This window comes from Microbacterium sp., assembly GCF_031178445.1.
In the GTDB taxonomy this organism is placed as follows: Bacteria; Actinomycetota; Actinomycetes; order Actinomycetales; family Microbacteriaceae; genus Microbacterium.
Map to the genome: position 1 here is coordinate 167025 of NZ_JAPSIY010000003.1, position 50128 is coordinate 217152.

At 69.9% G+C, this 50128-nt stretch carries 41 protein-coding genes and 1 tRNA gene (1 of these 42 running past the window's edge); 28 read left to right on the plus strand and 14 right to left on the minus strand.

Going from position 1 to position 50128, the window contains the following annotated elements:
- Both RIN43_RS05930 and RIN43_RS05935 read right to left on the minus strand, forming a co-directional pair.
- A protein-coding gene (locus tag RIN43_RS05930) for a DUF1003 domain-containing protein (protein WP_309127966.1) crosses the window boundary here: on the minus strand, positions 1-264 show its 5' portion. 252 nt of this gene lie to the left of the window's left edge; 264 of the gene's 516 nt are visible here — the first part of the coding sequence; it begins with the start codon at positions 262-264; its stop codon lies off the left edge, out of view.
- A complete protein-coding gene (locus RIN43_RS05935; RefSeq protein WP_309127967.1) occupies positions 264-1529 on the minus strand; it encodes a magnesium transporter MgtE N-terminal domain-containing protein in 1266 nt (421 codons plus the stop codon). The genes RIN43_RS05930 and RIN43_RS05935 overlap by 1 nt, the downstream gene beginning before the upstream one ends.
- An 86-nt stretch (positions 1530-1615) precedes the next feature.
- Here RIN43_RS05935 and RIN43_RS05940 point away from each other — a divergent pair, with 86 nt between their 5' ends.
- Genes RIN43_RS05940 through RIN43_RS05950 form a run of 3 tightly spaced genes read left to right on the plus strand, consistent with a single transcriptional unit; the run spans position 1616 to position 3443 of the window.
- Entirely contained in the window at positions 1616-2359 is a 744-nt protein-coding gene (locus RIN43_RS05940) for a LapA family protein (protein ID WP_309127968.1), read from the plus strand.
- Positions 2356-2763 (plus strand): hypothetical protein, encoded by a 408-nt coding sequence (locus RIN43_RS05945; protein ID WP_309127969.1) that lies wholly within the window; start codon positions 2356-2358, stop codon positions 2761-2763. Before RIN43_RS05940 ends, RIN43_RS05945 begins: the two co-directional genes overlap by 4 nt.
- Entirely contained in the window at positions 2763-3443 is a 681-nt protein-coding gene (locus RIN43_RS05950; protein ID WP_309128122.1) for an alpha/beta family hydrolase, read from the plus strand. Before RIN43_RS05945 ends, RIN43_RS05950 begins: the two co-directional genes overlap by 1 nt.
- A gap of 25 nt (positions 3444-3468) precedes the next feature.
- Here RIN43_RS05950 and RIN43_RS05955 read toward each other — a convergent pair whose 3' ends face one another.
- A complete protein-coding gene (locus RIN43_RS05955) occupies positions 3469-4356 on the minus strand; it encodes an alpha/beta hydrolase (protein WP_309127970.1) in 888 nt (295 codons plus the stop codon).
- A gap of 81 nt (positions 4357-4437) precedes the next feature.
- On the opposite strand from RIN43_RS05955, the gene RIN43_RS05960 reads away from it, so the two are divergent.
- A complete protein-coding gene (locus RIN43_RS05960; RefSeq protein ID WP_309127971.1) occupies positions 4438-5040 on the plus strand; it encodes an HAD family phosphatase in 603 nt (200 codons plus the stop codon).
- On the opposite strand, the gene RIN43_RS05965 is transcribed toward RIN43_RS05960, so the two are convergent.
- The 3 genes from RIN43_RS05965 to RIN43_RS05975 all read right to left on the minus strand — a co-directional run bounded on the left by RIN43_RS05965 (position 5022) and on the right by RIN43_RS05975 (position 8437).
- Positions 5022-5933 carry a phosphotransferase gene (locus RIN43_RS05965; protein WP_309127972.1) on the minus strand — a complete coding sequence of 304 codons (912 nt, stop codon included), beginning with the start codon at positions 5931-5933 and terminating at the stop codon, positions 5022-5024. The genes RIN43_RS05960 and RIN43_RS05965 overlap by 19 nt on opposite strands.
- Positions 5909-7330, minus strand: coding sequence for an aminopeptidase P family protein (locus tag RIN43_RS05970; protein ID WP_309127973.1), 1422 nt, complete (start codon positions 7328-7330; stop codon positions 5909-5911). Before RIN43_RS05970 ends, RIN43_RS05965 begins: the two co-directional genes overlap by 25 nt.
- Before the next feature lie 81 nt (positions 7331-7411).
- Complete coding sequence (locus tag RIN43_RS05975) at positions 7412-8437, minus strand: endonuclease/exonuclease/phosphatase family protein (protein WP_309128123.1); 1026 nt, start codon at positions 8435-8437, stop codon at positions 7412-7414.
- A gap of 84 nt (positions 8438-8521) precedes the next feature.
- On the opposite strand from RIN43_RS05975, the gene RIN43_RS05980 reads away from it, so the two are divergent.
- Positions 8522-9397 carry a PHP domain-containing protein gene (locus RIN43_RS05980; RefSeq protein WP_309127974.1) on the plus strand — a complete coding sequence of 292 codons (876 nt, stop codon included), beginning with the start codon at positions 8522-8524 and terminating at the stop codon, positions 9395-9397.
- 81 nt (positions 9398-9478) lie between these two features.
- Positions 9479-10456: a DUF817 domain-containing protein gene (locus tag RIN43_RS05985; RefSeq protein WP_309127975.1), complete on the plus strand. Its 978-nt coding sequence runs from the start codon at positions 9479-9481 to the stop codon at positions 10454-10456.
- A 27-nt stretch (positions 10457-10483) separates the two neighbouring features.
- Here the strand turns inward: RIN43_RS05985 and RIN43_RS05990 are convergent, their stop codons facing one another.
- Positions 10484-12004, minus strand: a complete 1521-nt coding sequence (locus tag RIN43_RS05990; protein WP_309127976.1) for a DEAD/DEAH box helicase — start codon at positions 12002-12004, stop codon at positions 10484-10486.
- Between the two features lie 180 nt (positions 12005-12184).
- Between RIN43_RS05990 and RIN43_RS05995 the strand changes: the two genes are divergently transcribed.
- Entirely contained in the window at positions 12185-12895 is a 711-nt protein-coding gene (locus RIN43_RS05995) for a ferritin-like fold-containing protein (protein WP_309127977.1), read from the plus strand.
- Positions 12896-12974: 79 nt separating this feature from the next.
- Here RIN43_RS05995 and RIN43_RS06000 read toward each other — a convergent pair whose 3' ends face one another.
- Together RIN43_RS06000 and RIN43_RS06005 are read right to left on the minus strand one after the other, a co-directional pair.
- The gene (locus RIN43_RS06000; RefSeq protein WP_309127978.1) at positions 12975-13262 is read right to left on the minus strand and encodes a hypothetical protein; all 288 of its coding nucleotides are present in this window, start codon (positions 13260-13262) and stop codon (positions 12975-12977) included.
- A 1-nt stretch (position 13263) separates the two neighbouring features.
- Entirely contained in the window at positions 13264-13488 is a 225-nt protein-coding gene (locus RIN43_RS06005; protein ID WP_309127979.1) for a DUF3107 domain-containing protein, read from the minus strand.
- A 159-nt stretch (positions 13489-13647) separates the two neighbouring features.
- Between RIN43_RS06005 and RIN43_RS06010 the strand changes: the two genes are divergently transcribed.
- Together RIN43_RS06010 and RIN43_RS06015 are read left to right on the plus strand one after the other, a co-directional pair.
- Positions 13648-16923 (plus strand): ATP-dependent DNA helicase, encoded by a 3276-nt coding sequence (locus RIN43_RS06010; RefSeq protein WP_309127980.1) that lies wholly within the window; start codon positions 13648-13650, stop codon positions 16921-16923.
- Positions 16923-20447, plus strand: a complete 3525-nt coding sequence (locus tag RIN43_RS06015) for an ATP-dependent DNA helicase (protein WP_309127981.1) — start codon at positions 16923-16925, stop codon at positions 20445-20447. The genes RIN43_RS06010 and RIN43_RS06015 overlap by 1 nt, the downstream gene beginning before the upstream one ends.
- Here the strand turns inward: RIN43_RS06015 and RIN43_RS06020 are convergent.
- A complete protein-coding gene (locus RIN43_RS06020; protein WP_309127982.1) occupies positions 20393-21757 on the minus strand; it encodes a phosphotransferase in 1365 nt (454 codons plus the stop codon). The two genes, RIN43_RS06015 and RIN43_RS06020, sit on opposite strands and share 55 nt — an antisense overlap.
- Before the next feature lie 114 nt (positions 21758-21871).
- Here RIN43_RS06020 and nudC point away from each other — a divergent pair, with 114 nt between their 5' ends.
- Positions 21872-22831: an NAD(+) diphosphatase gene (gene nudC, locus RIN43_RS06025; RefSeq protein WP_309127983.1), complete on the plus strand. Its 960-nt coding sequence runs from the start codon at positions 21872-21874 to the stop codon at positions 22829-22831.
- A gap of 44 nt (positions 22832-22875) precedes the next feature.
- Entirely contained in the window at positions 22876-24549 is a 1674-nt protein-coding gene (locus RIN43_RS06030; protein ID WP_375163717.1) for an ATP-dependent helicase, read from the plus strand.
- An 853-nt stretch (positions 24550-25402) separates the two neighbouring features.
- Here the strand turns inward: RIN43_RS06030 and RIN43_RS06035 are convergent.
- Positions 25403-26890 carry a zinc-dependent metalloprotease gene (locus RIN43_RS06035; protein WP_309127985.1) on the minus strand — a complete coding sequence of 496 codons (1488 nt, stop codon included), beginning with the start codon at positions 26888-26890 and terminating at the stop codon, positions 25403-25405.
- 120 nt (positions 26891-27010) lie between these two features.
- Between RIN43_RS06035 and RIN43_RS06040 the strand changes: the two genes are divergently transcribed.
- From RIN43_RS06040 to RIN43_RS06050, 3 genes are all read left to right on the plus strand, one after another.
- Positions 27011-28105 (plus strand): PDZ domain-containing protein, encoded by a 1095-nt coding sequence (locus RIN43_RS06040; RefSeq protein ID WP_309127986.1) that lies wholly within the window; start codon positions 27011-27013, stop codon positions 28103-28105.
- 96 nt (positions 28106-28201) lie between these two features.
- Entirely contained in the window at positions 28202-31120 is a 2919-nt protein-coding gene (locus tag RIN43_RS06045; protein WP_309127987.1) for a UPF0182 family protein, read from the plus strand.
- Between the two features lie 132 nt (positions 31121-31252).
- Entirely contained in the window at positions 31253-31447 is a 195-nt protein-coding gene (locus tag RIN43_RS06050; protein ID WP_309127988.1) for a DUF1918 domain-containing protein, read from the plus strand.
- Here the strand turns inward: RIN43_RS06050 and RIN43_RS06055 are convergent.
- Positions 31435-31956, minus strand: a complete 522-nt coding sequence (locus RIN43_RS06055; protein WP_309127989.1) for a DUF488 domain-containing protein — start codon at positions 31954-31956, stop codon at positions 31435-31437. The genes RIN43_RS06050 and RIN43_RS06055 overlap by 13 nt on opposite strands.
- Before the next feature lie 170 nt (positions 31957-32126).
- On the opposite strand from RIN43_RS06055, the gene RIN43_RS06060 reads away from it, so the two are divergent.
- Together RIN43_RS06060 and RIN43_RS06065 are read left to right on the plus strand one after the other, a co-directional pair.
- A tRNA-Met gene (locus RIN43_RS06060) sits at positions 32127-32200 on the plus strand.
- Positions 32201-32306: 106 nt separating this feature from the next.
- On the plus strand, positions 32307-33113 hold the full coding sequence (locus tag RIN43_RS06065) for a carbon-nitrogen hydrolase family protein (protein ID WP_309127990.1): 807 nt from the start codon (positions 32307-32309) through the stop codon (positions 33111-33113).
- Between the two features lie 71 nt (positions 33114-33184).
- Here the strand turns inward: RIN43_RS06065 and RIN43_RS06070 are convergent, their stop codons facing one another.
- The gene (locus RIN43_RS06070; protein ID WP_309127991.1) at positions 33185-34384 is read right to left on the minus strand and encodes an aminotransferase class I/II-fold pyridoxal phosphate-dependent enzyme; all 1200 of its coding nucleotides are present in this window, start codon (positions 34382-34384) and stop codon (positions 33185-33187) included.
- A 97-nt stretch (positions 34385-34481) separates the two neighbouring features.
- Here RIN43_RS06070 and RIN43_RS06075 point away from each other — a divergent pair, with 97 nt between their 5' ends.
- From RIN43_RS06075 to RIN43_RS06085, 3 genes are read left to right on the plus strand one after another with little or no spacing between them, the layout of a single operon-like run.
- On the plus strand, positions 34482-36173 hold the full coding sequence (locus RIN43_RS06075; protein ID WP_309127992.1) for a trypsin-like peptidase domain-containing protein: 1692 nt from the start codon (positions 34482-34484) through the stop codon (positions 36171-36173).
- A gap of 59 nt (positions 36174-36232) precedes the next feature.
- Positions 36233-37486 carry a CDP-glycerol glycerophosphotransferase family protein gene (locus RIN43_RS06080; protein WP_309127993.1) on the plus strand — a complete coding sequence of 418 codons (1254 nt, stop codon included), beginning with the start codon at positions 36233-36235 and terminating at the stop codon, positions 37484-37486.
- Positions 37483-38937 (plus strand): CDP-glycerol glycerophosphotransferase family protein, encoded by a 1455-nt coding sequence (locus RIN43_RS06085; RefSeq protein WP_309127994.1) that lies wholly within the window; start codon positions 37483-37485, stop codon positions 38935-38937. Before RIN43_RS06080 ends, RIN43_RS06085 begins: the two co-directional genes overlap by 4 nt.
- A 15-nt stretch (positions 38938-38952) precedes the next feature.
- Here RIN43_RS06085 and RIN43_RS06090 read toward each other — a convergent pair whose 3' ends face one another.
- Positions 38953-39990, minus strand: a complete 1038-nt coding sequence (locus RIN43_RS06090) for a glycosyltransferase family 2 protein (protein ID WP_309128124.1) — start codon at positions 39988-39990, stop codon at positions 38953-38955.
- Positions 39991-40108: 118 nt separating this feature from the next.
- On the opposite strand from RIN43_RS06090, the gene RIN43_RS06095 reads away from it, so the two are divergent.
- From RIN43_RS06095 to RIN43_RS06135, 9 genes are all read left to right on the plus strand, one after another.
- Positions 40109-41344, plus strand: coding sequence for a hypothetical protein (locus RIN43_RS06095; RefSeq protein WP_309127995.1), 1236 nt, complete (start codon positions 40109-40111; stop codon positions 41342-41344).
- A gap of 17 nt (positions 41345-41361) precedes the next feature.
- On the plus strand, positions 41362-42651 hold the full coding sequence (locus RIN43_RS06100) for a CDP-glycerol glycerophosphotransferase family protein (protein WP_309127996.1): 1290 nt from the start codon (positions 41362-41364) through the stop codon (positions 42649-42651).
- Positions 42651-43409 carry a biotin--[acetyl-CoA-carboxylase] ligase gene (locus RIN43_RS06105; RefSeq protein WP_309127997.1) on the plus strand — a complete coding sequence of 253 codons (759 nt, stop codon included), beginning with the start codon at positions 42651-42653 and terminating at the stop codon, positions 43407-43409. The genes RIN43_RS06100 and RIN43_RS06105 overlap by 1 nt, the downstream gene beginning before the upstream one ends.
- Positions 43410-43461: 52 nt before the next feature.
- On the plus strand, positions 43462-44013 hold the full coding sequence (locus RIN43_RS06110) for a PH domain-containing protein (protein WP_309127998.1): 552 nt from the start codon (positions 43462-43464) through the stop codon (positions 44011-44013).
- Between the two features lie 138 nt (positions 44014-44151).
- Positions 44152-45276 (plus strand): 5-(carboxyamino)imidazole ribonucleotide synthase, encoded by a 1125-nt coding sequence (locus RIN43_RS06115; protein WP_309127999.1) that lies wholly within the window; start codon positions 44152-44154, stop codon positions 45274-45276.
- A 109-nt stretch (positions 45277-45385) separates the two neighbouring features.
- Positions 45386-45853, plus strand: a complete 468-nt coding sequence (gene purE, locus RIN43_RS06120) for a 5-(carboxyamino)imidazole ribonucleotide mutase (RefSeq protein ID WP_309128125.1) — start codon at positions 45386-45388, stop codon at positions 45851-45853.
- Positions 45850-47301 carry an LCP family protein gene (locus RIN43_RS06125; protein ID WP_309128000.1) on the plus strand — a complete coding sequence of 484 codons (1452 nt, stop codon included), beginning with the start codon at positions 45850-45852 and terminating at the stop codon, positions 47299-47301. The genes purE and RIN43_RS06125 overlap by 4 nt, the downstream gene beginning before the upstream one ends.
- 50 nt (positions 47302-47351) lie before the next feature.
- Positions 47352-48425, plus strand: coding sequence for a glycosyltransferase (locus RIN43_RS06130; protein WP_309128001.1), 1074 nt, complete (start codon positions 47352-47354; stop codon positions 48423-48425).
- A 103-nt stretch (positions 48426-48528) separates the two neighbouring features.
- Positions 48529-50128, plus strand: a 1600-nt coding sequence (locus RIN43_RS06135) for a cell wall-binding repeat-containing protein (protein ID WP_309128002.1), incomplete at its 3' end; no start/stop codon positions are given.

Sequence of the window (50128 nt, forward strand, 5' to 3'; positions counted from 1 at the left end):
TGCGGCGTACGAGGCCTGAAGCGAGAGCATCAGCGTGAGCGCGGTGAACCCGAGCGCGGCATCGTCGAAGCGCAGGTGCCGGGGCATGAGAGTGTTCCAGATGATCCAGGCCAGGCAGAACAGCGTGAGGATCACCAGGAACGCGGGAGTGCCCATGGCGCGGGCCACCCATTCGGTGAACCTGCCGAAGCGGTCTCTCGACGGTGCTGACGTGCGGGTCACGGCACCGCTGCGCGGCGTGTCGAGACGGGGGGATCGGGCCATCATCGGTCCTGCCCTCCGCTCTCGGTCTCGTCGGCGTCGTGGGTGCGCCAGTCGTCGGGCAGCAGATAGTCGAGCACGTCATCGACGCTGACCGCCCCGACCAGCCTGTGCGCGGCATCGACCACGGGCAGCGACACCAGGTCGTAGCTGGCCAGCATGCGCGCCACCTCGGCTGCGGACGCGGTCACCGAGACGGGCTCCAGCGTGTCGTCGAGGATGGCACCCAGCCGTTCGTGCGGGGGATAGCGCAGCATCCGCTGGAAGTGCACGACGCCGAGGAGGCGACCGGTCGGCGTCTCGAACGGCGGCAGGGTCACGAACACGGCCGCGGCGAGGGCGGGATGCAGCTCGTGCCGCCGGATCAGGGCGAGCGCTTCTGCCACCGTGGCGTCCGCGGAGAGGATGATCGGCTCCGGCGTCATCAGACCGCCGGCGGTGTCGGGGCCGTAGCGCAGCAGCATCCGCACGTCCTCGGCCTCTTCCGGCTCCATCAGGGCGAGCAGCTGCTCGAGTCGCTCCGGTGGCAGCTGCGCGAGCAGATCCGCCGCATCGTCCGGCTCCATCTCGTCGAGCACGTCGGCGGCGCGCTCATCGCCGAGTCGGTCGAGGATGCCGACCTGGTCGTCCTCCGGCATCTCCTCCAGGGCGTCGGCGAGCCGCTCGTCCGGCAGCTCCTCCGCGACCTCGATCAGTCGTTTCTCGGGCAGATCCAGCAGGGTCGTGGCGAGGTCGGCGGCGTGCAGATCGGAATACGTGGCGACCAGCTGCTCGGCGGACTGCGCCTCGCCGGGCTTGCGCAGCTCGGCGACGTCCTGCCAGTTCGCGAACGTCGTCGGTCCCTTGGCGAAGGGCGAGGCGCTGGTCTTCGCCTTGCGCAGGAACAGCTGGCTGATCGCCCACTCGCCGTGGCGGTCCTGTTCGATCGCGGCGTCTTCGACGACGGCGGTCCCGCTGCCGTCCGTGAGGCTGACGCGGCGGCCGAGGAACTCCGCGAGCACGCGCACTTCCCCTGGACGCGGCTGGAAGCGCCGTACGTTGATCAGGCCGGTGCTGATCACCTGGCCGGCGCGGATGGAGGTGACCCGCCCGATGGACAGGAACACATGCCTGCGGCCGGGGATCTCGATCACGAGGCCGATGACACGCGGGGCTGCGGTACTTCGGTACACGATGACGACATCCCGGACCTTGCCGAGCCGGTCGCCAACGGGGTCGAAGACGGCGCACCCGGCCAGGCGCGCGACGAAAACCCGTTGTGTACTCACCCGTCCAGCGTAGCCCTCGGCGTATGCCGCACCGCCGCGCGCGTCGGACAGGGGCGGTGCCGGGACTGCCGTGGAAGAATGGCCGGATGAGCATGCTGAACCGACCGGCCAACGGCACAGATCTGGGCGAGACGGTCGCATCGTCGCGCGAGTACGAAGCAGCGCAGAAGAACGTCTCGAAGCTGATCGCCGGCGAGGTGCCCGCGCGCGACATCGTGATCGTCGGACAGGGCGTTCGCACGATCGAGCGCGTCACCGGAAAGCTCGGGTATGCCGCGGCCGCGCGCTCGGGCGCCGTCAACGGCGTGCTCATCGGCCTGCTGCTCTCCGCGATCATGCTGTTCGGCACGCCGGACGCCCCTCTTTCGCTCTTCCTCGGCTTCGTGTTCATCGGCGTCGCACTCGGCATGATCATGAGCCTGGTGACATACGCGATCGTGCGCAGGCGCCGCGATTTCGCGAGCGTGACGCAGATGGCCGCCGACCACTACGAGGTGCGAGTGCAGCCCGGATCGCTGGTCAAGGCCCGTCAGGTGCTGGGCACGGAGAGGGCGTCGGCACCCGCACCCACCGTGGACCTCAGTGAGCCGCCGAGGTACGGCGAGCGAATCACACCCGGCTCGGCGCCTGTTCCGCCCGTGGTTCCTCCCGCGGATGCCGCTTCCGCGACTCTGCCTCCGGCCGATGCGCCGAGTGCGAGCGGTGACGCCCAGAGCGGGGGCGCAGGTTCATCGGAGACGGGGAGCGGGAATGCGGCCGTGCCGTCTGATCCCGAGGGCGACACTGCGAGCGGTGACCCCGCCGACGGGCCGTCCGCCGGCGGACGATGACGGGCCCGGCCCGCCAGGCGACCGGCGTCTCGGCATGGGCTCTCGGGCTGCTGGTGCTGCTGCCCATTCCGCTGCTGGGGTCGCTCGCCGCGGGCGGCGCCATGGTCGCGGCCTACGGCTCGCTTTCGCGTCAGGGGCCCCTGGCGAAGGCGAACGCGGCCTCCGCGAAGCGTTGGGGCACCTGGTTCCTGTTTGTCTCGACCGGTCTGCTGGTGCTGCATCTGGCGCTGACGGTTCCGCTGTTCTGGCTGCCGTCCGAGGCACGGGGCTTCTTCCCGCTCGGTATCCCGATCACTCTCTACGCGCTGGTGTGCGTCGTGCACCTGGTCGTGGTCATCGGCGCCACGATGCGCGCCCGACGCGGTGAAGTGGTGCGCCTGCCCTTCGGGCGGACCGAGTCATGATGCTCCCGGTCGTCCTGCCGAGCGGCGTGGTGTCGGTCTCCGCCGACTGGGAAGCGCCCGCGGGACCGGTGAACGACGTGGTGATGATCGCGCATGGCGCCGGCGCCGGCATGCAGCATCCGTTCCTCGTAGGCTTCGCGACCGCGCTGAGAGAGCTCGGCTTCGCGACGCTGCGGTTCAATTTCCCCTACGTCGAGGCGGGCCGGAGGATGCCGGGGCCGGCAGCGCATGCAGTGCTCACCTGGAACGCCGTCGCCACATGGGTGCGGTCCGAGGCGCCGGACGCGCGCCTGTGGGCGTGCGGCAAGTCGTATGGCGGCCGGATGGCGTCGATGGCCGCGGCCGAAGGACTCGAGGTCGACGGGCTCGTGTATCTGGGATATCCGCTGCATCCACCGGGCAAGCCGGAGAAGCCCCGAGTCGAGCACCTGCCCGCCGTGCGCTCGCCGCAGCTGTTCGTGGAGGGCACGAACGACCCGTTCGTGCAACCTCTTTCGCAGCTCGAGGAGGCGGTCGCCTCCTGTCAGGCCGCGCGGATCGCGTGGATAGAGGGCGGTGGGCACTCGTTCGAGGTGAAGGGGCGCAAGCGCGCCGCCGGTGAGGTCGGTGCGTCGCTGGCCCCGCTTGTCGCGAGATTCACGACAGACGTCGGCGGCGTCCCTGCTCGCGGCGGCGCGTGAGCGTCGATCGGAAGCCGCGATCCGCTCACTCGGGCCGCACGAACCGGATCACCGCGTCGACGTAGGCCTCCGGCTGCTCGACGAACGTGAAATGCCCGGCCTCCCGCACGGAGACGACTTCCTGACCCGTCGCGGCACGATACGCGTCGAGGACCACGGGAGGCGCGACCATGTCGGACTCGCCCACGACCAGCATCGACGGCACGGTCAGCGAGCTCAGCGAAGATCGCCGGTCGTGGTACATCTCCATCAGCAGCGGAAAGTGCGACAGAGCCTTGGACCAGTCCAGCTCCGACGGCGCGGTGTCCATCAGCCGTTCGTACCTCGAGCGTGTCTCCGCGTCGTGGAGGAAGAGATCGAGGTAGCGACTGCCGAGCGGCTGCATCGACTCCCAGGTGCGGTCGTCTCCTGTGATGCGGCGTTCCAGTGACGCGAAGCGCCGGCACGCCGCAGCCGCGTCGATGAGCCCCTCCTCGTCGAGCAGCGCCGCGGCCCGCGGGAGGCGGTGCCGATCGGTGGCGTCGGTGTCGAGGGCGGGGCAGTCCAGGATGAGTCCGCTGATGTGCTCCGGATGCCGCAGGGCGTAGTCCAGCGCGCACGCACCGCCCGAGGAGTGCCCGATGATCGTCCAGCGGTCTATGCCCAGCTGCGCGCGGATCTGCTCGAAGTCGGCGATGAGCAGATCGACCGTCAGCTCCGGATGCGCGGGGAGGTCGTCCGACCTCAGCACACCGCGCTGGTCGACGCCGATGACGCGGAGGCCGCGCTCGGCAAGCCGATCGGCCACGGACGCCATGAAGTCCCAGCAGGAGTTCCCCGGTCCGCCGTGGATGAACAGGAGCGGGTGCCCGTCATCAGGTCCGCGCTGATCCACGAATACCCGGGTGCCGCCGATCTCGAGAAGGGTGCCCACTGCGGCATCCTACGGGCGGGTGCGAACACCGAGAAGCCTTCTTGTACATCTCCGGGGGCGGGCGGCTGACATGATGGACGCATGATCCGCGCCGTGCTCTTCGATCTGGATGGAGTGCTGCGGCACTTCGATCCGGCCTACGTGACCCGGATCGAGGCGGAGCATGCGCTGCCGGCAGGCAGCATCCACGACGCCGCCTTCGCGGCACCGCTGCTCGACGCCGTCACCACTGGCCGCATCAGCCGAGCGGCCTGGGTGCAAAGCGTGGGGGAGGAGCTCGGCGATCCGAAGGCCGCGGAGGCGTGGGGCCGGCATCCGTCCGCTCCGGATGCCGCGATGCTGGCGCTCAGCGACCAGCTGCGCACGACGGGCATCCGCACAGCCATCCTCACCAACGGCACGGATACGATCACCGCCGAACTGCGCGAACTGGGCATCGACACGCACGTCGACGCCGTGTTCAACTCCGCCGAGATCGGCTTCGTCAAGCCCGACCCGCGCGTCTTCCGGCATGCGCTGGACGCGCTGGAGCTTTCGCCCGGCGAAGTGTTCTTCACCGACGACTCCGCGACGAAGCTCGCCGGCGCGTCCGAGCTCGGGATGCTCACGCACCTGTTCACCGGCATCGATGCGCTGCGCACCTCTCTGCGCGACGCGGGTGTTCCTCAGCCGGCGATCTCCTGATCGCTCAGCAGCCGCGAGACGGTGCTGCGCCCCAGGGCCGCCATCGTCGGATTCGAGGTCTCGTAGTACCAGACCAACCCCATCGCCTGCTGCAGCGCCCACGCGGCGCCGCGGAGCCATTCGGTCTCTGTCGCCCCGGTCGCTTCGCGCAGTCGGCGGCGGCCCGGTGAGTCGAATAGATGCCAGGCCGCGACGAGGTCGAGCGCGCGGTCGGCAGGACCGAACCCGCCGCCGTCGAGCACGCCGGTCAGCCTGCCATCCGACACCAGCAGGTTCGCCGGGATGAGATCCCGATGGCTCATGACGTGCGGGCCGGCGGAAGGCGCGCCGCGCAGTCGGCTCCACAGCGCCGTCACCCCCTCGGTGTCGACGATGCCCTTGCTCTGCGACAGGCAGTGCACCATCCACTCGTCGTGGTCGGTGAGCTCGCCGCCACGGCCGCGGCCGTCGAACACGCGGTCGCCGACCGGTACCTCGCGCAGGGCGAGGATCAGTTCGGCCAGATCGTCGGCGAGCGCGGCGGATGCGGCGAAGCGTGCAGGATCGGCGACGGCACCGGGCACCCAGGTCTGCAGCGACCACGCCGACGGGTACGCCTGATGGCCCGCGCCGACGCCCAACGGACGTGGGGCGGCGACGGTCGACGCCTCGGCGAACTGGCCGAGGCCTCTGGCCTCGGCCTCCAGGACCGCCGCAGCCGTGCCTTCCAGCGGAAAGCGTGCGGCGATGTCGTCGCCGACGCGGAAGACCGTGTTGACCGTCCCGGCGCCGTCGACCTGCGACAGGGGAGCACCGGCGAGACTCGGGAAATCGCGGGCGATCAGCTCGCCCGCGAGCTCGGTGCCGACGTTCAGCTGGCCGTCGTGCATCACCCCTTCAGCCGGGCCATCCACGCCTCCACATCCGCGACGGTGCGCGGGATGTCGGCCGACAGGTTGACCGGACCGTTCTCAGTCATGAGGATGTCGTCCTCGATGCGCACGCCGATCCCGCGCAGTTCCTCCGGCACGGTCAGGTCGTCGATCTGGAAGTACAGCCCCGGCTCGATCGTGAAGACCATTCCCGGTTCCAGGACGCCGTCGTAGTACATCTCGCGACGCGCCTGGGCGCAGTCGTGCACGTCCATTCCCAGGTGGTGGGAGGTGCCGTGCACCATGTAGCGGCGGTGCTGCCCGCCCCGGTCGGCGTCGAGCGCTTCCTCAGCGGTGACCGGCAGCAGTCCCCACTCCGCCGTGCGACGTGCGATGACATCCATCGCCGCTTCGTGCACGGCGCGGAACCTCACGCCGGGCTGCGCTGCGGCGAATGCCGCGTCGGCGGCCTCGAGGACCGTCTCGTACACCCTGCGCTGCACCTCGGAGAAGGTACCGCTCACCGGAAGGGTTCGCGTGATGTCGGCGGTGTAGAGGCTGTCGACCTCCGCCCCCGCATCGATCAGGATCAGGTCACCGGGCACCACGGCGCCGTCGTTGCGGGTCCAGTGAAGGTAGCAGGCGTGGTGTCCGGAGGCGGCGATGGTGTCGTAGCCCTCCCAGTTGCCGTCGCTGCGTGCGCGCTGATGGAACACGCCCTCGACCACGCGCTCGCCTCGCGGGTGCGCGACGGCACGGTCGAGGTCGCGGATGATGTCGTCGAACCCGGATGCTGTGACGGCGACGGCGTGGCGCATCTCCGCGATCTCGTACTCGTCCTTGATCAGTCGCAGTTCGGAGACGGCGCGGGTGAGGTCGGGGTCCGCATCGACGACGAGGTCGTCTTCGCCGGCGGCGAAGGTCTCGACGTGCGCGGTCGCCAGGCCCAGGTCTGCGGCGACGCCGTCCAGCGAGGGCCGAGGGCCGATCCAGAACTCGCCGATCGTCGCGTCGGAGTAGAATTCCGCGGTCGTGCGATCCGCGCGCTCCCTGAAGTACAGGGTGGCGTCATGCCCTGCATCCGTCGGGTCGAGCACCAGAATCGAATCCGGCTCGGACTCGTTCGCCCACCCGGTGAGGTGCACGAACGCGGAGTGCGGGCGGAAGGGGTAGTCGGTGTCGTTGCTGCGCTGCTTCAGCGAGTCGGCGGGTACGACCAGTCGTTTGCCGGGGAACATCGCCGACAGCATCGCCCGTCGCGCTGCAGCGTACGCGGCCTGGGCCCGCGGCGCGGGAAGTGATTCGGGTCGCTCCGCCCAGCCCGTCGAGATCGTGTCGAGGAAGCCCTGTGGGAAGGGCTGCTTGCGGTTGGTGTTCTTCGCCTCTGCCGTCGCGGCGTCGTGGGTCTCGACGGCGGTGTCGTGGTCTGCGCTGCTCATGCGTCCATCCTCTCACCCCGCCCGCGACCATGGCCTTGTCCGTGGCGACGGCCCGTGCCGAGGGGATGCGGCATCCGCTCGTCAGGAGGTCGCGGGCTCCAGCTGTGCCACCAGCGGGCGGTGATCGCTGCCGCCCGCATCCCGCAGCACCGTCGAGCCGGTCGGGGTCCAGTTGTCGCTCGCCATGATGTGATCGATCGGCGCACCGGCGAGTGCGGGCACATCCGCCGGCCAGGTGCCCGCCATCCCGTTCCCGGTACGGCTCGCGACATCGCGGCACCGGCCCATGTCGCCGCCGTCGACTCCGAACGAGGCCATGTGGTCGAGTGTGGCGTTGAAGTCCCCGGCCAGGATGAAGTCGCCCTCCGGGCATTGATCCGCGATCCACGCCAGATCGGACCGCCAACGCGGCATGGCCTCCTCACGGGGTGCCACGGCGTGCACCGCGACGATCGTCGGCCCGTTCCCGTCGACGGGCATGGCGACGGCGCTCGGCACGGAGCCGGTGTTGCTGGATCCGTCGCGCGAGGACTCGATCACCGAGTAGTCGCCGAGCTCGGTGGAGATCAGGATGGTGGTCTGCCATGCCTGCGGGCCGTTCGGCACGTCCGGGCGGATGTTCACGTGGTGCACCCACATCGGAGTACCCGCCTCGCGCATCATGATCGCGATCTGCTCGCCGACCTCCTCCGAGGTCTCGGGCAGCGCCACCACATCCGCCCGCTGCTCGCGGATCACGCCGGCGATGTCCTCGGCCGGCACCGCGGCGCCCTGCGTGTTCCAGGTCAGCACGCGAAGCGCCGTGTCGGTCTTCTCCGGCAGCGACCCCGTTCCGGGCCCGCGCAGCGCGCCGATCGCCACGGTGGCCGCGGCCCCGATGACGGCGACGATCAGGATCGATGCGGCGAAGCCGCGCAGTGGTTTGGCGAGCATGAGCAGCAGGGCCAGCAGGATGATCCCGAGGAGCCCGGCCAGCAGCAGGGCACGCGAGGCCACCATCTGCGCGATGGGGAACGTCGTCTCGAGCTGGAAGAACTGCGGCCAGATGAGCACTGCGCACGCGATGGCGAACAGCACCGTGACGAGGATTCCGACCAGTCGTAGCATCACCCAGAAGCCTAGGCGAGGCTGCTGTGACGGCCCTGGGCGGAGTCGGTCCGGCGCGCCGGGGCGGCGGGGTACGCTCAGAGGATGACGACCGGCGCCTCCTCGACCCTCACGGGGCCGGCCGATCTGCACCTGCACTCCAACCATTCCGACGGCACGGAGACTCCTGCAGAGGTCATGCGCCAGGCTCATCGGCACGGCATCCGCACCGCCGCCCTCACCGACCACGACCGCACCACCGGTTGGGCCGAGGCCGCGGACGCGGCGGTGGGTCTCGGCATGACGTTCATCCCCGGCATGGAACTCTCGGCGAAGCACGAATGGCGCAGCGTCCACGTGCTCGGCTACCTCTTCGACCCCGATGACGCCGATCTGGTCGCGGAGACCGCACGTATCCGAGGCGACAGGGTCGGGCGGGCGGAGCGCATCGTGCGCAACATCGCCCGCGACTACGACCTCAGCTGGGACGACGTGCTCGCCCAGACCGCCGCGGACGCGACGGTGGGCCGTCCGCACATCGCCGACGCTCTGATCGAGCGCGGGATCGTCCGCGATCGCACCGAGGCGTTCGACGGCATCCTGAACCCGCGCGCGGGCTACTACGAGCCGCATTATGCGCCCGACCCCGTCACCGCAGTGCGACTCATCAGCCGTGCGGGGGGAGTGGCGATCATCGCGCACCCGGCGACCTCGGGGCGCGATCGCATGATGCCCGTGCCCTTCATCGAGCGCCTCATCGGCGAGGGCCTGGCGGGGTTCGAGGTCGAGCACCGCGAGAACACGGAGGCCGGCAAGCGGGTGCTGCGTGATCTGGCCGCCCGCCACGACCTGATCGTGACAGGCTCCAGCGACTACCACGGTGCGGGCAAACCCAACCGCCCGGGCGAGAACATCACGGCCGATGAGATGCTGGCTCGCGTCCTCGAACGCGGCACCGGCTCGGCTGCGCTTCGCCCCTGACTGTCGGTGCGGCGCGGTTTCCAGGCGAGCTGTCAGTCTTCTCCCCGCGAACACCCCGCCGCTCGCCGATAACGTCGGAGCATGCAACGCGGCACCGGTCTAGAGCAGCGCATAGACGCCATCGCCGATCGGATGCTGCGGGACGCATCCGCGAACGGTGTCAGAGCCGGGCTCATCGAGTTCACCGTCTTCGTGCTGAAGCAGGCGTGGGCGTGCGCGTTCGGGGCCGCTCTGCTCCTCGTGATCGTCGCGGCGCGGCTGTTCCATCCGGATGACGCCGCGATCGCGCGGAACGATCTGGTGACCATCGCAGCCGTGCTGATCCAGATCGTCATGCTCACGCTGCGACTCGAGACCGTGCGTGAACTGCGTGTGATCGTGCTGTTCCACGTCACCGGCACCGTCATGGAGCTGTTCAAGACCGACATGGGATCGTGGGCGTACGCCGCGGACGGCATACTCCGCATCGGAGGCGTGCCGCTGTTCACCGGGTTCATGTACGCGGCCGTCGGCTCGTACATGGTGCGCGTGCACCGTCTGTTCGACCTCGGTTTCACCCGCTACCCGCGGCGCTGGCTCACCGCCCTCGTGGCCGCGGCCGTCTATGTCAACTTCTTCACCCACCACTTCTGGTGGGATGCGCGCTGGGTGCTGCTCGCCGCCGTCGTGGTGCTGTGGTGGCCGACCGTGATGCACGCCCGCATCCGGCGGCGCGTGCTTCGCCTGCCGCTGCTCGTCGTGTTCGCCGGTGTCGCGCTGTTCATCTGGTTCGCCGAGAACATCGCGACCTGGGCGGGTGCGTGGGCGTACCCCAATCAGACCGCAGGATGGGAGCCGGTCTCGGCGAGCAAGATCGTCTCGTGGTTCCTGCTGATGATCATCTCGGTCGTCCTGGTCACCTGGGTCTACCCGCCCCAGCCGCCGACGGCCGAGCTTCGCGGGAGCGCAGGAGCTCGTTCGCGCGCTCCGTCTCGGCTCGCGCTGCGTGAAAAGACGCAGCGCGAGCCGAGAACAGCAGCGCAGAAGCTCGACGGCGTGAACGACGACCGCGCAGGTTGAACGGAGGGCTGCGGTGAGCCCTGGCGGTCAGGCGCCGGTCGGAGCCGCTCCACCGCTGCGGCGGCGACGACGACGGCGCTGCGGCGCCGGCTTGCCGTCATGGTGCTCGCGGGTGGTGTCGCCGTCGTGCGTCCCCGCACCCTCGGCATCCCTGTCGGCGGCCGGTGAGGGTGCGGCTGCGGGCGCACCCGTCTCCGCGGCCGCGCCTTCCGCGAACGTCGAGCCCACGGTGTCCGACGCACGGCTGCGGCGACGACGGCGCCGCGTCGTGCCCTCAGCGGTGCCCTCGGCTGCGGCGTCCGCCGCATTCTGCGGCTGCTGGCGCTTCTTGCGCTCGCTCGCCGGCTTCTCGGCCTTGGGTGCCGTCGCGAGGCGGCCCTTCGTTCCCTCGGGAATGTTCAGGTCGGCGAACAGGTGAGGGCTCGACGAGTAGGTCTCGACCGGCTCCGGCTGGCCGAAGTCCAGCGCGCGGTTGATGAGGGCCCACTTGTGCAGGTCCTCCCAGTCGACGAACGTGACAGCGATGCCCGTCTTGCCGGCGCGGCCGGTGCGGCCGGCGCGGTGCAGGTACGTCTTCTCCTCGTCGGGGATGGTGTGGTTGATGACGTGCGTGACGTCGTCGACGTCGATGCCACGCGCGGCCACGTCGGTGGCGACCAGCACGTCGCGCTTGCCGGCCTTGAACGCCGCCATCGAGCGCTCACGCTGCTCCTGGCCCATGTCGCCGTGCACGCCGCCGACGTTGAAGCCGCGGTCGCCCAGCTCGTCGACCAGCCGCTGCGCCGCGCGCTTGGTGCGGGTGAAGATCACGGTCTTGCCCCGGCCCTCGGCCTGCAGGATGCGGGCGATCACCTCGTCCTTGTCGAGCGAGTGCGCGCGGTAGACGATGTGCTTGATGTTCGCCTGCGTGAGGCCCTCGTCGGGGTCGTTGGCGCGGATGTGAATCGGGTTCGTCATGAACCGGCGCGCGAGCGCAACGATCGGACCGGGCATGGTCGCGGAGAAGAGCTGCGTGTGACGGACGGCGGGCACCTTCGAGAAGATCTTCTCGATGTCGGCGAGGAAGCCGAGGTCGAGCATCTTGTCGGCCTCGTCGAGCACCACCTCGGCCGCGTGGGAGAGGTCGAGCAGGCGCTGGTTCGCCAGGTCGATGAGCCTTCCTGGTGTGCCGACGACGATCTGCGCGCCGGCCTTGAGCTGGTCGATCTGACCCTCGTACGCCTTGCCGCCGTAGATGGCGACGACGCTCGTGGAGCGGTTGGACGTGAGCAGATCGATGTCCTCGTACACCTGCACGGCCAGCTCGCGGGTGGGCACCACGATTAGCGCCTTGACGCCCGGCTCGGGGTTCAGCCCCAGGCGCTGCACCACGGGGATGCCGAAGCCGAAGGTCTTGCCGGTTCCCGTCTTGGCCTGACCGATGATGTCCTGGCCGGGGAGGCCGAGTGGAATGGTCTGCTCCTGGATCGGGAACGCGTCGACGATGCCCTTGGAGCCGAGCGCGTCGATGATGTCCTGATCGATTCCGAGATCAGCGAATGAAGTCACAGTATGTTCTTGCCTGTCCGGCGGCTGCGCGACTGCGTGCCGCGCCAGCGGCGCCTCGTAACGGATCCACGCCGTCTCACTGCTGCCACAGGCGCGGGGCCCTGCTCCGATGGCAGGGTGTGTCCAGCCTACCGGAGGGGCGCTCGCCGTCGGGATGGGGCGTGCGGGTAACCTGGGCGGGTGGTCAACTGGTTCTGGAAGCGCAAGCCGCAGCGGCGCGCACTCTCGCTGCGCAGCCGCGGAGAGGCGGGCGACGCGCAGCGGGTCGACTTCGCCGAGCTCGCCCCCGAGCTGAACCGCTTCCTCGGACAGGCCGCCTACCTGCAGCTGGGCTACTTCGAGACGCTCACGCGCGGTATCCGCGGCACCCTCGAGCTGGACCGCAAGGAGGCTCTGTCGCGCGCCGCCGGCGCGGCCCTCGCGAAGCACCGCGGCATCGTGGACCTGATCATCGAGCGCGGCGACGACCCCACCCAGATCATGCTGCCGTTCCGCGAGAACCTCGATGCGTTCCGCCGCAAGACGATCGGCGCGCGGCCGGAGGAGACGCTGTTGTCGGTGTACCTGACCGCCGGCATGCTGGACGACTTCTATCTGGCCCTCGCCTCCAGCTACGGCGAGACGGGCCAGCGGGTCGCCCGAATCCTGCGGGAGGACGACGCGCGACACGAGATCATCGCCATCATCCAGGAGACGATCGAGAGCGACGAGGAATGGCGCTCGCTGCTGTCGATGTGGGGCAGGCGCCTGGTCGGCGACACCCTGCTGGTGTGCCGCGGCGCGCTGCGCCCCGAGCGGCTCGCGGCTGACGACAACCGCATCGAGCCGGTGTACACCGAGCTGATGGGGGCGCACGCCCGCCGCATGGATGCGATGGGGCTCGCCGCCTAGGCGGAGACGCGTCCGCCCTCAGCGGTCGATCCGCCGCGCGCGGCCCGAGCGCGTCGGGTCGGCAACAGCGGGCGGAGGCTCAGATGCCGAGCGCCTGCCTGGCGACCGCATCGTGGTGACGACGCTGCGCCGTCAGCGTCACGGTGGCGAGCAGTGCGAGCACGAGCCCGCCACCCACACTGGCGACCCACAGCCAGATGCTGCCCTCGCTGACGCCGGCCCACTGCATGATCGTGTAGATCGCCGCGGCGGCGGCCGTGGAGATCGCCGGGGTGACGGCGACGCCGCGCAGTTCTCGGTGCGGCAGCAGATAGTGCAGCGCGACGCCGAGCGCGCACGCTGCGATCAGGGCGAGCAGGATGTACATGTCAGGCGACGAAGCCGACCCGGCGCGACTCCTCGGTGCCGAGCTCGACGTACGCGAGGTTCGCGACCGGAACGATGTAGGAGCTGCCCTTCGCGTCGGTGAAGCTGACGTGGCTGGCGTTCTGGTCGAGTGCGGCGGTCACCTGCGCGCGCACGTCCTCGGCGCTGCTCGAGGTGTCGAAGTTCAGCTCACGGCCGGTGTTGATGATGCCGATGCGGATTTCCACGCGCTCTCCTCCAGGTTGGTCGAACACGGCAACTCTACCGGCTGGCATGGTGGGCGGATCGGCCCTGCCGGCCGATTTCGCCGTGGGCGCACAGCACGCGGATGCGGCGCGCGCAGGCGCCGGCCGGCGATGTCAGTGCACGCCGCTAGCGTGGAGATCGTGACAGATGAGGCTCGGGACGACGAGGGCCAGCGCGCCGTGGTGGATGCTGCGGCGACCGCGTCCGCCCTGGTCATCGGGGCGCCGGGCACGGGCAAGACCCGCACTCTGGTCGAGCGCGTGGTGCGCCTGCTCGCTCCTGAAGGGGGAGCACTGCAGCCGGAGCAGGTGCTGGTGCTCACGCCGAGCAGGCAGGCGGCGACGTCTCTGCGCGATCGCATCGGGGTGCGCGTGCGCCAGGCGACACCGGGTGCGCTCGCCCGCTCGCTGGGCTCGTTCGCCTTCCAGATCGTCCGCGGATCCATGGTGCGCGACGGCCAGGATCCGCCCGCGCTGCTCACGGGCGCCGACCAGGACCGCATCATCGCCGAGATCCTCGCAGGAGACGAGGAGGACGGCGTCATCGACTGGCCTGAGGCCCTGGGCGCCCCGGTGCGCGCATCCAAGGCCTTCCGCTCGGAGTTGCGCGCCTTCCTCGCCGAGTGCACGGAACTGGGCGCCGACCCCGAGCTGCTGCGCCGCAGCGGAGACGAGGCCTGGCGGGCGGTCGCCGACTTCATGTCGGACTACCGCCGGGTTCTCGACGGCATGCGCTCCGCGCATCGCGACGCCGCCGACCTCGTCGCCGAGGCGACGGCGGTACTGCGCACCGCCGAGCCGTCCGCTCTGGGACCGCTCGGCGCGCTGCGCGTGGTGCTGATCGACGATGCGCAGGAGCTGACCCGCGGCGGCATCGAGATCGTGCGGGCGCTGCGGGCCAGGGGAGTGGCGGTGCTCGCCTTCGGCGACCCCGACATCTCATCCGGCGCCTTCCGCGGAGCGAGCCCCGAGTTGTTCTCACGTCTGGCGACCGAACTGGGTCACGTGATGGTGCTCGATGTGCCGCACCGTCAGTCGTCTGCTCTCAGCGATCTGACCCGGACGGTGACTCAGGCGATCGGCGCGGCCGGGCGCATCGAGCACCGGCGTCCGCCGTCGGGCGCTCCGGAGCCTGAAGGCGCGGGCGGGCAGGCCGGCGCCGGGGTGACGAGCTTCCTGGCAGCATCCCCTTACGAGGAGTTCGACCGCATCGCGGGAACTCTGCGCGACTGGCATCTCTCCCACGGTGTCGCGTGGCAGGACATGGCGGTGATCGCCCACGACACCCGTCAGGTGTCGACCCTCGAGAGCGAGCTGGCTGCGCGCGAGATTCCCACCAGGGCGGCGGGCGTGCAGCGTCCGCTCGGCGATGAGGGGGCTGTACGCGATCTGGTGGGGCTGGTCGATCTGGCGCTGCAGCCGGTCGAGCAGCGCACGCCCCAGCAGCTCGAAGAGGCGCTCGTCTCGCCCTTCGGGGGCATGGACGCCATCGGGCTGCGGCGACTGCGGGCGCGACTGCGCCACCAGGAGCTCGCCGCCGAGGGCGCGACGCCCGCCCGCGAACTGCTGCGGCAGGCGATGGTCGACCCGTTCCCGCTGAGCCTGATCGACGCCCCGGAGGCGCGGGCAGCGACCCGCTTCGCGAAGACCCTCGCTGAGATCTCGGCCGCCGCGGCCGCGGGAGAGACGATCCACGATCTGCTCTGGCGGGCGTGGGACGCGGCACGAGCCGTCGACGGCCGTCCGCTGCAGACGGCGTGGCGCGAGACGGCTCTGCAGGCCACGGGTGGTGAGACGGCGCGGGCACTCGATGCCCTGGTCGCGCTGTTCGACGCCGCCAAGCGCTTTGTGGAGCGCACGCCGAACGAGAAGCCCGAGCGATTCGTGCGGGACATCCTGGGCAGCGAGGTGCCCGAGGACACGCTGTCCTCGCCCGACCGCCCCGGCCGGGTGACACTGCTCACCCCGGCGACGGCCCTCGGTACCGAGTTCGAGGCGGTGGTGGTCGCCGGCGTGCAGGACGGCGTCTGGCCGAATGTGCGCCTGCGCGGCGGAATGCTGCGCACCTGGCGCCTCGCCGACGCGGTCACCGCGCAGCGCACCGGGGTCGAGATCCCCGCCCCGGGCGTGCTCGACCGCCGGCGCAGCGCCTTGCACGACGAACTGCGACTGTTCGTGCGCGCGATCTCGCGGGCGCGCAGCCGGTTGCTGGTCACAGCCGTGGACGACGACGACCTGACGCCCAGCGCGTTCTTCTCGTTCCTCCCGCCGCCCGAACCTGCTGAGAGGCATCCGGCGGCCGAGCATCCGCTGACCCTGCGCGGGCTGGTGGCGCGTCACCGACGCACCCTCACGACGTCCCCGTCCGAGGCGGCCAGAGCCGAAGCCGCGGGCCAGCTGGCCGTGCTGGCCCGGGAGGGCGTGCCGGGAGCGGCTCCCTCACAGTGGTACGGCGTAGCGCCGCCTTCGACGGACACACCCCTGCGCGACCTCGCGATCGAGGCGGCCCGGGTGTCGCCGTCGAAGATGGAGACGTTCGAGGAGTGCGGTCTGGGCTGGGTCGTGGCCGCGCTCGGCGGAGACACGGTGCTGCCGCCTTCGGCCGGAATCGGCACGATCATCCATGAGGCGATGGAGAAGCATCCGGACGGCGGCCTGGACCGCCTGCACGCAGTACTCGCCGAGCACTGGCCGGAACTGGACTTCGAGACGGAGTGGATCGGGCGGAAGGAGCGCCGTCGCGCTGAGCAGTACGTCGACCGCCTGCACCACTACCTCGCCGAGGTCAGACGGGACGGTGGGCGGGTGCTCGCAGGCGAGGTGGAATTCCGCTTCGCCGTGGAGGTGCCGGACGAGCCCTCCGACGCGACGCCTGCCGTGCTGCGCCTCGATCCGGAGAGCGAACAGGGAGAGCGGGCGGCGACACCCTCGCGTCGGGCAGTCATCCACGGGTTCATCGACAGGGTCGAGGCGTATCCGGCCGGTGCCGGTGAGCATCCTGAAGCGCGAGGGCGAGGCTGGACGCCGATGGCGGATGGGGGAGAGCGGGTGGTCGTCGTCGACCTCAAGACGGGCAAGAACGAGCCGGAGAACGACGGCAAGGTCGTCGGGCACGCCCAGCTCGCCGCATACCAGATCGCCGTGCAGGAGGGACTCGTCGCGGGCGCCGACCCCGCCGCGCTGGGCGGCGCCCGACTGGTGCTGGTGGCGAAGACGCTGGCGAAGAGCGACTACAGGGTCGCTCACCAGCACGCGCTGGACGAAGCCGCCCGCAGCCAGTTCCTGCACCGGGTGGCGGATGCCGCGCGCGGCATGTCGGCGAGCAGTTTCACCGCACAGGTCGAGTCGCACTGCGCCGACACGCAGGGGCGCGTGAAGTCGTGCCGCATCCATGCGATCCCGGCGGTGAGTGCCTGATGTCCGCGCCGTCGCCGGATCTCGGCGTGCTGCCGGCATCCGCGGGGCCCGGCACCCTTCCGACCGCACGAGAGGATGCGGGCGGATGGCCGCACGTGCCGCACATCTCCGCCACGGATGTCGCTGCCGCGCTCGGTCTGCCCACGCCGACGCCCGCTCAGCAGCGTGTGATCGAGGCACCCGCGTCGCCGGCGCTCGTGGTGGCGGGCGCAGGCAGCGGCAAGACCGAGACGATGTCCGGCCGTGTGGTGTGGCTCGTGGCGAACGACCTTGTGCGTCGCGACGAGATCCTCGGCCTGACCTTCACCCGCAAGGCGGCGGGCGAGCTGTCGGAGCGCATCGCAGCGCGGCTCGCGATGATCGACGAGTACGGAAGGCGCGGGCTCCTCGCACACCTGCCCGGCATCGTCGCCTCCGGTGAGCTGCACCGCGTCGACGCCGCCGCGCCTGGTCGTCAGCGCGAGCTGGTGCGCGCGCACGTGCTCGACGAGCTCGCTCTCCGGTACCGCACCGGGTGGGACCCCTCCACGCCCCGCACCGCCGACGACCTCATGATCCGACCGCGTGTGTCGACCTACAACGCCTTCGCCGACGGCATCGTCCGAGAGCATGCCGCGCGCATCGGCCGCGATGCCGACGTCGCGATGCTCAGCCAGGCGGCGTCGTGGATGCTCGCCCGCGAGATCGTGCTTCGTGCCGATCTGCCCGAACTCGAAGGCATCGACTTCGCCGTCACCACCGTGGTCGATGCGGTGCAGCGGCTTGCCGGCGATGCACTCGACCACAGGGCGGATCTCGACCGCGCCGGCCGCATCGCCGTCGACACCGCCAAGACCTTCGAGCCCTACCGCAGCAACGCCGACGTCGAGAAGGCCGCATCCAACCTGCTCGCACTGCCGACCCTGGCCGCACTGGTGAAGGAGTACATCGCCGAGAAGCAGCGCAGGGGCGTGCTCGATTTCGCCGACCAGGTCAGCGGAGCCTACGACATCGTCGAGTCCGCGCCCGATGTCCGCGAAGAGCTCCGCGAACAGCACCGCGTCGTGCTGCTCGACGAGTATCAGGACACATCGGTCATCCAGACCCGCTTCCTCGCGGAGCTGTTCCGCGACTCGGCCGTGATGGCAGTGGGCGACCCGCATCAGTCGATCTACGGCTGGCGTGGCGCGAGCGCCGACAACCTGTACGCGTTCTCCCGGTCCTTCGCTCGCGAGCAGTCCGCGCACACGTACAGTCTGATGACCAGCTGGCGGAACGACCGCAGCATCCTCGACATCGCCAATCGTCTGCTCGAACCGCTGCAGCGGCCGGGACTGGACGTGCCACCTCTGCAGGCCAGGCCGGGCGCGGGCGGCGGCTCGGCGTCTGTGCGGTTCGCGTTCACTGTCGGTGACGAAGCCGCTGAGGTCGCCGGCTGGTTCGCAGAGCGGCGCGCGGAGCACGCCGCGTTCGCCGGCGGGGGAGACAGGCCGCACACCGGCGCGATCCTGTTCCGCTCCAAGCGGCACATGCAGACCTTCGCGGCCGCTCTTGCGTCCCACGGCATCCCGCACCGCATCCTCGGGCTGGGTGGCCTGCTGGCGACACCCGAGGTCGTCGACGTCGTCTCAGTGCTACGGGTGATTCACGACCCGAACGCGGGCTCCGCGCTCATCCGGCTGCTGGTCGGACCGCGGTTCGGGGTCGGGGTGGCCGACATGGCGGCGCTGTACGATCTCGCGACCGAGCTGTCCAAACGCGACAGCGCGCTGCTGCCCCTCCCCGACGAGCTTCGCGCCCGCATCCGCTCGTCCCGCGGCGCAGACGAGGCGGTGTCGATCGTCGACGCCGTCGATGTGGTGCGCGGCCTCCGCGACGACTACCGGCTGCTGGAGCGCATCAGCCCCGAAGGGCGCTCCCGCATCCGGGCCGCGGGCGAGATGCTCGAGCGGTTGCGCCGTGCCGCGGCCCAGCCGATACCCGAACTGATCCGGCTCATCGAGCTGGAACTCCGGCTCGACATAGAGCTCGCGGCGAATGAGACGCGGGGTCCGGCGCGGGTGGCGTCGACCCAGCTGCGGGCATTCGCCGATGAGGTGCGCGCCTTCCTGTCGGCCGACCAGCGGGGCACGATCGGCAGTCTGATCGCCTGGCTGGACAAGGCTGAGAGCACGGATGAGCTCATGCCGCGCCCCGAGCCACCGGAGCCCGGTGTCGTGCAGCTGCTCACCATTCACGGCTCGAAGGGTCTCGAATGGGATGCCGTCGCCGTGGTCCGACTGGTCGAGGACGAGCTGCCGTCCCGGGTGAACGACACCTCCGGGTGGTTCGGCTTCGGCATGCTGCCGTTCGCGCTGCGCGGCGACGCGGACGCCCTGCCGCGATTCGAGTGGGTGCCGCCCGGATTCGACCGTGCCGAGCCGGCCAAGAGCGTCAAGACCGGCGTCGCCTCGTTGACCAGTGCGAGCAAGGCCTCGCCGGGGGCGCTCACGACGTTCAAGGCCGAGTACAAGCGCTATCAACAGCAGGAGGAGCGCCGACTGGCCTACGTCGCCGTCACTCGTGCGCGCTCCGATCTCCTGCTCACGGGTTCGCACTGGGCGGGCCAGAAGAGCCCCCGCACACCGAGCCCCTACCTTCTCGAAGCGATCGACGTGCTCGGACTCGATGCGATCGGCACCGTCGATCCCGACGAGAACCCGTATGAGGGCAGCGGCATGATCAAGCAGTGGCCGCTGGACCCGTTGGGAGGCCGCCGTGCGACCGTGACCCGAGCAGCCGACGCGGTGAACTCGGCGCTCGCCGAGGTGGAGCGGATCCAGCCGTCGGACGAGCTTGCACGGCTGCTGGCCGAGCGAGAGGTGCGGCTGCGCGGCGCGGATGCCGATGCCCCCACCCGCGTGCCCGCATCCCGGTTCAAGGACTACGTCACGGACTACGCCGGCACCCTCGGGCGGATCGTCCGGCCCATGCCGGAGCGGCCCTACCGGCAGACGCGTCTGGGCACGCTGTTCCACGCCTGGGTGGAACAGCGGTCCGAGCAGGTGGGGGTCGGCACGCGAATCGACGAGACGCTGTGGGAGACCGACGAGGACGCCCCGGATTCGGGCGATGTGTCCGAGGCGGATGCGGCCGATCTCGCCGAGCTGCAGCAGCGCTTCGAGAGCAGCGAATGGGCGGATCTGAAGCCCATCGCGGTCGAGATCGAGATCGACTTCGCCTTCGGAGGGCACGACGCCCCCGGAACCGGCCATATCGTGATCTGCAAGCTCGACGCGGTGTACCGCCGAGAGGACAGGGGTGGGCGAATCGAGATCGTGGATTGGAAGACCGGACGAGCCCCGCGAACCGACGCCGAGCGTGAGGAGCGGATGCTGCAGCTCGCCCTCTACCGGCTGGCCTACCACCGGCGATTCGGCCTTCCGCTGGAACAGATTGATGTCGCGCTGTACTACGTGGCAGATGATCTCGTCATCCGCGGCGAGCGGATCTACTCCGAGGAGGAGCTCGTCCAGCGCTGGAGCGCGGCACGCGCAGCCCGCTGAGCCTCGTCCTCCGGCGCGAGATCGGTGTCAGGAGCGTCTGTCGCCGGCGTCGACCGTACGGGGGCCGACGCTCCCGCCGATCCGCGCACACCGGAGACCTCTGTGAGGTCTTGCGTCGCCTGCTCCCCGCCCCCGAGCTCCTCGGCGAGGTGCTGGCCCGAATCACCAGCGGGAGCCGGGTGCGTCCTCTCGTCCGAGCCGGACTCCGCGGGCGCCGCAGGGGTGCCGGCCGTCTGTTCATCGTCGTCATCGGGCCACAGATCGGATGCGCGATAGGCGTCGGTCTGCATCGAGGTGTCGACGGCGGTCGCTGCGGTGTCAGGCACCCGCTCGAGTACGTCGAGAGCTGAGTCCACGCCGCCGGTGTACGCGGCGGTGACACGCAGATCGTCACTGCGCAGTCCCTCCGCGAGCGAGTCGAGGAGGGCGGCAGCGTCGTCGACGATGTCCGGCCGGCGCATCTCGGCGCCGTGCACCAGCCAGCGTGCGAACTCGAGCTCCGCGTGCAGTCGGGCGCGCACGCGCAGTGCGTCATCGGTGGCACGCGAGGACGTGCCGGCGTACGCCGCGTACACGTCCTTCGCGGCATCCGGAGCACCCGAGAGCCAGCCGAGGTCCTCGGCGGGATCGCCGACCGAGAGGCCGCGCCAGCCGAGCACGCCGATCACCTGGGGGCCGTCGTCCGGGTCGTCCTCGAACAGGAACGAGTTCGCCTGCATGCCCCCCAGCGTCACGGCGGTCTCGAAGCGCCACAGCTCATCGTCGGCGGCTGCCTCGCGCCAGCGCACCGTCAGCCGCGCCGGTACTCGCCCCGTCGCCGCCGCGCGATCGACGAGACCCTCGATGTCACGGCGCACCTCCGCGGCATCCCGCACGGTGAGACCTGCCGAGCGAACCACCGAGGTGGGCAGCGAGTGCAGCGCCGCGACAGCGGAGCCGATGGAGGTCGCGGCGCCCCTGCCCGCAGGGATGTCGGCCGCGTCGACCTGGAAGCCGGGCAGCAGTTCGGTCACAAGCGCGGGTGCCTGGCCGACGCGGGTCTCGCCCAGGTACGTCGGTGCCCGGAACGGGAGCATCTCGCGCGCCCCTGCCGTGAGCGCGCGCAGCGCCAGCGCTTCCTCGGCCAGTTCGCGCGCCGCCGCGTCGTCATCAGTCGCCCGGATCGCCACCTCACGGCCGTCGGCGAGGGTGGCCACTGCCGAGTCGAAGCGCCCGTCTCCGTCGGAGGTGAGCGCGCGGGCGCCGACGACCTCCGCCCCGGGCAGAGCAGCCGTGACCGCCGCCGCTAGAGTGAAAGAAGAGCGTGCCATGTTCTCCAGGGTAGGTCTGCACCCGGGGCGGTACGCCCACGCCACGCCCGTGCACCGCTATACGGCCAGGCGCACGGCCGAATGGTGCCGCGTACGACAGCAGGGAGTTTCCGGATGAGTGATGGGGCATGCCTGCTCGACCGGACCGCCGACCTGCGCAGTGATGCAGGGCTCATCGAGCGGCTGCGGGCCGATCCGGGCACGCGCGCCGTGGTGGTGAGGGAGGGGCGGGTGCGGCTGGAGTCGGACGGGGGATCCGCTGGGGTCGTGCGGGTGCCTGCCGACGGTGTGGGGGATGCCGACTGGGCGTTGTTGGGGCGCGACAGCGATGGAACCCCTCTGCTGCTCGCATCCGTCACGACGCAGCCTGACTCCATAGACGCTGCTCCGGAAGAGAGCTGGTACGGTCTGCGCGACGCCGGCGGCCGGCTGCAGGCGAGCGAACTGGAGCTGTTCGTCACGGCCATCGCCCTCGGCCGGTGGCTGGCCGATTCGCGGTTCTGCCCCTCCTGCGGCGCCGAACTGGAGCTGCGCCAGTCGGGATGGTCGAGGTGGTGCGCCGCGTGTGAGCGAGAGCATTTCCCACGCACCGACCCGGCGGTCATCGTCGCAGTGGAGAGCCCCGACGGCGAGCGACTGCTCCTGGGGGCGAACGCCACGTGGCGCGGGAGCATGTACTCCTGCTTCGCAGGGTTCGTCGAGGCGGGGGAGTCGCTGGAGCGCACCGTGCACCGGGAGCTGTTCGAGGAGGCAGGAGTACGCCTCGACAGCATCCGGTACGTGGCCTCGCAACCTTGGCCGTATCCGCGTTCGCTGATGATCGGATTCCGGGCCGTGGCCGTTGACGAGCACACCAGGGCCGACGGTGAGGAGATCATCGACGTGCGCTGGCTCAGCCGCGAGGAGATCGGCTCCGCGCTTGCGGGCGAGGGGCCCGTCGGCCTGCCGGGAGAGGCGTCCATCTCCCGTCAGCTGATCCGCGACTGGTACGAGGAACGACCCGCTGGTGCCGCGGACACCGCGCCGGGCGGATCGGCTTCAGTCGCACTCAGCGCGGAGGGAGAGACGACGTGAGCGCCTTGGATGCTCTCGACGAACGGCAGCGCGAAGCCGCCTCCATGCTGCGCGGACCTGTTGCTGTGCTCGCCGGTGCCGGCACGGGCAAGACCCGTGTGATCACCCATCGCATCGCGCACGGCGTTGACACCGGCGCCTACACCCCGTCGCGCGTGATGGCGGTGACCTTCACCGCCAAGGCGGCCGGTGAGCTGCGCGGACGTCTGCGCGCGCTCGGCGTCGGCGGGGTGTCGGCCCGCACCTTCCACTCGGCGGCGCTGGCTCAGTTGAACTTCTTCTGGCCGACCCTCACCGGAGACACCGCTCCGAAGATCGTCGACAACAAGGTGCGCCTGCTCGGACAGGCGGCAGACGCTCTGCGGCTGCGGCCGAGCACAGCCACTCTGCGCGACATCGCGTCCGAGATCGAATGGCGCAAGGTGTCGATGCTCTCGATCGAGCAGTACGCCGCGCAGGACCGGCCGATCAGCGGCATCCGTCCCGAGCAGCTCGTCGAGCTGCAGACCGCGTACGAGGCTCTCAAGGACGAGCGTCGCCAGCTCGACTTCGAGGATGTGCTCCTCGCCTGCGCGGGGATGATCGAGGCGGAACCGAGGGTCGCCGCCGCGGTGCACGAGCAGTACCGGCACTTCACCGTGGACGAGTTCCAGGACGTGTCGCCGTTGCAGAATCGGCTTCTTGAGCTCTGGCTCGGTGACCGCCGGGATCTGTGCGTGGTGGGTGACGCCAGCCAGACCATCTACTCCTTCGCCGGGGCGCAACAGCGCTACCTGCTGGAGTTCGAGCGGAGGTACGCCGACGCCACCGTCGTGCGACTCGAGACGAACTACCGGTCGCTCGCCCCCATCCTGACGGCGGCGAACGCGCTCATGCACGGACGGCCAGGAGCGCTCGAGCTGGTCCCCGCCCGCGACGGCTTCGGCGCGGACGCGCCGACGGTCACCGCTTACGACAGCGACCGCGACGAAGCGGAAGGCGTGGCCTCGGGGATCGCGAAGCGGATCTCCGCCGGTGCGTCACCGGCGGAGATCGCCGTGCTGTACCGGTCGCACGCGCAGTCGGCCGCGTTGCAGCAGGCGCTCGCGGAGCGCGGCATCGCGACGAGCGTGCTCGGCGGTACGCGCTTCTTCGACATGCCCGAGGTGCGCCAGGCGGTGCTCGGGCTGCGGGGAGCGGCGGTGTCGCCCACGGATGCCGGATTCCTGCCGAACGTGCGGGATGTGCTGCGCAGCCTCGGCCTGACCGACGAGCCTCCGGCGGCGGGCGGTGCCCAGCGCGACGGCTGGGAGGCGCGACGTGCCATCCTGCGCCTGGCTGAGGACGCGCCGGCGGGAACGACACTGCGCCAGTTCGCCGATGACCTCATGGCCCGTGCGAAAGACCAGCACGAGCCCGAACTGCGCACCGTCACGCTCTCGACCCTGCACGCGGCGAAGGGCCTCGAGTGGCCACACGTGTTCCTGACCGGCTGGGCGGAGGGACTGCTGCCGATCTCGTATGCGACGACGTTCGAGCAGATCGACGAGGAGCGCCGCCTGGCGTACGTCGGCATCACGCGGGCCGCGCGAACTCTGACGGTGTCGTGGTCGCGGTCAGCGGGACGCGGGGAGCGCTCGGCGTCGCGCTTCCTCGCCGAGATAGGGACCACGTCTCGCGGCACCGGCATTCTGCGTGATAGCGCACCGAGCGCCAGGAGCGCCGCCCGTCGAGGCTGACTCGCACCATCAGACCGGCCGCCTGCGTCGGCGTGCGCAGGATGCGGCCGACCAGCTCCGCCGCGCCCGCGATGCGCGTCGAGGCGATCCGCCCCAGCGATCGGCCGACCAGCTGAGCGTGCAGCATGGGCCAGGCGGGGTCGCGCTCGCGCTCGTGGGCATCGCGGCACGACAGGCACGGCGTCTCGCCCGGAATCACGAGGGGGCCGACCGTCGTGGCGTCGCGCTCGAACGCGACCGGAAGGTGGGGCACATCGTCGCGCAGGTATGGGGCCAGCTGCAGAGCGGCCGCTGCTCCCTCGACCGCGATCACGCCGATCGCCGTCGGATCGCCTCTCGACCCCGACGCCACGCCCTCGTCGAGGAGGGCTTCGCGCAGGCGCTGCAGAGCGCGATCGTCAGACACGTTCACCCCCTCGACCCATGCCGGTGGCGCGGGCGGTCGGTCGTCGACCAGCACGGGTCGCAGCTCGTCCAGCAGTCGACGCGCGGCATCGCGGGGAGCACCGACGCCATGGGCGACGACATCGAAGGAGCTCAGCCGGATGCCGCCGGCCAGGCGGCTGAGCAGTGGCTCGATCCAGTCCGCGTCGATGCTCACGCGCACGATGCCGTCGATCCCGAACTGCACCGTGCCGGCATCGCGCCATAGTACGGGGTGGCGGGGGTCGAGACGCGTCAGCGTCGGGGGAGTGAGCGGACTCATGCTCCTGATTGTGTGCGTCCTCTGTCGCGCAGCGGGCTCCCGCGCGATATCTGTGGACAGATGCGCGGTTGCGGGCGCCGGTGCAGGACGAATTCGAGGTGCAGGGCGAGCGGTGGGCACCGCTCGCCCCCAGCGTCTCTCGGCCGACTAGACCGGACGATCGCCCTCGGGGCGGTCGTCGGCGCCGTGCTCCGGGTTCTCCGTGCCAGCGGCGTCCGACGTCGGGGCATCAGACGTGCCGAGTTGGGACGCCGTGCCGCCGGACTCGCCCTCGACGGATTCCTTCTCGTCGGATTCCTTCTCGTCGGAGTCCGTGGTGAAATCGTCACCGGCGAGCAGCCGCTCCAGCGCCTCGTCGAACTCGTCGACCGCGGGCGCCTCGCCGCGTGCCACCGACTGCAGTCGGTCGATGAGCGCGGCGGGGTCGTCGATGTCGGATGACTGGGGCATGAGGTCCGGATAGTCCCAGAGCGAGTCGCGGCCGGCGATGCCGACGGCATCCGTCACCGCCTGCCACATCGCCGATGCCTCGCGCAGTCGCCGAGGTCGCAGCTTCAGACCGACCAGCGCCCCCAGCGCGTCTTCCGCGGGGCCTCCGACGGCGCGGCGCCGTCGCGCCGCCTCAGCCAGACGAGGACCGTCCGGCAGGCGCGCGATCGCCTGCTCGGTCACCACGTCCACCCAGCCGTCGATCGTCGCGATCAGATTCTCCAACCGGGTGAGAGCTTCGCGCTGCGCCTCGGTCTGCGCCGGCAGCAGCTCGCCGGCCTCGATGGCGGCTCGCAGTTCCTCGGGGTTCGTCGGGTCGAGGCGCGACGCGACGTCCTCGAGCGCATCCACGTCAACGGTCACCCCGCGCGCGAAGTCGGTGATCTGCGAGAGCAGATGCAGGTGAAGCCACTTCGCATGCCGATACAGCCGGGCATAGGCGAGCTCGCGCACAGCCAGGTACAGGGCGATCTGATCTTCGGGAACCTCCAGGCCCTCACCGAACGCCGCGATGTTCTGCGGGATCACGGCCGCCGTCCCGGCCGGCAGCACGGGGATGCCGACGTCGCCGCCTGAGACCACCTCGAGCGAGAGCCGGCCGAGGACCTGGCCGAACTGCGCCGCGAAGAGCGAACCGCCCAGGCCGCGCATCAGCTGCCCGGCTCCCTGGACCATGCTCTGCATCTCCGGCGGAACCTGTCCCTCGAGTGCCCCGGTGAGAGCGTCGGCGATGCTGGTCGAGACCGGCGAGGCGATCTCCTTCCACACCGGAAGAGTCTTCGAGACCCATTCACCGCGGGTCATCGCGGTGGGCGCCGAGCCGAGTGCCGAGAGGGTCGTGGCCTCGCTGAGCCAGAGATCGGCCAGCGAGAACGCGTCGACCAGCGACGTGCGCGCGCTTTCGGTGATGCCCTGCCCCTCGCGGTTGGCGATGTGCAGCGCCTGGCGCTCGGCGCTCTGCCACGGATCGCCGCCGAAGGCGCCCTGCAACTGCGACATGAGGGCCGACATCATGCTCGGGTCGAACGAGACCCCTCCCATGCCCGACAACGCCTCGCGCAGCGCCTCCGGATCGACCTGGCCGCCCGACATCATGCGTCGCAGCAGCTCCTCGAAGTCCTTCGGATCCTGTTCGTCATCTGCCATGCGATCGCCCTCTCAGCATGCCCGTAGCGTCTGCGTTCTACGCTAGTCACACGATCCTGTGCCCGTACCGGGTGCGCGCGGATCCCTGTACGCCGCTCGCGAACGCCCGGAGGTCATCCCGTGTCCCAACGCCGCAACAGTCGCGTCGTCTCCGGGATCATCGCGCTCAGCATCTCGCTCGTGGCGCTGATGGGTCTCACGTTCATCCCCACGCCCTACGTGATCCAGCAGCCGGGGCCCGTGTACGACACCCTCGGCAACGCGCTCAGCGCCGACGGAGCCGAGGTCCCACTGATCGAGGTCGACGGAGCGCAGGTGTTCCCGACCGGCGGAACCCTCGATCTCACCACGGTCCAGGTGGTGGGCAATCGGCAGCATCCGCCCACCTGGTTCCAGCTGATGATGGCCTGGCTCGATCGCACCCGCGCAGTCGTGCCGATCGACACCGTCTTCCCCGAAGGGGTCACCTCGGACGAGCGCGACCAGCAGAACGCTGCGCTCATGGTCGACTCGCAGCACGAGGCGACCGCGGCGGCGCTGACCGAGCTCGGCTACGACGTCGGCGCGACCGTCCAGGTCGTCGAAGCTCTCGAGGGCTCGCCCGCCGACGGCGCGCTGGACGCGGGCGACACCATCCTGGCCATCGACGGTACCGCCGTCGACTCCGCGACCCGCCTGCGCGACGCGATCCAGGAGGCGGAGGGCGACGAGGTCGAACTCACAGTGGTGCGCGGAGGCGAGACGACGACCGTGTCACTCACGCCGGAGGAGACCGAGGACGCTGCCTGCGAGACCGTCTGGCTGATCGGCATCACCCTCACGACCGATTACGACTTCCCGATCGACGTCAAGCTGCAGCTCGACAACGTCGGTGGCCCCAGCGCGGGCATGATGTTCGCACTCGGCATCATCGACACGCTGACTCCAGGCGAGCTGAACGGCGGTGAGAAGGTCGCCGGCACCGGCACGATAGACGCCGCAGGCGTCGTGGGCCCGATCGGCGGCATCCGCCAGAAGCTGTACGGCGCCAAGGACGCCGGAGCGGAGTACTTCCTGGCGCCCGCGGACAACTGCGACGAGGTGGTCGGCCACATCCCAGAAGGGCTGCAGGTGTTCCGCACCGAGACGCTCGAGGATTCGCTCGAGATCCTCGAGGTCATCGCCGAAGACGGCGACACCGCGGACCTCGCGACCTGTTCCGCCTCCACGCGCTGAGCGACCGCGCCGGGCCGGACGCCGGCCGTGGGCACGTCGTTCCGCGCTGAGCGTATCTCGCGGCGCGATCATAGGCCGCCTGCATAGGATGGAACGGTGACCACGACCTCAGCGCCGACACCGGCCACGCCCAGCCCCACACGCCGGATCCTCGCGATCTCTGTGGCCGTCATCGCGGCCATCATCGCGGGCTTCTTCCTCTTCGCCTCGCTGTACACCGAATACCTCTGGTTCGACCAGCTGGAGTTCGCCTCGGTCCTCACGACGCAGTGGATCGCGACGGGGTCGATGTTCCTCATCGGATTCTTCGGCATGGCCGTGCCGATCTTCGTCTGCATCCAGCTCGCCTACCGGCTGCGCCCGGTATACGTGCGGCTGAGCTCGCAGCTGGACCGCTACCAGGAGGTCATCGAGCCGCTGCGCCGGCTGGCGATGTGGGGCATGCCGGTGTTCTTCGGCGTGTTCGCCGGTTTCGCGGCCGCAGGCAACTGGAAGGTCGCCTGGCTGTGGGCCAACGGCGTCACCACCGACACGCTCGACCCGCAGTTCGGCGTCGACACCGGCTTCTACCTGTTCGCCATGCCGTTCTACTCGGTGCTGCTCGCCTTCGTCTCGGCGGTGCTGCTGCTGTGCCTGATCATCACCGCGCTGGTGTCGTACCTGTACGGCTCGGTGCGCATCGGCCAGCGCGAACTGCGCATCTCGAAGCCGGCACGCATCCAGCTCGCGGTGCTCGCCGGTCTCTACCTCGCCGTTCAGGCGGTGAGCCTGTGGCTGGACCGCTACCTCATGCTGGTGCAGGATGAGGGGCGCATCACCGGTGCCGCGTACACGGGCGCCAACGCGAGCATCCCCGGTCTGGCGATCCTCTCGATCATCGCCGCCGTGGTGGCGCTGCTCTTCTTCGTGACCGCCGTGATCGGCCGCTGGCGCTTCCCGCTGGCGGCGACCGCGCTGTTCGTCGTCGCCTCGCTCGTGGTGGGCGTCGGCTACCCCTGGGTCGTCACCACCTTCCAGGTGAACCCCAACCAGAACGCCTACCAGGCCCCGTACTACGAGCGGAACATCGAGGCGACGAAGGAGGCGTACGGCTTCGCCGACATGGAGGTCACACCCTTCGAGGCGGAGACCGACACCGAGCCGGGTCAGCTGCGCGAGGACGCCGAGACCACGGCATCCGTGCGCGTCATGGATCCGGCCATCATCGGACCCACCGTCCGGCAGCTCCAGCAGTACCGGTCCTACTACCAGTTCGCCCCCGAGCTCGACGTCGACCGCTACGAGATCGACGGCGCCATGCAGGACACCGTGGTCTCGGTGCGCGACCTCGACATGAGCCGCCTCGGTGGCGGCGACAGCTGGAACAACCGCGTCGCGGTGTATACGCACGGCTACGGCCTGGTCGCCCTGGCCGGCAACCAGCGCACCAGCGACGGCGAGCCCGTGTTCCTGGAACAGGGCATACCGTCGTCGGGCTTCCTCACCGAGAGCGAGAAGTTCGAGCCGCGGGTGTACTTCGGCGAGTCCTCGCCCGAGTACTCCATCGTCGGCGCCCCGGAGGGCACCGAGCCGGTGGAGATCGACTACCCGCGCGGTCAGGACGGTGCGAGCGACACCAAGACCACCTTCGCGGGCGACGGCGGACCGCGCATCGGCAACACCTTCACCAAGCTGCTGTACGCGCTGAAGTTCCAATCCGAGCAGATCCTGTTCTCCGACCTGGTGAACCCCGAGTCGCAGATCCTCTACGACCGCGAACCGCGTGAGCGCGTGCAGAAGGTGGCGCCGTATCTGACGCTCGACCAGGACCCGTACCCCAGCGTGGTCGACGGGCGGATCGTGTGGATCGTGGATGGCTTCACCACCAGCTCGGCCTATCCGTACTCGCAGACGGTGAGCATGCAGGAGGCCATCGCCGACTCGCGCACCCCGGCCTCGGCGGTCGCGTTCGACAACATCAACTACATCCGCAACTCGGTGAAGGCCACTGTCGACGCCTACGACGGCTCGGTCACGCTCTACGCCTGGGACGAAGAGGACCCGATCCTCCAGGCCTGGCAGAAGGTGTACCCCTCGACGGTCAAGCCGATCAGCGAGATGTCGGGTGAGCTGATGAGCCACGTCCGCTATCCGACCGACCTGTTCAAGGTCCAGCGCGCCATGCTCGGTGTCTACCACGTCGACAACGTGCGCTCCTTCCAGCAGGAGGACAACCGCTGGCAGACCCCGGACGACCCGCGTGCGGAGAACCGATCGCAGCCGCCGTACTACCTGTCGATGCAGATGCCGGGCCAGGAGTCGCCTCGGTTCTCGATGTTCTCCACATTCATCCCGGCGTCGCAGCAGGGTGAGTCGCGAGAGGTACTCATGGGCTATCTCGCCGTCGACTCGGACGCCGGTTCCGAAGCGGGCAAGAAGGCAGAGGGCTACGGCCAGCTGCGGCTGCTCGAGATCGACACCGCCACCACCGTGCCCGGCCCCGGTCAGGTGCAGAACACCTTCGACTCGGACACCGCGATCGCCGACCAGCTGAACGTGCTGACCCTCGGAAACTCCGAGGTGAAGTACGGCAACCTGCTCACCCTGCCGGTCGGTGGTGGCCTGCTGTACGTGCAGCCCGTGTTCGTGCAGTCGTCCGAGGGCACCAAGCTGCCGAACCTCCGCAAGGTGCTGGTCGCGTTCGGCGACCGTGTGGCTTTCGAGGACACCCTGACCGAAGCGCTCGACGTGCTGTTCGGCGGCGACGCGGGCGCAGCGGGTGGAGACGAGAACGTCCAGCCGGAACCCGGGGAGGGCGAGGGCGAAGGCGAGGGCGAGACCCCGCCCGACGAGGGCGGAGTGGAGACCCCGGGTGATGCCGAGATGCAGGCTCTCGCCGAGGCGAGGGACGCGCTCGCCGCCCGCGACGCCGCGCTCAAGGCCGGTGACCTCGAGAAGTTCGCCGTCGAGGACAAGAAGCTCACCGCGGCGATCGAGAAGCTGCTGGAGCTGCAGGAGCCTCCCGCTGGGGAGTGATCCGACCGATCCGAATGAGGGCGCCCCCGCCGGGGGCGCCCTCATTCGGATCATCCGGCTGCGAGCCCCTGGTGCAGGCGGCCTGCGACGCGCAGAATGAGATCATCGACTCAGTCAGAGGAGGTGGCCGACATGCAGATGACGGTCGGTTCCCGAATAGTCATCCATGGGGCTCGCGTCGGCGACGGCGAACGGCATGGCGAGGTGCTCGAGGTGCGCGGGGACGGCGGAGGGCCGCCGTACCTGGTGCGATTCGACGACGGCCACGAGACTCTCATCTTCCCCGGTGCCGACTGCGTGGTCGAGCCGCAGGGTCAGGCCGGGTAGACGACGCTCCCGTCGGGGCGGATCTCGGCCCCCGGGGTCAGGCGGGCCGGATCGTGTCGGCCGCCCGGCAGGATGTGCACCACGTCTTCGCCGGCGGCGAGCAGGTGGTCCGCGATGATCCGTCGATGACAGCGCCACCATACGGCTTCAGCGCACATGACAGCCGGGTTCTCGGCCGCGTCCCGGCGCAGCACCCGGAGGCCCTCGCGGAACTCCTCGGAGAGCGCATGATCGGCGTAATTGTGGAAGCTGCGATTGCGCCAGACGCCGTTCATCTCCGGCGGCACGCTCGGCGCCCGCTTTCGCAGGCCGCCGAGCGCGGCGATGCGCCGATAGCGCACGCCTGCCTCGGTCAGCGCCTCGACGAGCACGCTGTCGTCGAACTGGGGGTTGTGGCGTGATCCCGGCATCCTGCGCACATCGCAGAGCAGTGACACCCGGGCCTCGCCGAGCATCGCGATGAACTCCTCGAGACTGTGATCGGAATGCCCGACGGTGAAGAAGGTCATCCCTCGTCCTGACGGCCCGGATCGAGCGCGTGGTGGCCCGTTTCGCTGGTGTGATCCATGCAGCCTCCTGCGCTCGAGCGTGCTGTTCCCGGCAGTGTACGCCGGGGCCCGAGTGAGCGATCTGCTCGATTCGCCCTCGTGCAGGAAGCATGTTAGGCTTAATGACGTGCCGCGGGGTGGAGCAGTTCGGTAGCTCGCCGGGCTCATAACCCGGAGGTCGCAGGTTCAAATCCTGTCCCCGCAACAAGAAGACGAAGGCCCGGTCCGCAAGGATCGGGCCTTCGTCGCGTTCGCCGCCGTGGTCGGTCGCGGGGCCGCGGCCGGTCGCGGGCGTGCGGCATCATGGTTCCATGACCGCATCCGCTCCGCTCGTCGCCGTCTGTCAGTTCGCGCCGGGGAATGACCGGTCAGCCAACCGCGCTGCGCTCACCGTACGAGCCGCCGAGGCGGCTGCCCGCGGAGCCCGGGTCATCGTGTTCCCCGAGTACTCCAGCTACTTCACCGACCCGATGGACGACAGCCTGGCCGAGAACGCGGAATCGCTCGATGGGGAGTTCGTGCAGTGCCTGCGGCAGCTTGCGACCGAGCACGGCGCGGTGCTCGTCGCCGGACTCGTCGAGACGGCGCGCGACGGCCGCGTGCACAATACGGTCGTCGCGGTGTCGGATGCCGGGTTGCTCGCCGTATACCGCAAGCAGCATCTCTACGATGCGTTCGGGCAGACGGAGTCCGATTGGATCGCATCCGGCGATATCGGAACCGGCGCGGTGTTCGATGCCGCCGGTGTGCGCTTCGGGCTGATGACCTGTTACGACCTGCGCTTCCCCGAAGTGGCCCGCACCCTCGTGGATGCCGGAGCGGATGCGCTCATAGTGCCGGCGGAGTGGGTGCGCGGCCCGCTCAAGGAGCACCACTGGAGCACGCTGCTCACCGCCAGGGCGATCGAGAGCACCGCCTACGTCATTGCGGCCGACCATCCCGGCCCGATCGGCGTCGGCCTGTCGCAGATCGTCGATCCGCAGGGAGTCGTCGTGGCCGGAGTCAGCACGGGGGAGGGGATGGCCACAGCATCCGTAGATCCCGCTCTCATCGCCCGCACGCGCGAGCTCAACCCGGTGCTGCGTCTGCGTCGCTACCGCGTCGTTCCCGCGACCTGAGACACGCACGCGCTCCGCCACCGCATCGTATCGTATGCGTGCATGGCGGGCCGAGCGGCGCACCCGCGGGGTCAGCGCAGCACGCCGAGCCTTCTGGCAGCCTCCTGCAGCACGTCGACCTTCTTGCAGGCGGCGAAGCGCACCAGTCCGGCGTACCGCTCGCGGTTCTCACGGGTGACGAAAGCGGTGATCGGGATGGCGGCCACGCCCGCGCGCTCCGGCAGGGATCGGCAGAACGCCGCGGCATCAGCCCCGCCCAGCGGCGCGGCATCCGCGACCGTGAAGTAGCCCCCCTGTGGGGCGAACACCTCGAAGCCGGCCGAGGTGAGAGCGTCGCCCAGCAGCTCGTGCTTGCCCCGCAGCGTCGCCGCGGCATCCGAGAAGTACGCATCCGGCAGACGAAGACCAGCGGCGATCGCGGGCTGGAACGGCGAGCCGTTCACGTAGGTGAGGAACTGCTTGACGGTGAGCACAGCCGTGATCAGATCGGCAGGTCCGTGCACCCAGCCGATCTTCCAGCCCGTGACCGAGAAGGTCTTGCCCGCCGACGAGATCGTCAGCGTGCGCTCCGCCGCACCGGGGAGCGTCGCGACGGGAGTGTGCGGGGCGTGGAAAGACAGGTGCTCGTACACCTCGTCGGTGACGATCACGGCATCGTGCAGGTGTGCGAGGCGGACCACCTCGGTGAGGACCTCCGGGCCGAACACAGCACCGGTCGGGTTGTGCGGATCGTTCACCAGGATGATGCGAGTGCGGTCGGTGACCGCGGCGGCCAGCTCTTCGAGATCCGGCTGGAAGTCAGGCCGTCGCAGCGGCACGGTCCGCAGTCTCGCGCCGGCCAACGCCACTGCCGCCGCATACGCGTCGTAGTAGGGCTCGAACACCACAACCTCGTCGTCGGGGCCGTCGATCAGCGCCAGCAGCGTCGCGCTGAGTGCCTCGGTGGCCCCCGCTGTGACGAGCACCTCCTGCTCGGGATCGACCACGAGGTCGTAGAAGCGGCGCTGATGCTCGCTGATCGCCTCCCTGAGATCGGGAGTACCGCGACCGGGCGGGTACTGATTCGCCCCCTCCGCGATCGCCGCGCGAGCCGCCTCCAGCACGGCGGCGGGGCCATCCTCATCGGGGAATCCCTGCCCGAGGTTGATCGCACCCGTGCGGACCGCTGCGGCGGACATCTCTGCGAAGATGGTGGGCGCCACCACTCCTTCCGGGGAGAGAAGGCCTGCTCCAGCTGCGGTGCGCCGCCAGGCGCCGGGGATGACATCCATGCAAGACAGGCTAAGACCATAGGCGAATTCCATGCTCACCATACGAAACGCACAGACTCGGGCGTCACGCTGATAGGGCGTTGTGAAGGAGCACACCATGAATGAGAACAGCACCCCCGGCGAAGCGTCGGACCGCGAGCAGCCAGGACCTGATGCGGCCCGCCCCGTCGACACCCCCGCCGGCGCCGCGCCGGATGCTGCGGCGCACGCGGCCCCCGCGCAACCCTCCGCCCGGCCCGACTTCGAACGCCCGACCCCTGCACAGGCCGGCCATGACATTCCCGGCGCGTTCGGATCGCACCAGGCCGCGACCGGCTGGCAGCCGCCGGCCGGTGCGCCCGGCCCGCACCCCGGCTCCGCGCAGCACGCCGCGCCGGCGCAGCCGGGACAACCCGCGCCAGGGCAGTACGGAACGGGCGCCGGTGACGGCGCGCACGTCGGCGGCAGAGCGTTCGGTCAGGCGGCCGGCGCGAACGGAGCGGCACCCACGCAAGGTGCGCCGTCGCACGCCCACACCCAGCCGACCATCCCGCTGGACCCTTCTCTGCTCGCGACGCCCTCGAACGCCACCGACCAACCGCGGCGGACCGGCGGTCCCGTCAAGGTGGCGGCCCTGCTGCTGGCCGCGGCGCTCGTCGGCGGCGCTGCAGGCTTCGGCGGCAGCGCCATCGGAAGCGCAGTGTTCGCCAAACCCGTCTCCTCGACGGAATCCGGCCCTGAGACCGTCACGGTCAACAACCCCGGCTCGGTGAACGAGACCACCGCGATCGCCACGGAGGTGCTGCCGTCGGTCGTCACGATCGAGGTCGCAGGATCTCAGGGCGGCGGCAGCGGTTCAGGAGTGATCCTGTCGGACGACGGCTACGTGCTCACGAACACTCACGTGGTCACCCTGGGCGGGGCGGTCGCCGACCCGGCCATCCGGGTCACGACCTCTGACGGCCGCATCTATGAGGCCACGGTGGTCGGCACCGACCCGATCTACGATCTCGCGGTCATCAAGCTGGAGGGCGCGAAGGACCTCGAGCCGATCGAGTTCGCAGACTCCACGAAGCTCAACGTCGGAGACACCGCGGTGGCCGTCGGGGCGCCGCTCGGACTGTCGAACTCGGTGACCACTGGCATCATCAGCGCGCTCAACCGCAGCATCCAGGTCGCCTCGGCCGCCGTTCCTGAGTCGGTGCCGGACAACGAGGAGCCCGGCGACGGATCCGAGGGCGACGAGGAGGGCGGTCCGTTCCAGTTCGACATCCCCGGGATGCCGAACCAGCAGTCGAGCCAGTCGATCTCCATCGCCGTGATCCAGACCGACGCCGCCATCAACCCCGGCAACTCCGGGGGCGCGCTCGTCGACAGCAAGGGCGAGCTGATCGGCATCAATGTCGCCATCGCCACGGCGGGCGGCTCGTCTCAGGGCGAGTCGGGCTCGATCGGACTCGGCTTCTCCATTCCGTCCAACATCGCCAAGCGCGTCGCCGATGAGATCATCGCCGACGGCGCCGCGACCCACGGCCTGCTCGGTGCCATGGTGCGCGACGCCGCTGGGCAGGAAGGGGCCACCGTCGCCGGCGCCCTGATCGCCGAGACCACCAGAGGCGGTGCCGCCGAAGACGCCGGGCTCGAAGCGGGCGACGTCGTCACGGAGTTCAACGGCGTGCCCATCACCGGAGCGACCGACCTCACTGCACAGGTGAGGGCCGCCGCAGCCGGCAGCACCGCCGAGGTCACCTACGTGCGAGACGGAGAGACTCATCAGCTGGAGCTGGAGCTGGGCGAACTGAAGCTCTGATCGCCAGGCGCGAGTCTCCGCGAACGAAGAAGGACGCCACCCCGCGATAGGCTCGCGGGGTGGCGTCCTTCTCTTTCGGCACCGGCAATGCGGCCAAGCTGCTCCGCCTGCCGCTGTACGCCGCAGGACGCATCGGCACACTGCTCGTACCGCGCGGCGATGCGTGGGTCATAGGATGCGGGGCCGGGATCGGCGACGGTGCGCTCGCACTGCACGGCGTCGCGACAGAGGCCGGGCACAGGGTGACATGGCTGACCCGATCCGCACGCGACGACGTGGATGCCGCAGCGCTCGGCATCCGCACGGTGAGACGCGACAGTCTGCGCGGCTGGTGGAGGACGGCCCGCGCCGGGGTGGTGGTGGTCACACACGGATTCGGCGACGCGAACCGCTATGCCGTCAGCGGCGCGTTCGTCGTGCAGCTCTGGCACGGCATCCCGCTCAAGCGCATCGGACTCGACTCGCCGGCGACCGTGCAGGTGCCCGCTCTGCCGGGCGCCGCGCTGCTGAGGCGCCTGATCGCCGTGATGTATCGGGCGGCCGCGCAGCGCATCCGCGTGCTGCCCGCCGCCTCGCATCGTTCCCGCGGCCGCCTCGAATCCGCTTTCGGGCTCGGCGACGACCGGGTCGTCGTCACAGGCGAGCCTCGTGTCGACGTGCTGTCGGCCGGTTCCGACTCGCAGCGCCGCGACGCCGCCACGACGCTGCTCACGCTGACCGGTCCGCTGCTTCCGAACCAGCGCGCGCTGCTGTACGCGCCCACTTGGCGCGACGGTGCCCCAGATCCTGCTATCCCCACGGCCGAGCAGTGGGTGCGCCTCGTGGAGCTGCTGGAGCGTCGCGACGCCGTGCTGTTCGTGCGCTCGCATCCGCTCGGGCAGGGCGCGTACTCGCCGCCCTGGTCGAGTGGGCGGGTCCGGATGCTCAACTCCGACCTGCTGCCCGACGTGACACCGGCGCTGCCGAGGTTCGACGCCCTCATCACCGACTACTCGTCCATGGCATACGACGTGGGTCTGCTGGCGATGCCGGTCGTCTATCTCGCGCCGGATGCCGAGCAGTACGCCCGTGACCGCGGCTTCTACGGCAGGTACGAAGAGGTGGCCGGCGCCGACTTCGCCACGGACTGGGACACTGCTCTCGCGCAGCTCGACGCGGTGCTCGCGGGCGGCGATGCCTATGCAGAGCGCGTGCGGCGCTCCGCAGCGCTCAGCGAGCAGATGCATGCGCACCGCGACGGGCGCAACGCCCGCCGCGTCTACCAGGCGATCCGCGCGCGGGGAGTTCCCGCGCCGAAGGGAGCAGCACGATGACGACGGCCCGGCTCGATGTGGAGGCGCGGATCGACGAATCCGCGCAGACCCTGATCGTCTCGGGGACCGGCGCGCGGCCGGCGTCGGCGACGCTGCAGGGGCCACGTGCCAGCACCGCCGCGAGGATCACCGGGGGCGGCAAGACGTGGAGGGCGACGTTTCCGCTGCGCGTTGCGCGCTGGGGCGGTCAGGAGCTGCCACTGCCCTCGGGCACCTACGCGCTGGCCGTCGAAGGCGTGGACGTGGACGGCCTCGTCCTCGCCAGCGCGCTGCTGCCCATCCTGCGCATCGAGATCAACGGGTCCACGGTGCTGATCGCCCCGCCGTTGGACCCGATCTACGAGACCGCCGAGGGCCAACGCACCCTTGAGGACCGTTACGTGTCGCAGATCGGCGCCGGCGAGAACGCGGTGTTCTTCGAGAGCTTCTATGGTCAGAACGCAGGCTGCAACCCGCGCGCCATCGATCGGGTGCTCGCTGAGCGCGCACCGGCGGTGCGGCGCTACTGGAGCGTGACCGATCTGTCGGTCGAGGTGCCTGAGGGCGCGATCGCCGTCGTCGAAGGCGGTCCGGAATGGTGGCGTGCCCGCGCCGAAGCGCGGATGCTCATAGTGAACGACTGGCTGCGTCGTCGTTTCGTCCGCAAACCCGGCCAGCGAGTGCTGCAGACCTGGCACGGCACGCCGCTGAAGCGGCTGGCTCTGCACCGTCCCGGCTTCGCACCGCGGCGCATGGCGGCGGTGATCAAGGAATCCCGCCGGTGGGACGTGCTGCTGGCCCAGAACACCTACGCGGCACGCATCCTGAAGAAGGCGTACGCGTTCTTCGGCAAGCCGATGTGGGTCGAGGGCTACCCTCGCAACGACGTGCTGATCACCGGCGACGCGGCAGCGGTGCGTGCCTCGCTCGGGATCGGGCCCGACGAGCGGGTGCTGCTGTACGCGCCCACCTGGCGCGATGACCGTGCGGAGATGGTGGACTTCATCGATCCCGAACGGCTGGCGGCAGACACCGATGCCGTGGTGCTCGTGCGCGGACACTCTCGCACGCTGCGGCCTGGACGCGACCGCGCCGGTGCACGCGTCATCGATGTGACCGGGTACCCCGAGACGGCACGTCTGCTGCTCATCGCCGACGCTTTGATCACGGACTACTCGTCGGTGATGTTCGACTACTCGGTCACCGGCCGGCCGATGTACTTCCTGGTGCCGGATCTCGAGCACTACCGCGGCGAGCTGCGCGGCTTCTACTTCGATCTCGCCGAGCGCGCGCCGGGACCGCTGGTGCGCGATCATGAGGAGCTGGTGGAGGCGTTGGAGGCGCGTGAGGTGCCCGAGACACACCGGGAGCGGTACGCGGCGTGGCAGGCGCAGTTCAACCGGCGCGACGACGGCGCGGCCGCAGAACGGGTGGTGTCTCGTATCCTCGACCAGGGCTGGCTGACCGCCTGACCCGGCTTCCGCCGATCAGGGCAGCGGCGTGTTGCGGTCGCCGAGACGGGACGCGTCGACGGTGTCGCCTGCCCCGCGCAGCACGCCGGTGAGAAATCCCAGACCCCACGCGACGTGCATGGTGGGCATCACCGCGAGGGTCCACAGTCGCTCGCCGACGCCGCGCGGGACGCGCGCGATCCCGACCCCGCCCAGGCCGACCGCGAGCACCAGCAGCAGGTAGGCGGCCAGCGGCAGGTACACGATCGTTGCGACGACCGCCGCCGCACCGCGCAGCACGCCGGTGAGCTGCAGGACCCCGGTGATCACAGCCAGGGCGGTGAGCACGACCAGTGCGGGAGGGGCGAAATAGCGCAGGCTGTTGCGTCGCCCGTACCGGCGCACCAACTCGCCGCGCCATGCCCCGGTGGCGCGGAACTGACGGGCGAGCCGCCACCAGCTCTCGCGCGGCCAGTACGTCACCGACAGCTCCGGATCGAACCACACCAGGTGACCGGCCTGACGGATGCGCAGGTTCAGCTCCCAGTCCTCACCGCGACGGATGCTCTCGTCGAACATTCCGACTTCGTCCAGCACCTCGCGGCGCATCACTCCCAGATACGCCGACTCGGCCTCGCCCTCACGCGCGCCGCCGTGATACGCGCCGCCGCCCAGGCCGACGGGGGAGTTGTACAGCCGCGCCACGGCGCGCTGGAAGGGCGTACGGCCGTCGGCGCGCATGACGCCTCCGACGTTCGCGGCGCCGGTGCGCTCGAGGGTGCGAAGCGCCTTCCGTGCGTAGCCGGGAGCGAGCTCGGAGTGGGCGTCCACGCGGATGACGACCGGGTAGCGGCTGGCGCGGATGGCGGCGTTCAGGCCGACCGGGATGTGCGCCTGCGGGTTGTCGACGACGCGCACGCGGTCGTCCTCCGCGGCGAGGCGCCTGGCGAGCTCGGTGGTGCCGTCGGTCGACGGTCCGAGGGCGAGCACGAGCTCGGTCGGACCCGAGATGTCCTGCTGCAGCACCGAGCGCACAGCGTGCTCGAGGTAGTCACGCTCGTTGAGTACGGGCATGACGAACGAGACGCCCGTCGTCTCGATGCTGTCGTTGTCGTGCACCCGTCGATCATGTCATGCGGCGACGCCGGCGCTGCTCGGACGATTCGGAGGTTGGCTCGATACGGTGCCAGCGATGGATGCCGTAACCGATGCGAAGAAGGCCTATCGTCTGCTGCGGCGGGCGGTCACGACGCGTGCAGCAGGTCAGCGCGTGCGCCGGATGCTCTCGCAGCAGCGGCCTCATCCCCGCCGGCACTACCGGATCGCGGTGTACTTCGCCGACACCGACGTGAACATGTACCAGATCCGCCAGTGGTATCGCCCCCTGCAGGCGATCGCGGACCGGCTGCCGATCGTCGTGATCGCACGCTCCCCGCTGGGTGCGGAGCAGCTTCTGCGAGATGGCCAGCTCCCGGTGGCGTTCGTGCCCAAGGTGGACGATCTGGAGGCGTTCGTCGACGAGCAGGACGTCCGCATCGTGCTGTACGTGAATCAGAACACCCGCAACTTCCAGATGTTCCGGTATGGGCGGCGCTGGCACGTCTTCATCAGCCACGGTGAGTCCGACAAGATCTACATGGCCAGCAATCAGTACAAGGCCTACGATTTCGCGTTCATCGCAGGCGGCGCCGCCCGCGACCGCCTCGCCGACGCGCTGTGGGATTACGACGTCGACGGTCGTACCATCCAGATCGGCCGGCCGCAGGCCGACCATTTCGCCGGGACGGTTCCTTACGCGGCCGACGAGCGCACGGTCGTGCTGTATGCGCCGACGTGGGAGGGCGACCGCGAGTCCATGAGCTACGGCTCGGTGCGCAGTCACGGCGTGAGACTGGTGGAGCAGCTGCTCGCCACCGGGCGGCACAGGGTGATCTACCGGCCGCATCCGCGCACCGGAGTGATGGACAAAGGGTACGGAGACGCGAGCCGGCGCATCGTGTCGATGATCGAGGCAGCGAACACCGCGGACCCGACTGCCCAGCACGTGTACGACGACCGGCCGGAGATCGGCTGGCAGCTGACCGCAGCCGATGTCGCGATCCTCGACGTCTCGGCGATGATCTACGACCGTCTCGCGACAGGGAAGCCTCTCATGGTCACCAGGCCTGTCAACGAGGACGCCGAGATCGACCGTACCGGTTACCTCTCCGACTGCGAATGGCTCGATGCGGAGGCCGCTGACGACGTCGCAGCCCAGGTCGAGCGCGTGCGCGCCGACGAGGAGGCCGTCGCCCGGCTGGCGCGCTGGTCGGAGCGGTACTTCGGCGACACCGCTCCCGGCGCGGCGACGAGGCGGTTCGAGACCGCGATCCAGCAGCTCTGCGATGCCTGGGAGGAGCAGGCGGCCCGCGAGGGTACGGCACCCTGACGCCGTATTCTGGAACGATGGGTGTCGTTTCTGACGGGAAGAAGGCGTACCGGCTGCTGCGGAAGGCCCTCGCCTCGCGCAAGGCGGTGCAGCGGGTCAGACGAGCCCTCTCGGCGCGCGGGCCGCACCCGCGTGATCACTACAAGATCGCGGTGTATTTCGCCGACGGGGCCGTGAACATGTACCAGATGCGGCAGTGGTACAAGCCGCTGGCCGGACTCGCGGAGCGCTGGCCCGTGGTGGTGCTCTCGCGCAGCGCGACCGGCGCCGAGAAGCTGATCGAGGAGGACGGTCCGCCGGTGGCGTTCGTGCCCACTGTGCGCAACCTCGAGAGGTTCATCGCCGCGCAGGACATCCGCATCGTGCTGTACGTGAATCAGAACACCCGCAACTTCCAGATGTTCCGGTACGGGCGGCGCTGGCACGTCTTCATCAACCACGGCGAGTCCGACAAGATGTACATGACCACCAATCAGTACAAGGCGTACGACTATGCGCTGATCGCCGGTCAGGCCGCACGCGAGCGGCTCAGTCGCACTCTCTGGGACTACGACATCGATCGCCGGGCGATCGAGATCGGCCGGCCGCAGGCAGACCATTACTCCGGAACCCTGCCGTACACACCCGACGATCGCACTGTCGTGCTGTATGCGCCGACCTGGGAAGGCGACCGGCCGTCGGCGCACTACGGATCGATCGCAAGTCACGGCGAGGCGATCGTCAGCGGGCTGCTCGCCACCGGAAGACACCGCGTCATCTACCGTCCGCACCCGCGCAGCGGCGTGGTCAAGCCCGCGTACGGGGCGGCGCATCGCCGCATCCTCGCCGCGATAGCGCAGGCGAACGCCGCAGACCCGGCTGCGCAGCATGTGCATGACGACGGACCCGAGCTCGGCTGGCAGCTCGCCGCCGCCGACGTCGCGATCGTCGACATCTCCGCCATGGTCTACGACCGACTCGCCGCTGGGCGCCCGCTGCTGATAACCCGTCCCGCGGACGAGCGGGCGTCGATCGACACGAAGGGCTACCTGTCCGCGTGCGAATGGCTGACGGTCGAAGGCGCCGCCGACGTCGTCGCCGAGGTCGAGCGGGTGCGCGCCGACGACGAGGCGGTGGCGCGACTGCGCACGTGGGTGCAGCACTACTTCGGCGACACCGCCCAGGGAGCCGCGACGGCCAAGTTCCACGCGGCCATCGAGCAGCTGATGGCGGCGTGGGAGGACTGGCACGCACGCGACCTCGGGCGTGGCACCGACGACCAGGATGCCGACGAGGACGAAGACGGCGACGACGAGGACGAGGACTGATGCGCCTGGAGCGCGCCAGCAGCGTCGCCTCCCGGCTGGTCGTCGTGGCGCAGAGCCCCTCGACGAACGCCGAACTGCGGGAGCTCTCCCACGATCGGGCATCCTGGCCGCATCTGTCGGTGCTGATGACCGACACCCAGACGGCCGGTCGTGGCCGTCTGGACCGCACCTGGGAGACTCCGGCGGGCACCGCGCTCGCCGTGTCAGTGCTGCTGCGCGATCTTCCGCCGGGCGCGCGGGAGCGAGGATGGATCCCGCTCGCCGCCGGCGTCGCCATGACGGATGCCGTGGCGGCTCAGCTGCCCGGTCGGCACGTCGGCCTGAAGTGGCCGAACGATGTCCTCGTGGACGGGCGCAAGATCTGCGGCATCCTCGCCGAGGCGACGTCGGACGCCGTGATCGTGGGTGCCGGCGTGAACACCGCCATGACTGCGGAGCAACTGCCTGTGCCGACGGCGACCTCCTTCGCCGCGCTGGGTGCGGAAGTCGACGTCGACCGGCTGCTCGCGGACTACCTCGCGCGGCTGGCCGGGATCATCGCCGGACTCGGAAGCGGCGCAGCGGCTTCGGCGCTGCACGCGGATACCACGGCCCGCTGCGTCACCATCGGCCGGCGGGTGCGCGTACTCCTTCCTGGGGGCGCGGAACTGGGCGGCACCGCGGTCAGGCTCGACGAGGACGGACGTCTGGTCGTCGACGACGGGCGGGCGGAGCGTTCCGTCTCCGCCGGTGACGTCGTCCACGTGCGCCCGGTGTGACGGCTCCGGCGCGTCGGACGGCTGGTGATGCGTCGATGGGCACAATGGAGGCATGACCCAGCCAGTGACGCTCGGAGGGCGGCCGGTGATGCCACCGCCAGGCGCCCCCGTGGAGGAGATGCTGGTGGCGCGCTTCCGCAGCCACGCCCGCCGACTGTTCTGGTCCGCGCTGGTGCTGATCTGCGTCTGCGGGGTCACGGCGTACTTCTACGGCAACCTGCGCGCTCCGTTCGAGGACTGGATGCTGCTCGCCGGGGCCGCCGTCACCGTGCTTCTCCTCGTCGTGGTTCCGTACGTGGCCTGGATCTCGCGCACGTACACGATCACCACCCGCCGGGTGATCGTGAGAGAGGGGCTCGGCTCGCGCCGGCGCCGGGAGCTGTCGCACACCAGGGGGTACTCCATCGCCGTGCGGCGCGGTCTGCTGCAGCGTATCTGGGGAGCGGGCACCATCACGCTGAGCAACGGGGTCGACGCGCCGCTGCGACTGCTCAACGTGCCCAGCGTCAATCTCGTGCACGAGGCACTCGCCGATCAGGTCGAGGTGAACCAGATCCTCGCGCACCGCGACGCGCACTCCGTGGAGCCGCTCGCCGAGCGGTGAGCGTCGCTGCCGGCACGACACCGGCGATATCGGACGCAGTCCGTCGGGTCTGCCTCCGTGGCTCAGGCGCTGGGGCGCGGTCGTCGGAGGAAACGAGCGCCGGGATGCGGAAGAATGGTCCCGACGAAGGGAACGCGAATGACGGTGCGCGTAGGCGTGATCGGCGGCGGACAGCTCGCCAGGATGATGATCGCCCCGGCGGTCGAGCTCGGACTCGAACTGCGGGTGCTCGCCGAGGACGAGGGGATGTCCGCGCAGCTCGCGGCGACCGCGGTCGGCGACTATCGGGATCTCGAGACCGTCCGCTCCTTCGTGCGTGACGTCGACGTCGTCACCTTCGACCACGAGCACGTCCCTCAGGAGGTGCTGCGCGCCCTGGTCGCCGACGGCGTTCAGGTGCACCCGGGACCCGATGCGCTGCAGTTCGCGCAGGACAAGCTGGTCATGCGCGCGCGGCTCGCGGAGCTCGGTGTGCCGCAGCCCGACTGGGCTCCTGTGCACGACGAAGGGGAGCTGCAGCGTTTCATCGACGAGCACGGCGGCGGTGCGGTCGTGAAGACACCGCGCGGTGGCTACGACGGCAAGGGCGTGCGCGTGGTGCGCGCCGGAGCGGATGCCGCAGACTGGTTCGACGCCGCGGGCGAGGGCGAGGCGCTGCTCGCGGAGGAGCTCGTGTCGTTCACCCGCGAGCTCGCACAGCAGGTGGCGCGCCGCCCCAGCGGCCAGATCGTCGCGTACCCGGTGGTCGAGACGGTGCAGCGCGATGGCGTGTGCGCCGAGGTCATCGCGCCCGCCCCGGATGCCCACGATCGCCTCGTGCAGGTGGCCGAGCAGATCGGCCGGCGGATCGCCGAGGGAATCGGCGTGACAGGCATGCTCGCTGTCGAGCTGTTCGAGACCGACGACGAGCGCATCCTCGTGAACGAGTTGGCCATGCGCCCGCACAACAGCGGTCACTGGAGCCAGGACGGCTCCGTGACCGGACAGTTCGAGCAGCATCTGCGCGCCGTGGCGGACCTGCCGCTCGGTGCCACCGAGCCGCGTTCACCGTGGACCGTGATGGTCAACATCCTCGGAGGGCCGGCCGAAGGCGCGCTGGAGGACCGATTCGCGCGGGCGATGGCCGAGCATCCCGAGGCGAAGGTCCATACGTACGGCAAGTCGCCGCGCCCCGGCCGCAAGGTCGGGCACGTCAACGTCTCCGGCGACGACCTCGACGACGCTGTGTACACGGCGCGGGCCGCGGCCGATCACTTCCTCTGATCGGCCGCGCGGGCGCGTGCCGCTCCCGGAATCTCTCAGCGGCGGGACGTAGCCTGTCATGGTGACTGAGCCGCTGCATTCCTCGAGTTCGCCCCTGGTCGGCGTCGTGATGGGTTCCGACTCCGACTGGCGCGTGATGAGCGACGCCTCTCAGGCGCTCACCGACTTCGGCATCCCGCACGAGGTCGAGGTGGTCTCCGCACACCGCACCCCGGACAAGCTGATGAGCTACGCGCGGGAGGCACGCGGCCGCGGCATCCGGGTGATCATCGCCGGCGCCGGCGGTGCCGCACACCTGCCGGGGATGCTCGCCTCGATGACCGCGCTCCCCGTCGTCGGTGTGCCGGTGCCGCTGGCGTTCCTGGACGGCATGGATTCGCTGCTCTCCATCGTGCAGATGCCCGCAGGCATCCCCGTGGCGACGGTGTCGATCGGCGGTGCGCGCAACGCCGGAATCCTCGCCGCACGCATCCTCGGCACTTCCGACGAGGCGCTCGCCGACCGCGTCGAGCAGTACGCCCGTGACCTCGAGGAGCAGGTCGGCGAGAAGAACGAGCGGCTGAAGGATTCGCTGTGACCCTGGCGGCTCCGCGCACCTCTGCACCAGGCGCGCGTCCGCTGATCGAGACGCGCCCGCTGCGTAATCCCGACCTCGGCGATGCGGCGATGATGGGGCGACGCGCCTGGTGGCTCGTCGTGCTCAACGCCCTCGTCCCCGGGTCGGCGCAGGTGCTCGCCGGCAACCGCCGACTCGGTCGTATCGGCCTCGGCGCGACGCTGGCAGGCTGGGGGCTGCTGGTGCTCGGTGCCGCTCTTGCGCTGTTCGCGCGCCCGGTGCTCATCTGGATGGTCTCGGGGCCGCTGTCGTGGATCGTGCTGACGCTCGCGCAGGTGACACTGATCGGCTACGCCGTGCTCTGGCTCGTGCTCACCGTCGACGCTCTGCGCCTGGTGCGGCTGGTGAAGCTGCCGACGGTGTCGCGATGGGTGGTACCGATCGCCTCGCTGCTGGTGATGGCGCTGGCGGGTGGGGGAGCGGTGTACGCCTCGACCGTCGCCGCCTCGAGCCGCGGGGCGCTCGACGCGATCTTCGGCAACAGCGGACCGAGCCTGCCGCCCAGTGACGGCTACTACAACATCCTGCTGCTCGGCGCCGACAGCGGCGACGGACGAGATTCCATGCGGTTCGACAGCATCTCTGTGGTCTCGGTGAACGCCGAGACGGGGGCGGTGACGATCACCGGCATCCCGAGAGAGCTTCCCCACGCGCCGTTCAGCGAGGGAAGTCCGATGCTGGAGCTGTATCCGAACGGCTTCGAGGGGCAGTCGAGCGCGAGCTGCGGTTGGAACGGCTGGATGAACCACATCCGCAACGCCGCCGAGGTCTGCAGAGGCGATCAGGGCAAGAGCCTCTACCCGGATGCGGCCGCCCACGGTTCCGCTCCCGGCATCGAGGCGACCAAGGACGCTGCGGAGGGCGCGCTGGGCATCGAGATCCCGTACTACGTGTTCCTCGACATGAACGGCTTCGCGCAGCTCGTCGACGCACTCGGCGGCGTGGACATCGAAGTCACCGAGCGGCTGCCGAAGGGTGGCGGACCGGCGTACACCGGTCAGCCCGTCGACGACTGGGCGATCGGCTGGATCGAGCCCGGCGAGCAGCACATGAACGGCGACACCGCGCAGTGGTACGCACGGTCGAGGTACACGACCAGCGACTGGGACCGCATGAAGCGGCAGCGCGAGCTGCAGGTGGCGATACTAGAGCAGTTCACCCCCGAGAACGTGGCCTCACGGTTCAACGACATCGCCGCCGCCGGCACCGCGCTGGTGCAGACCGACCTGCCGAAGGACAAGCTGCCTGAGTTCTTCGATCTGGTGATGAAAGCGAAGAAGCATCCTGTCACGCGCATCGAGCTGACCCCCGACAACGGGGTCGACGAGCACGAGCCGGATTACGAGCATGTCAGGCAGATGATCGACGAGACGCTCCACCCGCCGAAGGAGCAGACGCCGTCCAGCTGATCACGGCCCCGCCTCCCGGCGCGCGGCGCCCGCCCGCTTAGGGTTGCCTTATGAGTGTGCAGTTACGGGTGGTGCTCGATCAGGCGGCGCAGGTCGTCGACCCCGATCAGGCGCGTGCTGCGATGGCGCTGACCGCAGGTCTCGTCGCGACCGCTCCGCGCGGATGCCTGGTCTCGGCACTGGTGCCCTCTGGGGGCTCGGTGGGCGTGCGGGGTGTGCACGATGTGCGGACCCTTCCGCTCGGGCGACGTGAGCTCGCGGCGTCGTGGCAGCTGGGGATGGCGCCAGGGGTCGGCGGCGGGCTGATCCACGCGCCCAGCCTCATGGCCCCGCTCGTGCGCCACGACCGCCTGCACGACAACGACCAGATCACCATCACGGTGTGGGATCTCAAGGCGTGGGAGACTCCGGACGCGCTGCCCAAGGCGAACGTCGTGTGGCAGCGCGCGATGCTGAAGCGCGCTGCGAAGCACGCGGACGCGGTCGTGGTGCCCTCGCATGCGATGGCTGAGCGCCTCGCCGGCATCGCGTCGTTCGGCGATCGGATCCGAGTGATCGCCGGCGCGGCCCCGGAGGGTTTCCGCCCGCCCGAGGATGCCGACCATCGGCGTGCGGAACTGCAGCTGCCGGCGCGCTACGTCGTGGTGACGGGGGAGGGCGATGCGCTCGCGGAGGGGTTCCGCGCCGCGGCGCGCGCCGACGTCGACGTCGTCATGGTGGATGCCGCCGACGGCGCTGAACCGGCGCTCGCCGACGCAGCATCCGCCGCCGGTCTGCCCGAGCGGCGCGCGCACATCCGCGGTGCGCTGGACGACGCCGACCGTGCTGCGGTGATCGGCGGAGCGGGTGCGGTGGTCGCGGCATCCGCCGTCTCCACCTGGCCATGGCGAGCGATCGAGGCGATGGCGCTGGGGGTGCCACTGGTCGCCGTCGATTCGGGTGTGCACCGTGACGTGCTGGCGGACGGCGGCGCACTGGTCACCGTCGAGGAGCTCGGGGATGCGCTGGAAGACGCCCTGGGTGACGGAGCACGGCGCTTGAGCGTGCTCGGTTCGGACCGGTCGCGAGCCTTCTCGTGGGCGAGTTCGGCGGAGCGGGTCTGGGCGCTGCACGCCGATCTCTGATCATTGTCTGAGAGCAAGCTCGGAAACGCTCGACACGCCGAGGGAAATCGCCCGATATACCGCCTCACTGGCATCATGCCGCAACTTCAGTCACACTAGTCACATGTCTGCGCATGGAACCCGGCCTTCGCGACCGTTCGGAAGAGGCAGATGGCTGGCGACCCTCGTCGCCGTCTTCGCACTGATACTCGGCACCGCTGCGCCGGTCTCAGCGGCGTCCGCGTCGGTCGCGTCGGCCTCTTCTCCCGTGGTCGCGCGCGCCCCGGGCGGACCGGTGAAGACCTCACTCGTCGGGTTCAAGGCCGGGAACATCATCAGCGACGCGGTGTTCACCGACAAGAGCACCATGACGGAAGCGCAGATCCAGTCGTTCTTCAACTCCAAGGTGAAAACCTGCCGGGGTGGCAGCGACAAGTGGGGCCCGATCATCTGCCTCAAGGACTACCGCACCGATTCGGTGAACCGCCCGGCCGACAATTACTGCAAGGGATACACGGGGGCGAGAGGTGAGAGTGCCGCGCGCATCATCTACCGGGTCTCGCAGTCGTGTGACATCAACCCGCGCGTGCTCATCGTCATGCTTCAGAAGGAGCAGAGCCTGGTGACGCACACGTGGCCCAGCGCATGGCGATACGACAAGGCGCTCGGTCAGGGATGTCCAGACGACGCACCATGCAACCCGGCGTACGTCGGCTTCTTCCACCAGATCTACGGCGCCGCCCGTCAAATGCAGATGTATATGGAGGGCCGGTACTTCACCTGGTACGCGCCTGGCAAGACGTGGAACATCCTCTACCACCCCAACCGCGCCTGCGGCACCGCGCCCGCCTACGTCGCGAACAAGGCGACATCGGCCCTCTATTACTACACGCCGTATCAGCCGAACGCCGCCGCCCTGAAAGCCGGATACGGGACCGGGAACTCGTGTTCGAGCTACGGCAACCGCAACTTCTACAACTACTTCACCGACTGGTTCGGATCGACGCAGGCGACCAAGCCCGGCGCGCCGACCGGCGTCGTCGCCACACCGGGCGACCGTCAGGCCACCGTGTCCTGGACTGCGCCCGCGGCCAACGGCGGCGCGACGATCTCCGGGTACACGGTCACGACGCGTCCCGGCGGCAAGACTGTGAACACGACCGGAGCCACCACGGCTGTGATCTCAGGGCTCGTCAACGGCACTTCGTACACCTTCACGGTCGTCGCGAGGAACACCATCGGGAGTTCTCCTGCATCTGCGGCGTCACAGGCAATCACTCCCGCGGTTCCGAACGTGTCGAGGCAGGGTGGTGCGACGCGTTATGACACGGCGGTGTCGGTGTCGAAGGCGGCGTTCCCGTCGGCGGGTGTTCCGGTGGCGTATGTGGCGAACGGGATGGACTTCCCGGATGCGCTGGCGGGGGCTGCTGCGGCGGGGCTGCTGGGTGGTCCGGTGCTGCTGACACCGTCGAACGGGTTGCCCGCGGCGGTGAAGAACGAGTTGTCGCGGCTGAGGCCCCAGCGTGTGGTCATCCTTGGCGGCACCGGTGTCGTCTCCGCCACCGTCGAATCGCAGGTGCGCAGCTACTCGGCGAATGTGTCGAGGCAGGGTGGTGCGACGCGTTATGACACGGCGGTGTCGGTGTCGAAGGCGGCGTTCCCGTCGGCGGGTGTTCCGGTGGCGTATGTGGCGAACGGGATGGACTTCCCGGATGCGCTGGCGG

Bases quoted from the DNA above. Each gene is read 5' to 3' on its own strand.
- RIN43_RS06065 (WP_309127990.1), top strand. From the start codon at position 32,307: ATGACCGCATCCGCTCCGCTCGTCGCCGTCTGTCAGTTCGCGCCGGGG.
- RIN43_RS05960 (WP_309127971.1), top strand. From the start codon at position 4,438: ATGATCCGCGCCGTGCTCTTCGATCTGGATGGAGTGCTGCGGCACTTC.
- nudC (WP_309127983.1), top strand. From the start codon at position 21,872: ATGAGTGATGGGGCATGCCTGCTCGACCGGACCGCCGACCTGCGCAGT.
- RIN43_RS05985 (WP_309127975.1), top strand. From the start codon at position 9,479: ATGCAACGCGGCACCGGTCTAGAGCAGCGCATAGACGCCATCGCCGAT.
- RIN43_RS06105 (WP_309127997.1), top strand. From the start codon at position 42,651: ATGCGCCTGGAGCGCGCCAGCAGCGTCGCCTCCCGGCTGGTCGTCGTG.
- RIN43_RS05970 (WP_309127973.1), bottom strand. From the start codon at position 7,330: ATGAGCAGCGCAGACCACGACACCGCCGTCGAGACCCACGACGCCGCG.
- RIN43_RS06090 (WP_309128124.1), bottom strand. From the start codon at position 39,990: ATGCCCGTACTCAACGAGCGTGACTACCTCGAGCACGCTGTGCGCTCG.
- RIN43_RS06115 (WP_309127999.1), top strand. From the start codon at position 44,152: ATGACGGTGCGCGTAGGCGTGATCGGCGGCGGACAGCTCGCCAGGATG.
- RIN43_RS06070 (WP_309127991.1), bottom strand. From the start codon at position 34,384: ATGGATGTCATCCCCGGCGCCTGGCGGCGCACCGCAGCTGGAGCAGGC.
- RIN43_RS05950 (WP_309128122.1), top strand. From the start codon at position 2,763: ATGCTCCCGGTCGTCCTGCCGAGCGGCGTGGTGTCGGTCTCCGCCGAC.
- RIN43_RS05945 (WP_309127969.1), top strand. From the start codon at position 2,356: ATGACGGGCCCGGCCCGCCAGGCGACCGGCGTCTCGGCATGGGCTCTC.
- RIN43_RS05980 (WP_309127974.1), top strand. From the start codon at position 8,522: ATGACGACCGGCGCCTCCTCGACCCTCACGGGGCCGGCCGATCTGCAC.
- RIN43_RS06030 (WP_375163717.1), top strand. From the start codon at position 22,876: ATGCTGCGCGGACCTGTTGCTGTGCTCGCCGGTGCCGGCACGGGCAAG.
- purE (WP_309128125.1), top strand. From the start codon at position 45,386: ATGGGTTCCGACTCCGACTGGCGCGTGATGAGCGACGCCTCTCAGGCG.
- RIN43_RS06020 (WP_309127982.1), bottom strand. From the start codon at position 21,757: ATGGCACGCTCTTCTTTCACTCTAGCGGCGGCGGTCACGGCTGCTCTG.
- RIN43_RS06035 (WP_309127985.1), bottom strand. From the start codon at position 26,890: ATGGCAGATGACGAACAGGATCCGAAGGACTTCGAGGAGCTGCTGCGA.
- RIN43_RS06075 (WP_309127992.1), top strand. From the start codon at position 34,482: ATGAATGAGAACAGCACCCCCGGCGAAGCGTCGGACCGCGAGCAGCCA.
- RIN43_RS06100 (WP_309127996.1), top strand. From the start codon at position 41,362: ATGGGTGTCGTTTCTGACGGGAAGAAGGCGTACCGGCTGCTGCGGAAG.
- RIN43_RS05975 (WP_309128123.1), bottom strand. From the start codon at position 8,437: ATGCTACGACTGGTCGGAATCCTCGTCACGGTGCTGTTCGCCATCGCG.
- RIN43_RS06055 (WP_309127989.1), bottom strand. From the start codon at position 31,956: ATGACCTTCTTCACCGTCGGGCATTCCGATCACAGTCTCGAGGAGTTC.
- RIN43_RS06000 (WP_309127978.1), bottom strand. From the start codon at position 13,262: ATGTACATCCTGCTCGCCCTGATCGCAGCGTGCGCGCTCGGCGTCGCG.
- RIN43_RS05940 (WP_309127968.1), top strand. From the start codon at position 1,616: ATGAGCATGCTGAACCGACCGGCCAACGGCACAGATCTGGGCGAGACG.
- RIN43_RS06130 (WP_309128001.1), top strand. From the start codon at position 47,352: ATGAGTGTGCAGTTACGGGTGGTGCTCGATCAGGCGGCGCAGGTCGTC.
- RIN43_RS06085 (WP_309127994.1), top strand. From the start codon at position 37,483: ATGACGACGGCCCGGCTCGATGTGGAGGCGCGGATCGACGAATCCGCG.
- RIN43_RS06050 (WP_309127988.1), top strand. From the start codon at position 31,253: ATGCAGATGACGGTCGGTTCCCGAATAGTCATCCATGGGGCTCGCGTC.
- RIN43_RS06095 (WP_309127995.1), top strand. From the start codon at position 40,109: ATGGATGCCGTAACCGATGCGAAGAAGGCCTATCGTCTGCTGCGGCGG.
- RIN43_RS06015 (WP_309127981.1), top strand. From the start codon at position 16,923: ATGTCCGCGCCGTCGCCGGATCTCGGCGTGCTGCCGGCATCCGCGGGG.
- RIN43_RS06110 (WP_309127998.1), top strand. From the start codon at position 43,462: ATGACCCAGCCAGTGACGCTCGGAGGGCGGCCGGTGATGCCACCGCCA.